Here is a 54,664-nt window from a genome sequence, read left to right as displayed (position 1 = left end):
GCCTGTCACGCCTGCCCTTCACGCTCGCTATTCTGACGACAAAGCGGGCGTGATCGCCGGCAGCAGTAATTCCGGCAAAGCTGCGCAGCGGTTTTGCGTCAGGAACTGTGTGAAACGAAGAGACAGAGCATCTTCATGATTCGAATAAAAACGGAAATGCTCTAGATTACCCCTAATGGCCTGTTCGGCGACCGCGTCGCCATCTGGATGCGCCACCTTTCGAAGGAGAGCGCATGAAAAAACCGAAGCGTATTGAAGAGATGAGTACAGAGGAGCGCGCCGATACGCTGCGGCGGCTGAGCCAGACGCTGCATTTTTCGGCGATCGTCGCCAGGCAGGCAGGCGACATGCTCTGCAAGCCGCTGGAGGAGTTGGCCGACAGGCTGCTGCGCGATGGCGCTGCAATATCGACCGATCGCTCCGAGGTCGCCATTGATGTCATTGCCGAAGCCATGAACCTGCTCGGGCGCTTCGAGCTGAGCCATTCGGGCAACAAGTCGACATTGCATTGACCACGAGGTCGCTTGCGATCCCAATGGGTCGCTTGCTTTCCCCCAACAGTCGACCTGAGGGAAGCGCCGAGCCGCATCCGGAGGGGGTGCGGCGGCCCTTGTAAAAGCCCGCTAAAAGCCTAGTTTGGATAGGATAAAGTTTGTCCTAGCGCGCGTCGGCGCCGAGCCAAATCCCCTCTCTCGACAAGCCCGTTGCGGCCTGTCCCCCGGCGCTAGGAAACACCATGGCAGCCACCAAAGAGCGCTTTTTCAAACAACAGGGCCGCCCACCCGCCCGCAAGACCGAGGAACCGCCTCACGCGGCCTATGCAATTATGGCGACCGAGGCGCGCCAGCGCGATGCAAAGACGGCGAAGCTGCGCGCCTTGCGGCTGGAGCGTGAGGCAAGCAGCCTTCAGGAGGTGGGCGAGCCTGTCGCAGCAAAAGCCAAGCGCAAGCCTGCCGTCCGCCGCTCGCGGTATCAGTAAGCCGGTGTCATCTCCCATGACCCCGCAAGCTCGGCTTTTATGGCCATGACCACCCAGCCTCCGATAAACGATATGTCGCTCGAAGAACGCCTGGAGACCCTCAAGCTTCTGAGCGACGCGCTGCAATTCTCAGCCGTGATTGCCCGCCAGCAGGGCGACGAGGCGTACAAGGCCATGGATTGTCTGGCCGAGCGCCTGCGCGCCGATGCGCAGATACTGGCGCATGATCCTTCGCCGACGACCAACGCTGTCGTCATGGAGGCGATCACGCTCCTTGGCAATTTCCAGATGGCCCATCCGGCTCGCAACAACAGCAAGCATTGAGCCGCTGCTGTCGGCGGGGATGGACTGGCCTGCGGTTGACGCGCCGGTCGACCGGCTGCAAAGCCGGTGTCCTTTAATTTTGATAGTCCTAATTTTTGGATATTGAGGCGCGGCCGCGGATTTTTTATGAGAAGCTGTAGACCCAGTGCGGCGGCAATAAAAAAGCGCTCAGCCACCTCGTATGGCTGAGCGCTTTTTTTGACCTGGCGGGTGGCCCGCCGGACTTATCTTCCGCGCTGTGGCTTGCGGCTTTTGTCGTTCTTGTCTTTGGCTGACGACGTCTTGGCGTCCAGCGCCTGACCGAAATTCGTGCCTCCAAGGTGCCCGCCGCCGCTGGTGTTGGCCAGCTGGCGCTCTGCACGTCGAAGCAGCTGTGCTGCGTCTGTCTTGCTCATTTTTCTCTCCCGGAAAGTTGCTCGCAAATAAAAAGGCCGGGGCTGGCCCGACCTTTCCAGGGTTCGCAAGTCCGCAGTGCCAGTACATCCGTGGTCAAAGCGGGGGTGCGAGCCGATTGTTTATTCAGAGGCGAGGTTCTGCGCGGCGTTCTTGCCGCTGCGGGGGTCCTGCACCAGATCGAAGCTCACGGACTGGCCTTCACGCAGGAAGGACATGCCGGACTGTTCGACAGCAGAAATATGAACGAACACGTCAGGCGAGCCATCCTTAGGCGAGATGAAGCCGAAGCCCTTTGCCGTGTTAAAAAACTTTACAATACCTGTATTCATAACGATTTTCCTTTCAATCGCATAGAATTACTGCGCCCGCTGGATGCGGGCCGTAAATGGTCGAGCTTGAGAGGAAAGATTAGCCAATGCGCCTTTGCGCAAAAACGAAGCTAACGAAGCAAATTCGATTTTGAAGAGATAGGCTATGTTTGTGTTCATAACAAGGTTACATTTATTTTTATTTGGTTTTCGCCCGTTGCCGCGCTGGTAAAACAGGCGCATGTTGGCTGGTCAGCAGCCATCTTTCCGGGCGCTGTTGGTTAAGGGCATCCACACCCTGGCCCCGACCGAAAGGAGGACGCGATGTCTTCCTCCATCCATCAGACCTTTCTCGACGGCGACGATATCAACCTGCTTTCACGCGTACTCAAAAGCGCCGGATATGACGAAGCCGCAGCGCCGGAGCTGTTCGCACAGGCTGCCAGCAAGGCACTTGCTCTCTTCAGACGCGGCATGCGCCGCGAAGAAGCATTGCTGACAGCAATAAGGATCATGCAGGACAGGCAGCAGATCCTGCGGCAAACCGGGAATACCGAATTTGAAAGCCGTTTCGCAATCCAGGGCCTGCCGCCGTCCAGCATCATCATCGATGAGGCGGGAGCCAGCATCATCATTGATGCGACGGAAGAAACCGCTGCGCGCAAATAACCGGCATCCGCACCTCGGGGTACATTGACAACACCGCTGCCACACGCGCGTCATCCACGCCCGCAATTTTCAACTCTGTTTAGAATAAATCGAAAAATCCCAAAAGTATAATTCCCGCGAGGCGAGAATCAAAATAAGGAATCCTCGCCATCACAGCACAAACGCTGCCGCATTATATTGAGGGATAATCATGCGTGCTTATATTGCAATGATATTGCTTGCCACAGGACTTCTCGCCGGCTGCGCGCCGACCGAGCAGGAATACGATGCAACGGTGACGATGCTGCAGGGCAGCCCGCGGGCACGGACCGAAGTTCTGAACATGTGCACCAAGCGCATGAGTGCAACCGATGCCGCCTGGCATCGCAACGCAGCTGTCGTCATGAACGTATCGGAGAAGGATGCCCCGCGCGTTGCCTGCAGCCGGTATCTGAAGGCCCTCGTCTCCGGTCGCGCCACCTATCAGGACACGCTCGACCTCAGCAATCGTCGCTATACCCCGAAGCTCGTCAAGATCTTCCAGGGTCGCTGAGGCGCAAGACCGGTCGTCTGTCGCAACTGCCGTTCACGCTCGCTGGCTTAACAGGACCTGCGAGCGTGATTTGGCGTACCCGCCCGCAAGTTCCGCCGATATCGGGCGGTGAAACGGCTCCCAGCGGCAAGACTCAGCCGCTCCATGACATGGCGGCCCTCGCCCAGCTGCCGCGCTGCGCCTCTGGAACGGGATCGATCGTGTTGAGCCTCATCGTTATCGAGCAAGCCTCTTCGTCGCTGAGTTCGGCAAGTTTCGTCAGCTTATTCAATTCGTCCATGGTCACGCCCAGGCGCTGCGTGATCATTTGCACGATGTCCTGAGCGGTCAGCGTAACGGTCGCGGGCTCCCGCATTTTCCCGTCCTCATAGGCCAGGCGCTTGGCTTCCATAACTTGCCAATAGCTCTCCTTGATCTGTGGAACGGCCTGCGCGGTCTGAGACACCCGCATACTCATAAGATCCTTGCAGCCCTGCGGATAGTATCGCGCAAGAGCCTCGTTGAGCGCAGCCGTCTTCTTCAAGACATCGATCGCAATGGCATCGCTTGCCCGCGACAGCGCAGGATTGCCGTATTTGGCCACCATGGCAGCTGCTTGCGCTCGCGGATCGATATTGCCCCCCGAGGCTTCGGCCTTGGCAAACAGCTGCCGCGCTTCATCCTCGTGATCCATGAAGACCGCGTGAACGAAAGGATTGATACCAGCGAGAACCTGCATCTCCTTTTCGAAGGAGCCAGCCTTCGTTTCCTGCGCAGCCGAGTCCGATGCGGGCTTCGCATCTGCGGCAGGCTTTTGCTTCTCCGGGGACGGACCCAGCGAGAGCAACGCCCTGCCCCAATCGCCCTGCAGCTCTTTTGGCAAAGCGCGTACGTTATAGAGTTTCTTTGCGATCGAGCACATGTCTTGGTCGCTCACCCCGGCAGGAGCTTTCAGCACCTTGTCTATCTCGCTCCCGGTCATTCCCAGGTACCGCGTCATGATCCGGTACAGCTCCTTGCCGGACATCAAGGCAACCGGAGCGCGGAATTTCCCATCCTCATAAGCATAGGTTTTCGCTCGCAGATCATCCATCCGACCGTTTCTGACTTCCACAACGGAATACCAGTCAGGCATATTGCCGGTGAAGAAATACTCGCAGCCTTCGGGATATTTGGCGGCCACGATATCGGCAAGCGCGGCCGTCTTGTCCATGACTGCAATCACGGCACTGTCGCCTGCGCGCGAGAGGGCCGGAGTGCCATACCTGTCGATGACCGTCGCAAGGGTTTTCTTCTGTTCAACCCATTTCTGACGGCCCGTCTCCGCGTAGACTTTCAGTACGATATCCCTGCGATCCCGATAAATGGCCTGTAGATAAGGATTTATCCGTCCGGTCAATCGGATCACCATATCCACAGGATCTTCCTTGGCATCTTGCGCGATTGCGCCCGATGCGAGGAACGCGACGGCAGCCAGCAGCGATAATAATCTTTTCACGAAACCCACCCCAATAGTTGCAATTCTTTATCAAAGACCATCAGTTGTGCCGCTTTGCCGGGCAGCATGCGCGGCGTCACCGGCGGCGACAGCCCACACGCGACTCTATTGCTTGACTGAAATGACATCCCTCGCCCAGTCGCCTCTGCGGGCTTCCGGCACGCCCGAGACGTTCCAATATCTCTTCAGGATCGAGCACATCTGCGCATCCGGAACCTTCTCGGGAATGAGAAACAGGCTCATCTCGATGTTGCTCACTCCAAGATACTCATTCACCAAATCCAGAAACTCGATTGAAGACAATCTCGCGACCGGCGCCCGCGACTTTCCATCTTCGTAGGCAAGAAGCTGGGCTTGTCGAAAATCCCGGATGCTGTCAGTAACCTCTGGAGCGGAGTTTCCGTCGGGATGCACCGAAAAAGATACGAAGTACCTGCAACCCTCAGGCTCCCAGCTGGAAAGCACATCAACGACCGCGCCTGCCTTCCTAGCCACATCGATCGCATAGGCATCGCTGGCGCGTCCAAGTGCCGACAACCCGTATTCCGTATAGATGTCGGTCAGGGCCTCTATCGCCCCCTCGCGATCACCTGCAACAAGCTTCCTGTTGATCGCCCGCACTTCAGCCGGGTGGTCCGCGAGCATGGCTTCAACAAAAGGATCGTCATAATCGCTCGCCTTGTCCTCTGCCTTGGCAGCCGGCGCATTGGCACTCTGCGCCATCGCGGCATCACTTGTCGCAAAGATTGAAATGACGACGACGCCGGCCGCGATTGCGGACAGAGCCCAATTCATTCTCATCATGAAACCCCACCCTGAATAGTTGCAAATCTTCTATGTCTGAAATTGCGAACCGTCCACAACCCGTTCAAAAACTGGTAAAAATATCAGAGAAATAAGCGAGGCACCTCACAAGCAGTACCCTATATATCCCATCGCATCAGCCACACCCCGCGACCATTATTGACCGCAACGTCTCTATTGCCGCAGGGCATATCTTATGGCTCAGCTATTCAGCTTCAGCGCCAGCTGCTGCCCGCCAAACACCTTCAGCACATGTTTGTTGATCGGCCGCATCGCCTCGATGCGGCGTTGTTCTTCCCGCCTGCGCGCTTCGTGGCGCTCGCGGTCTGCGCGCAACTGCGCGGCAAAGGCCATGGCCTTGTCTGCTGCTCCTGAATAACTCGGGCTTGCTGCCATCGAACTCTCCATCAGAACATAGATGAGAACGTTTATTTGTTCTTATTTTGTTCTCATTTTCGGAGAAGTCAAGACCATCGATTCACGGCAGTACAAAGGATGGGATTCCGGCGCGGGAAAGAGCGGTGCCGGTGGGAGGGCGGGAAAGCGCCAAGTCTTTGACGCAGAAAACTATTCTCTCGTCTGGAGCCAGACCATGGCGAAAGACATGAGGCCGCAAAGGGTGGCGATCAGAAGCAGGTTGTCCATCGAAATCCTCCTATATATGGCGAAAACGCGGCAGAAGGGTTTTGGTTCAATTGCCTCTCTAATTCAGGCGATCTTCTCGCCCCTGTTCTCGTTTCGCCGTCCCTTTCTCTCTCAGGCGTTCCAATAAAAAAGGCCCGCAGCATTCCTGCTCGGGCCTCACTTTATTCCGCCGATGCCTGTCTATGCCGGCCTGATCACGGTCATGATGACAATATTTCCGGCTTCGTCTCGGGCGCTGTCCGTCATCGCAATAACCTTGCCGCCAAATTCCGCCTCGGCCTCAGCGAACGCCTCCCGCACCAGGCGAAGCGTTTCCAGATAGGCGCTGTTGTCTCGCCTGGGCATTGCAAGCAATGCCTTGATCCCTGCGCTATCGTCCGTCATGAGGCTGATGCACTCCTTCGCTGCGGCTGCGTGGCGACCATCGATCCGCTTTGCAAGGTCGGTTGGATGGATGCGTCTGCGGCCTTCTGGCTTTGCTCAATCCTGACATCAGAATATCAGCATCGTCCTCCGTTGCCTTCCCGGAAAACGGCACCTGGGTCAAGTGCGGGAAGCAGCCTCCAGGAAGATGACAGCCGGCGCCCCAACACCCCATCTCGCTTTATCGCCATGCCTCATGTATAAGCCCTCGTCCCATTCCCGCCCCCGCCCCGGCGTTTCGCCAACGAGAGCTTGCAGGATCGGGCCTCTGCCACGACATGAGGCTACGGGACTCACGACCGGACGAAAGAAGACTTGAGATCATGACCACGGCAAAGACGGCTGTTTCAGAAGCAAACCAGCGCTATTTCAAGGCGCCGGTCTTCGCGGTTGCGCCCATGATCGACTGGACCGATCGTCACTGCCGCTATTTCCACCGCCAGATCAGCCGCAACGCCCTGCTCTATACGGAAATGGTCGTCGCCGACGCCATCATCCATGGCCCGCGCGAGCGCCTGCTCTCCTTTGATGGCACCGAACATCCAGTCGCCCTGCAGCTCGGCGGCTCCGATCCGGCCAAGCTCACCGAGGCCGTGCGCATTTCCGAGCCCTATGGTTATGACGAGATCAATCTCAATGTCGGCTGCCCGTCCGACCGCGTCCAGTCCGGCACTTTCGGCGCCTGCCTGATGCTGACGCCTGAAACGGTTGCCGAATGCATCGCCGCCATGAAGAAGGTCGCCAAGGTCCCGGTCACCGTCAAGTGCCGCATTGGTGTCGACGAGCAGGAGCCGGAAGAGGCCTTGCCGACGTTGATGACCCGCGTGCTCGATGCCGGCGCCGACGCGATCTGGATCCATGCCCGCAAGGCCTGGCTGAAAGGCCTGAGCCCCAAGGAAAACCGCGAGATCCCGCCGCTCGATTACGAGATCGTCTACCGCATGAAGGCCCGCTTCCCCGATGTCTTCATCGGCATTAATGGCGGCATCCACACGCTGGATGAGGCGCAGGCCCACCTCGCCCATGTCGATGGCGTCATGCTCGGCCGCGCCGCCTATCAGAACGCCGCAATCCTTTCCGAGATCGACCAGCGCTTCTACGGCGCAGCGGCCTCGGAGCCAGATTGGAACGATCTGCGCGACCGCATGATGGCCTATGCCGAACGCCATATCGCCAAAGGCGGCCGTCTGCAGCATATAGCCCGCCACATGGTCGGCCTCTTCACCGGCCTGCCCGGCGCCCGCCGCTACCGCCAGATCCTGTCGACCGATGCCGCAAAGCCGAATGTCGGCCCGGAAGTGATCGCCGCAGCCTTTGCCGCGGTCGATTTTTCCGGCTCGACGGAAGCCGTCAGCGCCTGAGCGGCATCAGGCATCGATCCGAACCATTAGAGCAACCATTTGCCGACCGATCGGGCTTGCAGCCCGGTCCGTTTCCTTTCGACGTTTGAACGAAGTGGGGTTGAACGCGTTTATCACGGTCCCCCAAAAGAGTATGGAAGGAAACACTCATGAAGAATCTCGTCATCCTGGCAGCTGTAGCTTCCCTCGGTTTCGTACCCGTGGCCGAGGCCGCGAGCCAGCACAAGCAACCGAAACATGCCGCCCAGCAGGTCGTAAATGAGCCGAGGCAACGTCTCGGCACCCTTTCCTGCGAAGTCGCCGGCGGCGTCGGCATGATCGTCGGCTCGAGCAAGGCGATCGACTGCAGTTTCAAGCAGAACACCGGCAAGGTCGAGCATTATACAGGCACGATCGGCAAGCTCGGTCTCGATGTCGGTGTCACCGGCAAATCCTATCTCAGCTGGATCGTCGTCAACACCGCGCCCACGCGCGTCGGCGATGGCGCTCTCGCCGGCACCTATGTCGGCGCATCTGCCAGCGCGTCCGTTGGCGTCGGCCTCGGGGCAAATGCCCTAGTGGGCGGAAATTCGAAGAATTTCGCCTTGCAGCCGCTCAGCGGCGAAACCGGAACCGGCGTGAATCTGGCCGCAGGCGTCTCTCGCCTCCAGCTGAAGGCAACGCGCTAGACCGGACAGGCGGCGGCCAACCGGTCGCCGCCGCTTGCCGCGAAGTCGCTCGCGCGCCATGTGCGAGAAACGATTGGCGTTTTCCCGCTATCGGCTGAGCTTGTCGGCATGGTGCTGGCCTTTTGATGAAGCAGGCCGAAATAACGGCAATGGCAGTCCGTCCAGTCGATCATTGGCAGAACAGCTGCTGCCCCCCCTGGTCTTCACAATGGCCCGGTGGCACCGTATCTTACGCTGCCCCCAGATATACCGCAGCCCAAATGCGCGCTCACCAGCCGCGCCTGAAAACAGCCACTGTATAGGAGGTTAGCCAACATGAAAGATGTCATCGCGTTGGTAACGGGTGCAAGCCGCGGTGTCGGCCGCGGGATTGCGCTTGCCCTGCTCGCCGAGGGAGCCACGGTGCACGTTACCGGCAGGACGCGTTCCGAGGCGAGCCTTGAAGGCATACGCGCGGGATCGCTGGAAGGGCTCGAGCTCGAGGCTGCGGACCTGCCCGGGCGTGTTGTTATTCATCAGTGCGACCACAGCAAGGACACTGAGACCGAGCGCGTGGCCGAAGAGATCAGGGCCGGCAACAGGCTGGATATTCTGGTGAACAATGCATGGCCCGGCTATGAAAACATGGTTGAGGATGGCGATTTTACTTGGCCCCGCGCCTTCTGGGAGCAGCCCCTCTGGCGGTGGGACGCGATGATGGGCACCGCGCTGAGGGCGGCTTTCATGATGTCGCGTGCAGTCGCACCTCTCATGATCTCGGCGCAGCGCGGCCTGATCGTCAATATCTCATTCTGGGCAGGGCAATTCTACGATGGCAACGCGATCTATGGGATGGCCAAGGCTGCTGCCGACAAGATGGCTGCAGACTTCGCGCATGATCTGCGCCCGCACCATGTCGCCGCTGTCGCGCTCTATCCCGGCCTGGTGCGGACCGAAGCCGTGATGCAGAACGCCGAATATTTCGACCTGTCCAATTCCGAGTCACCGCAATTCATCGGCCACGTCATATCGGGACTTTGGCGAGACCCGGCGCTGGTGTCGAAATCCGGAAAAGTCCTGGTCGCGGCCGAGCTCGGCCAGGAATACGATATCGCCGACATCAACGGCTATAAGCCTGTCCCCCTCACCGCGGCGGACTTTGCCAAAAGCTGAAGTGATGCTGGCAGCAACGCCAAACCGGACCTTGGACTCAGGCTGCCACCAGCAACAACACATAAGCCACGACCGTCACCATCAGCCCCCGAAAGGCAATCGTCACGAACCGGTATTTGCTCCGGGCGATGTGCGAGAGAATGTCCGCATTTTCCACATACTGGTCGAAGAGATAGCGCTCGTCACGCCGGATCGCCGCCTCGAAGAAGGTATCGCGATGTCTGGGCCATGCCCCCCAGAACATCGATGTGGATTTGTCGAGCCGCCGCGGCAGTACCACGAGGATGGCCGACAGAATCGAAAAGACCGAGGCTGCGGCCAGGAGCCCGGAGAAGAGAATGGCCTGCGGGGTGCCCTGCGCATAGCGCGCCCAGGTGAAGACTGCCCTTACTTCGACGGRGCTCACAAGAAAGGCGAGCATGAAAGTAAAGATATAAGCGGCCTTCTGATCCGATATTTTGATCTGATCATAGAATATGTCGTTGATTTTCTTGATATGGTCGAAATATTCCGAGCCAATATCCTCTGTCGACGGAGAGCTGGAGGGCAGCTCCGCAAAATTTTCAAACTCGCTCAAAGGAAATCCCACCCCGCAATAGTGTTTCCCTAATAATACACTTGCTTACGAAAGCAAGAACACGTGTGCAGTCAGCTTGACTTTTACACCGCGCTTGGTCAAAGGGGGAAAAGATGCGGGGGTATCTGAAATGTCGGGGCTGAGGTCTTTTCTGTGCGCAAGTACATCTCTTGCGCTCATGTCAACATTACTTTCATTTCCGGTTGCAGCCGAGCCGCTGCAGCGCCCCACCCCGGTTGCAGGCTCGGTCATCGCCCGCAAGACCGGCGAGGAAGTACGCTTCGTCGATGTCAGCAACTGGCGCGTCGTCGACCTCAACCAGGACCTCCTGGATGGAGACGTGCTGCGCACCAATGCCACCGGCCAGCTCGCCATTCTCTTTTCCGATCACACACAGATCCGCCTCGGCCGCAATTCCGCGCTGCAGGTCAAGAAGATGTCGCAGACCGGCGACACGATCCTCAACCTGCAGTCCGGCACCATCTGGGCCCGCGCCCAGCGCGGCGGCCAGGGCCTGACGGTCGAGACGCCGGCCGCCGCAGCCGCTATCCGCGGCACGGACTGGACCATGACCGTCGAGGGCGCCAAGACTTCGATGATCGTGCTCGAAGGCCGCGTGGCGCTCAGCAACCCGCAGGGCAGCGTCGATGTCAACGAAGGAGAAGGCGCTGTCGCCACTATCGGCCAGGCGCCGCACAAGCTCATCAGCGTCAATCCTGACGACCGCGAGCAGATGCTCTTCTATTTGGACCTGCGCGACGGCTTCGGCCTGATGCCGACCTCGCCGCTGCGGGCCGACCGCATGGCGACCGAGCGCCGCCGCCTGCTGGCCCTGCCGCCCGAGCGCCGCACGATCGAAGACTGGCTGGAGCTTGCCGAAGTACAGAGCGCCTTCGACGGTCGCCAGGCCTCAGCTGCTACGTTGCGGAACATCCGCGGCCGCAAGCTGACGGTGGCGCAGCAGGCCCGCGTCGACCTGCTCGACGCCACCATCGCTGGTTCGGAAAAGCGCTATGGCGATGCCGCAAAGCTCTTCCAGAAGGCCCTGCCGCATCTCGACCCGACACGGCGCAACATGGCCCAATATGGCGGCTATTTCGCCCGTTCGCTGGCCAACCCCGCCCATGCCGAACCACGACCGGCCAACACAACCGGTCCTTATGGCGCGATCATGCAGGCCTATACCGCAGGCTTCCTGGAAAACCCGCGCGCAGCGCTTGAGATCATCAAGAAGGCGGAACAGCGCTATCCCGATGACCCGACGCTGCCGGCGGTCCGCGCCCAGCTGGCGCAGCTCATCGACGACCGTAAGCAGATGAAGGAAGCGTTTGAACGCTCGCTGGTACTCGACCCCGATCATCCGATGGCGCTCGCCGCCCGCGCCGGCTACAAAGCAGCCTATGAGAGCGATATCAACGGCGCGCTTGCGGACCTGAACCGCGCCATCGAACTGGCGCCCGGCGCCTCGGGCACGCTCAATTCGCTCGGCCTGCTGCAGAGTTCGCGTGATGCCAACGGCGAGGCGGAAGAAGCCTTCAAGAAAGCGATCGAGCTCGACCCGCAGGACCCGCTGCTACACGCAAACCTCTCGATCCTCTATCTCGACCAGGGGCGCATGAAGGAGGCCAAGCGCGAAATCGATACGGCAATCGCCCTCGATCCGTCCTTCGATATCGCCCTGCTTGCCCGCGGCCGCTACTATCTGCAGACCGGCGAGCGCGACGAGGCGCTGGAGGATCTGCTCGCCGCCAGCACCGCCAATCCGGCTCATTCGCAATCACAGCTGATGCTCGCCGCCGCACACTACGAAAAGGGCGACCGGCTTCCGTCAGAGCAGGCACTCGATAACGCCAACCGTATCGATGATGACGATCCGGCCATCTCCGCCTTCCGCACGGCTGTCGATATCGACGATTACAATGCCGATGGCGCAATCGCCAACGCGCAGGAATTCCTGCGCCGCTCGCGCGCTCGCGGCGGCGATTTCAGTGGGCTCGGTGCCAATCAAAGCGCCGGCTCGACCCTGAACAACGCCTTCCGGCTGCAGGGGCTGGATGCCTGGGGTCGCTATTATGGCGATGCCGTCTTCGATCCCTTCAAAGGCAGCGGTTATATCGATCAGTCGATCAAGGGCAGCATCTTTCCTTTCGTCAATGCGACGAGCTTCAGCGATGACAATGTCATCCTGAACCGGACCAATGCGTCGAGCTATTCTTCCTTCATTCAGGGCCTGCTGCTCTCTCCGCATATGCTGTCCGGCCGTTCGCGCGCGGCAACGCTGTTCGACGTACCCTTCATCGAAGGCTCGGTCGGCGGCGGCGTCAACAGCGTCGACGGCCATGCGCGTCGGACCGGCGAAGCGGAAATTCAGGGCTATTCGAACGCGACGATCCCGATCAGCTTCTACGGCAACCTGACCTGGGAAGAGCTGGCGCTCGACGGCGACTACCGCGATTTCGGTGGGTTCGAGCTGGACAAAAAACTACTCACGGGCAATGCCTACCTGACGGCCACGCTGACACCGGATGACCGTATCGTCAGCTTCTTCAATCATGGCAAAGCCTACGGGCCGCTCAATGCCCTGACGACAAGCACGGCATTCACCGACCGCCTGAATGAAGAATTCTTTCTGCCGGTCTTCGGTGGTGTAATACCGACGTTGGATCTACCCCTCTATCAAAACAGATATGATGAGGGTGAGACGACGATTGGCGGCGTCGGCTGGAGTCACACTTTCGGGTATCGGAATGTGCTCAATACCGCACTCCTCTATTCCGAGGGCAAGGCGAAAAGCCTCTTCGACCGGACATTTGAAGCCTCCACGGCGACCGGCCTTCCCGCTCCAGATCTTTATCCTTTCATGGAAACAAGCCTGGAGAGTTCCTCCAAAACCTACATAGCCGCGATCAGCCATAGCATCGGCGATGACACGCTGACCTGGCGATACGGTATCGAAGGCGGATGGACCGATAGCAGCAACAAGACAACGATCCATCTCGATGACATTTTAGGTTTGGTGGGCGAGCGGACATTTGGTCCGACCGACGAGAGCAGCCGCGTCAATATCGGCCGCGCCTATATCGATCTCCTTCACGAGATCACACCTGATCTGAAGGGCGAATACGCGCTGTTCGCCACACGCCTGGAAGGAGACGGCACCGATGTCAGCCGGCTTGAACCGCGTTTCGGCCTTGCCTGGGAACCCGTGCGAAATCAGTGGCTGCGCGCCGCCTTCATGCGCCAGGGCCTCGACACGGGCGTACCATCATTGGCGCCCGTCGGCATACTTGGCCTGCAGGCGAACCAGTTCTCGGTCGGAGCAGAGGGTTACGCGGATACTGTTGCCTTGCAATGGGATGCCGAATGGACGGACCGCTTCTTCACGTCCGTCGAATACCAGCACCAGGAATTGCACGATTTCTCGATCGGTCTGCCGATCACTGGCCTCGCAATCGTCGACAGCCAGACTTACGGGCGCGGCACTATCGATCGCGCCGCTGTTACGGCCAACGTTGCTCTTGGATCCGGCTTCGGCCTCTCGGCCACATATGCCTATATGGATTCGGAGAACAAGGATCCGACGACCTTCAATTACCGCGGCGACCTGGCTTTCATTCCGCAAAACTCTGGCCAGATCGCGCTGACCTGGGTCAATGAAGCCAAGGTGAAAGCCACGGTTGCTGCAAACTATGTCGGCGAGCGCCCCGGTGATCTGGTCGGCACGAAACTCGACGATTACTGGAGCCTGGACGCCCATCTCATCTGGGAGCCTTTCGACAAGCGCATCGCGCTAGAGGCCGCCGCCTACAATCTGCTCGATGAAGATTTTGAAGTTCTGCCCGGCACCCCCGGCTGGAGCCGCGCCTTCAAGGGCACCTTGAAGATCCGCTTCTGATGATCGCGCGCCCAGCCGCCCTGCAACGGCTTCAGACAGAGCGCCCGATCGAGACGGGCCGCCCGTCGCAGCGCCCGCCAGGCTGGCCCTTCTCGAGCCGCAGCATCCGCCTTCTCGTGCTGGCGCTGGTCACGCTGATCACCATTTCGCTGATCTCGCGCCTGCCCGCCTGGACGCTGACGGAGCTGCGCACCTTCGACTATCTCTCGACGGTCGATGACCCAACACCGCCGGCCGATGGCCCGATCATCGTGGCGATCGACGAACCGGCGCTTGCCGATATCAACGCCCAGTGGCCCTGGCCGCGCAGCCTGCATGCCGAGCTCGTCAAACAGCTGCGCGCTGCCGGCGCAAGAGCCATAGCGCTCGATATCATCATGGCCGAGCCTTCGACGGCAGAAAACGATGAGGCCATCACCGCTGCCGTCGGCCCCGATGTCGTGCTCGCCGGCGATGAAACGTTGATCAAGACGCCCCAGGCCGACCAGCTGCTGCGCACCACGCCGCTGCCGCAGATGACGGATGCCGGCGCGCGCACCGGCATCGCCTCCATTACCCTGAATGGCGACGGCATCTTCCGCAATATTCCATCCTATGAGGATGGCTTTGCCATGGAGCTCGCCAAGGCTGCGGGCATCAAGGCGCTGCATCTGCCGGCAGGCTCCCTCATCCAGTCCTTCGGCCCGGCCCGCAGCTATCCCACCGTTTCCTACTATCAAGCGCTCGACCCGAAGAATTTCCTGCCGCCCGATATCTTTAAGGGTCGCGTCGTATTGGTCGGCCTCAGCCTGCAGAACGCCCCCGAGATCGATCAGGGCGGCGCCGATGCCTATGCCACGCCCTACACCGTGCACACCGGCAAGCTGATCTCCGGCGTCGAGGTGCAGGCCACTATCTACGACAATATCGTCCACGGTCTGGCGATATCAGAAGCCGGCCTGCTGCCGGTCGCAATCTGCATCCTCATATCAGTCATTCTGGCCGCGATAACGGTCTGGAAGTCCACGAGCTGGCGCACGCTGGTCGCGACCGCCGCCGCCGTGCTCGCCTTTGCGGCAGCGAGCTATGCCGGCATCCGCTTCGGCCATGTCTTCGTCTCGCCGCTTGGGCCGACCGTTGCCTTCGTGGCCGTCGCCTTCGGCCAGGCCGCCTTCGATTATACCGAGGAGCGCCGCCAGAAGCGCCAGATCACACTGGCCTTCGCCCAATATATCTCGCCCGATCTCGTCAAGCGCCTGTCGAACGATCCCTCGCAGCTGAAGCTCGGCGGCGAGCGGCGCACGCTCTCGGTCCTGTTTTCGGATGTGCGCGGCTTCACCACCATTGCCGAAACCATGAAGGACGATCCCGAGCAGCTGACGGCGCTGATCAACCGCCTGCTGACGCCGCTATCGGATGTGGTCATGGATCACGGCGGCACGATCGACAAATATATGGGCGATTGCATCATGGCCTTCTGGAATGCGCCGCTCGATGACCCCGATCATGCCCTGCATGCGGTCAAGGCCTCGATTGCCATGCAGGATGCGATCGCGACACTGAACCGCGAACTGGAGCGCGAAGCCGCCGCCACCGGCCGGCCGCTGCATATCCTCAAAATGGGCGTCGGCATCAACACCGGCGACTGCATCGTCGGCAATATGGGCTCCACCCGCCGCTTCGACTATTCCTGCCTCGGCGACAGCGTCAATCTCGCATCTCGTCTGGAAGGTGCTTCGAAGAATTACGGCGTCGCCCTGCTGCTCGGCGAGGAAACCGCCCGCCTCGTCAGCGAGCGTTACACCGTGGTCGAGCTAGACCGCATCATCGTCAAAGGCCGCACCGTCCCCTCGCCTGTCTTCACCGTGCTCTACGGCTCGCACCGCGCGGTGCTCCCCGATCACAACGCCTTCCTCGAAGCCAGATATGCGGGCCGGCTCACCGTCTCCGATGCGGCCTTCGAAACCCTGTCGAAAGCCATTCCGGAGCTTTCGGCCTATTACGCATTGATGCGCAGCAACCTCGCGCAGGACGACGCGGCCCCATAAAGCAATTCCAGCAAAAGTGTGGAGCGGTTTTGCGCGACATGCTTTACGATGTCGCCAGACTCGCCAGATCAATCAGCCAAGAAGTCCCGCCATGTCCCTTCCCGCCACTGTCATCCCCCTGCCACAGCCGGTTCTCCTGCCCGTCGAAGGCAGCGCCGAGGCCTTCCCGGTCCGCCGCGTCTATTGCGTCGGCCGCAATTATGCGGATCACGCCATCGAAATGGGCCATGATCCGAACCGCGAGCCGCCCTTCTTCTTCCAGAAGAACGCCGACAATCTCTTCGCCGGCAAGGATTTCCCCTATCCGCCGCTGTCGAATGACGTGCATTTCGAGGTCGAATGCGTGCTGGCCCTGAAGGCCGGCGGCGCCGATATTTCAGCCGAAAAGGCGCTCGACTGCATCTATGGCTACGGCGTCGGCATCGATTTCACCCGCCGCGACCTGCAGGCCGAAGCCAAGAAGCTCGGCCGCCCCTGGGAGCTCGCCAAGGCCTTCGAATATTCCGCCCCAGTCTCATCCCTCGTCCCGGCAAGCCGCCTCGGCCATCCCGCCAACGGCCGTGTCTGGCTGGAGGTGAATGGCGTCAAAAAGCAGGATGGCGACTTAAACCAGATGATCTGGAAAGTCCCGGAAATCATTGCAGAGCTTTCGAAACTCTTCGTTCTCGCCCCCGGCGATGTCATCATGACCGGCACGCCGGCGGGTGTCGCCGCCATCAACAAGGGCGACAGCATCTCCTGCGGCGTCGACGGCATCGCGACACTGTCGCTGAAAGTGGTCTGAGGAGACGGAAATGGCGATCTACGCGCTCGGAGGCCTGAAACCAAAACTGCCACCCCACGGCACCTTCTGGATCGCCCCCGACGCGCATGTGATCGGCCATGTCGAGCTTGCCGAAGAGGTCGGCATCTGGTTCGGCGCAGTGCTGCGCGGCGACAACGAACCCATCGTGATCGGCAAGGCCACCAACCTGCAGGAAGGCGTCATGGTCCACACAGACCCCGGCTTCCCAACCACGATCGGCGAGGATTGCACCATCGGGCACCACGCCATCATCCATGGCTGCACGATCGGCAACAACTCCCTTGTCGGCATGGGCGCCACGATCCTGAACGACGCCAGGATCGGTAACAATTGCCTCGTCGGCGCCAATGCGCTCATCACCGAAGGCAAGGAATTCCCCGACAACTCCCTGATCGTCGGCTCGCCCGCCAAGGCGATCCGCACCTTGGACGATGAGGCGGTCGCCAAGATCACCCAATCCGCGAAGAAATATGTCGGCAACTGGCAGCGCTTCGCACGGGATCTCGAGCGGATCGATTGAAAATCGACCGCGGGCGGATCGACTACCGTCGACCGCGGGATCGCAGGCGACCGCGGGAGGATCAGGCAGTGAGCCGGTTTTCAGTCGGTCGTTGCGGCGAGAATCCTGCCGCCTTTCGGCTCCTGGACGATGATGGCGCTCTTCAGGTCGCCAGCTGCGGCCGGGATCGGCAGCTTCAACATTTTGCCGTCCCAGGTGCCGAGACGCGTCAACTCGTGCACGACATGGGCGTGCGGCAATGTCTCGCCGGCATTCTCGCCTCTGGCGACCGGAACCTGCACGGTGCCCGGAGCATAGCGGACGAGCCACACGTCGGCAGCGGCGGTCCGGCCCTTCGCAGCGTCGATGACAGCCACGTTCCGGGCTAGCGCGATCCCGGGGCCGGACAGCGCGGGCTCGGACGCGATCACGCGCCGGATCTCGTTCAGATCATAGCCGACGGTCGACTGGTGGCCGTTGACCACCATCTGCGGCGTGAAAGGGCCGGATTGGCCGAGTGCGGGCTCATAGGTCACCTGCCGGTCGGTGAATTCCTTCTTCCCGAAAATGTCCTTCCATCCAAGATAGTCCCAATAAGTCACCGAGAAGCTCAAGGCGAGCACGTTCGGATCGTTGCTGAGCTTGACGAGATTGGCATTGGCCGGAGGGCATGAGGAACAGCCCTGGCTGGTGAACAGTTCGACGACTGCAGGCGACTGCCCAGCGGAGGCCTGAACGGTGGAACCAAGAGCAAAGACTGCTGCGATGATCGCAAGATTGAACGCGACTGAATGTTTCATGGCGGTGCTCCCTGATGATCTGCATCTCGTTCTTCTTCGCAGGTGGAACGCCATTCGTTACAGCTTCACGCACTTGTGACGCCGTCGGCCGGATGTCCGGAAAGCCGCGCCGCCAGCCTTTCCCGCCGGCAGGATCCCGGCTGCAAAGAAAAAACTTCGGGACGCCTGTAACAAATCCCGCTTCGCCTACGTACATGCTGTAGGGGCGTGACGGTACCGGACATCGAAACGATCATGGCAACACTCGACGATCACAGCCAGGCCACTCCAACAGGCCCGATGACAACAGTCATCCGCCGGCACTCACTGGCGACCCGCGTGACACACTGGATCAACGTTCTCTGTCTCAGCCTGCTTTTGATGAGCGGGCTGCAGATTTTCAATGCCCACCCGGCGCTTTACTGGGGCCAGTACGGTGCGGATGCAGATCCGTCCTGGCTGTCGATAAGTGCCGTCGATGAAGATGGCGGCACGCGCGGCGTGCTTCGCATCGGCAATCTGCAGATCACGACAACAGGCATTCTCGGCGTTTCGGGAACGGGCGATGACGCGACCGAGCGTGGCTTCCCTTCCTGGATCACCATTCCGAGCTATCAGGATCTCGCAACCGGCCGCCGCTGGCATCTGTTCTTTGCCTGGCTCTTCGTCATCAACGGATCGATCTATGCGCTCATCGGCTTTCTGTCAGGCCATTTCCGCCGCGATCTGGCGCCGAGCGGCGAAGAGATCTCGCCGCACCATCTGGGGCAGGAGATCGCCGACCACGCGCGCCTGCGCTTCCCCAGAGGTGAAAAGGCAAAGCATTACAATGTGCTGCAGAAGCTCGCCTACCTGGTCGTCATCTTCATCCTGCTGCCGCTGATGTTTGCAACGGGGTTGACCATGTCACCCGGCATGGATGCCGGCTATCCCTTCCTGCTCGACTTCTTCGGCGGCAGGCAAACGGCCCGGTCGATCCACTTCATCTGCGCCTGGTCGATCGTCCTCTTCGTTTTCGTGCATGTCGCCATGGTGATCCTGTCCGGCCTCTGGAACAACATGCGCTCGATGATAACGGGCCGTTACGTGATCGAAACCGAAAGGGACGATCGATGACCTTCTCCATCACACGCCGCCGCCTGTTGATCGGATCGGCTGCCGGCCTCGGTGCATTCGGCCTGACCGGCTGCGACGATGTCGTCCAGAACGCCAATGTCCAGTCCGTTCTCGAAATGGCCGAAGCGCTGACGATGAAAAGCCAGCGGCTCCTCGTTCCCAAGGACAAGCTGGCGCACGAATATTCCGAAGCCGATATCTCGCCGACATTCCGGCCGAACGGCACGAGCCAGCCAGACAGCGAAGCCTATGCGCAGATGATGGAAACCGGCTTTGCCGACTGGCGGCTGAAGATTGACGGGCTGGTAGAGCGTCCCGTCGAGCTTTCGCTCGCAGATCTGAAGAAGCTGCCCTCACGCACCCAGATCACCCGTCAGGACTGCGTCGAGGGCTGGAGCGCCATCGGCAAGTGGACGGGCGCGCCCCTTGGACCGCTCCTGCAGAGCGTCGGGCTGAAGCCTGAGGCCCGCTATGCCGTCTTCTACTGCGCAGACCAGCTCGAACAGACGCTGGACGGCAGCGGAACCTACTACGAGAGCATAGATCTCATCGACGCCTTCCACCCGCAGACAATCCTCGCCTACCAGATGAACGGCAAGGATCTGGAGGTTGCCCACGGCGCCCCGCTTCGCCTGCGCGTCGAGCGCCAGCTTGGCTACAAGCATGCCAAATACCTGATGCGGATCGAGATGAAGGACAGCTTCGCCGGCCTGTGGGGCGGCAAGGGCGGCTTCTGGGAAGACCGGGGCTACGAGTGGTACGCCGGAATCTAGAGCAATTCCAGCAAAAGTGCGTAGCGGTTTTGCGTCCGGAATTGCGTGAAAACAAAGAGATAGAGTGTTTCCGTGATTCGAAGAAAAACGGAAACACTCTAGGCACTCGCGCCTGCGGACAGTCTTGCCGCGGGACAGTCTTGCAAAGGGCTGCCCGAGACGCTGGGGAAGCTCCTCAGTATGCGCGGAACATCTGGCATCCGCACGCCGACGCTGCCATAAATGAGCTTCATCGAGGGAGGCATCATGATGCAGAAGAACGCGCCGGACTTCAGCCTTGCGGGCAAGGTGACTTTGGTGACGGGAGCGAGCCGTGGCATCGGTAAGGCTTGCGCACTTGCCTGTGCCGCAGCAGGCTCCGATATTGTTTTGGGTGTCCGTGATGTCGCAGCCTCGGCGGACCTGGTTGCCGAAATCGAGGGCGCGGGACGAAAAGTTCTCCCTGTCGAACTGGACATTCCCAATAAGGCCCATATCGCACAAGCCGTCGACGCGGCGCTTGCTACGTTCGGTCGGATCGACATCCTCGTCAACAACGTCGGCGTGGCTCCGGGCAATCTCGCGGAACTCGTGGAGGAGAAGGACCTTGACGAGATACTCGATGTCAACATCAAGGGCACCTTTCTGATGACGCAGGCAGTTGGCCGTCACATGATCGAGCGCAATGGGGGCCGGATCATCAACATCAGCTCACAGGCCGGTACCGTGGCGCTGCGTGGCGAGGCAATCTATTGCATGAGCAAGGCGGCAATCAATCACCTCACGCGCTGCCTTGCAGCCGAATGGGCACGCTACGATGTCACAGTAAATACCGTATCGCCGACGTTCATTCACACCGACGGTACAGCACCTTTTCTATCCGATGCCGACAATCGCAAAGCGACGCTCGGTCACATTCCACTCGGTCGGATCGGTGAAACCGATGATGTGGTGGGTGCCGTAGTCTTCCTTGCATCACCGGCTGCGAGCCTGATCACTGGCGCGAACCTGCTGGTGGACGGTGGATGGTCCGTCGCCTGAGGCCGAAGCGGCTCCTGCGGCAAAAGTCTTATGCAAACGAGAGCAACTACTCGTGCTGCCTCCCCTCCTGGGTTTGGCGGCCTATCGCTGCAGTTTTGGGCGCACGGTGATTTCCACGCCGGCCGCATTCGTCACGCTCGCTTGCGCGGTCACCCGATCGAGAAAGTCCTGGCGGAAAGGCGGGGGATCGCCTGGATTGACGAACAGCTTGCCGAAATTGACCGCGATGTGCTTTCGGTCGATTTCCCCCACGATCCGCTTGCACTGCTTGATATCAGCCTCATAGGCGGCATCCATGACCAGCTCGACCGCCATGACGCTGAGGTCTTCGGTCTGGTCGTAGCCGCGGCGAGCCCAGTCCTCGTCAGTCGGCGAAGCGCCCGGCGGCGTCAGCGACGGATCGCCCACGAAGGCGAAGACGGCGCGCACCTTGCCGAAGTAAACCCCGTTGCCGTCCTCGTTCCACACCTCCAGCACCGGACCGGCGGAACGATATTTCAGCGTTCCGTTGCCGCCGGTGTAGAAGCTCGAAAGCTGGTCCTGCGGCGGGCCGACATAGGCATCCACCGGCTCGAACATGACAGTGACGCTGCCGTCGCCGTCCTTGAGCAATTGGCCGTCGATGAACCAGCGTACCTCCGAGATCGGCCCGCCCTTCAGCAGGTGAAGGTCGTAGCGTGTCGTCGTCTTCAGCCGGTAGGCCAGCGCGCTATATTGTTTCTCAGGCAACTAGCAGACCCGCAACTTGACGCGGCTGCCACCATTCACGACCTAGCTTGCATCCCCGGTATCAAAGCGAACGATCCTGTCGCCCTCCATACGGAAGATGTGCGTCACAGTCTTGTCCTTCAGGCCATGACTTTGCCCCTCCAGCGGCCGGCCATTCAGATCGAATATCTTCTGGATCACCTCGACTGACTGCCGACTACCGGATCAGCTTGCGCTGGGGGGATCGACCATTGCCGATAAGGCGGGCGGCGACCTATGGCATGCATCTCCTCTGCCAGCGCCTTTGAAGGATCCGGAAAAGGCCGGCATCGGCCAGCCTCTTCCTGCCACAGCCAGCGCCCTCAGGTGTTCAAGCCGCCATCCACATTGAGGATGGCGCCTGTGATGTTCCTTGCAGCCGGGCTTGCGAGGAAGGCGACGGCAGCCGCCACATCCTGCGGCTCGCCATAGCGACCGAGCGGTATCAGGGCGCGCTGGAAGTCGGCAAATTCCCCGTCGGCCGGGTTCATGTCCGTATTGGTTGATCCCGGCTGGATCAGGTTGACGGTAACATCCCGAGGTCCGAGTTCGCGGGCGAGACCGCGCGTGAAGGACTGCAGCGCGGATTTCGTCATGTAATACACCGTGCCGGTGTCGCCAACGATGCGTTCCGCGCCGGCCGAGCCGATATTGATGACGCGGCCTCCGGCTTGCAGATGCGGAATGGCGGCCTGCGCGGCGAGCACCGGCGAGCGCACATTGACATCAAGCAGCGCATCGATCTGCGCGACGCTGAAGCCGGCAATCGTATCGTAAAGCGCGATGGCGGCATTGTTGACGAGAATGTCGAGACCGCCAAGCGCGCGAGCCGCCTCCTCCACCGAGCGCTTCACGGCCGCCGGATCGGCACTGTCGGCCTGGATTGCAAATCCCCGCCTGCCCTTGCCCTCGATAGCGCGAACGACCTCGGCGGCGCGATCGGCCGAACGCTCATAGGTGATGGCGACGTCGGCGCCCTTTTCGGCAAGCGCCACCGCAATGGCGGCGCCGATACCGCGCGATGCGCCCGTTACGAGAGCACGTTTTCCAGCAAGTTCAGTCATCAATCGTCCCTTTCTGTATTGATCGACACAGAATTAGCTAGGGACGCCGAACGCGCGCGTCAAGAATATTGTATCGATCGACACAAAATATCCCGAACCGTTGTCGAGACGCGCCGGCGGGTTTATATAGTGACCGATGCAGAAATCGGACCAGACGCCGCAAGCCCAGAATACGACGGCCAACGAGACGACAGCCACCCGTACCCGCGGGCGGCCGCGCGCCTTCGATCGGGAAGCTGCGCTCGCCAAGGCGACCCGCCTGTTCTGGGAAAAGGGTTTCGAGGCGACGTCGATCACCGACCTTACCGAGGCGATGGGCATCGGATCGCCAAGCCTCTACGCGGCCTTCGGCTCGAAGGAGGCGCTTTATGCCGAGGCATTGAACTACTACCACGAGACCAACGAGGCGCTTATCTGGGCAGGCTTTCGTGCCGCCCGCACGGCGCGCGAAGCCGTCAAGGCGCTTCTCATGGACTCGGCGGCGGTCCTGACCGGCTCCGTCGTCGATATTCCCCTCGGCTGCATGGTGTCCCTCTCCTCGGTCGGCAGCGAAGGCCATGCCGAACTCGGCGAACTGGTGCGAACCGCCCGCGCCGTCACGCTCGACCTTCTGAAACGGCGCCTGAGCCAGGCGGTATCGGCAGGTGAAATTCCAGCCTCGACCGACATCCACGGCCTCGCCCGTTTCATGCAGACCGTCCAGAACGGCATGTCGATCCTCGCCCGCGATGGAGCAAGCCGCAGCGAACTGGAATCCGTGGCCGAGGTCTCGATGCTCGGATGGGACGCCCGCACGGGAGGACGATCATAGCGCGACGACCGGCATGAGCCGGAAGTGATCATGAGGCGGCAGGTATGGCGATCTCTGCGCTCGCACGCGTGCGGTGGGAATTGCGATCTGGCTTTTCCCGACAATGGCCGTGCGCCAACGCACCGTAAGCCGACGCCGAATGACTGCCCTTCTCGGCCTAATCCGCCTCCCCGATGTCGAAGCGGACGATGCTGTCGCCCTCCATGCGGAAGATGTGCGTCACGGTCTTGTCCTTCAGCCCATGACTTTGCCCCTCCAGCGGCCGCCCGTCGAGATCAAAAACCCTCTGGATCACCTCGACCTCTATGGCACCATCGTCCGCCTGCCGAAATGCGACCGGCTCGACATGCGGGCTGACGATCGCCCATTGCCGTGTCCAGTAATCGCGAACCGCCTCACGCCCATGAACATGGCCGCCCTCCATGCCGTTCGCCCAGGCGACATCATGTGCCAACGCCGCAAGCACCCCGTCGATATCCCGCGCATTGAAGCGCTCATAGATGTGCTTGATCAGCTGCGTTTGTTTTTCCGACATGCTGTTTCCTCTCCATAACCTAGCGGGGTTCGGCCGACATTGACCAACACGGCCAGCGCAGTTACATACGTGCATATGTAGTTTACAGTCAACGGCAGGCAAGGAGCAAATGGAATGAGTGAAGACGTGCTTTTCACGCCGGGGCATCTCATCAGCCTCGCGGCGCGAGGCTTCGCCCGCCTCAGCGAGTCACGTCTGAAACCGCTCGGCTTCGGCATCGGGCAATTGCCGGTTCTGGTGGCGCTGAAAAACGGCAAGGCAAGCACGCAGCGCGACCTCGCCCGTTTCGCCAAAGTGGAACAGCCGCCGATGGCGCAAATGCTCGCGCGCATGGAGCGAGATGGCTTGATCGAGCGCACATCCGATCCGGCGGACGGTCGAAGCAGCCGCATTGTGTTGACGGAGGCCGCACAGGAACGCATGCCCGAAGCAATCGCGACCTTGTTTCAGGGGAATCGCGAGGCGCTAAATGGCTTCACACACGCGGAGACGGAACAACTCATAACCTTGCTGACGCGGTTGATTGCAAATCTGGATAAAATTGCGAGTGCCGATCCGCCCCGACGCTATCCGTGACTGGTGGCTACGTTGCAGCCAACAGCAAAACCCATCGCGCCTAAATCAACCGCGCTGGCAATTTACAACCACATTCGCGGGCAAAAACGCAGGCAGGCGAAACTGGTGTTGACGGCAACCTGGGATATCGGAATAAGTCACTCGACTATAGCTGTGCGGATTTAACAATGCGATTTCGACTAACAATTTTGCTCGCTTTTTTTGTGACCTTTTCTCCTTCATTCAGCGCAGCCGATCCACGGCCCGGAGAAGTCATCTGGGAGGCTGAAACGGGTGAAATGCTGCTAAACGATTGCAATCCTTACATTCGGATATTGAACGAGGATTTCGAAGGCATGACTGCCAAAGACTATTTTCACGCCGGTCTATGCAAGGGTTCGATAGAAGCAGCGTACGACACCATGGCCCTCAATAGGGATCTCTTCAAGGGCGCAGCCGATCGGCCCGTCTTCTGCGTCAGTCACACGGTTTCATCGGCAAGGATGGCAAAAACGGTTGTCGCTTACGGTGATGCGCACCCGGAATTTCAAAAAGTGAACGCGCAATCCCTGATCGGCTGGGCACTCGCCGATGCCTATCCATGCCCCGCCGCGGAATGGGTGGAAGAACCCGGCGTCTGTAAAGGCAATGATGAAAATTGCGGATAAGTGCGGGAAACGCCGCGAAAGATGGAAGCCCGTTGAAGTTTAGATCTCGATCGACATAGATGGCAACAAGACTGCTTCGAACCGGCAATACTCGCGCGTCATCCGGTCACCATCCTGCCCTTCACCTCGCCGTCGCCGTCACCTTCTTCGCAAACGGCACCCACAGCAGCGCACAAGCCGTCAGCACCGCAACCACCATCCACGCCTCGTTGAGCGCCTGAACGGTTGCCGCCGTCTGCACCAGCGGATCGAGCATCGACGTCGTATCGGCATCGAACTCTCCCTGATGCCCCGCAATCGCCTGCAGTGGCGCACCGACGAATGCCGCAACGTCCACATCCCCCGCTTTCAGCCGGTTCCAAATGCCGTCCCCGAGTGGTTCCGAGCGGGTGTAGACAACAGTGTCGATCAGCGCGATGCCGATTGCGCCGCCGAGGTTGCGCATCAGGTTGAACAAGCCGCTGGCATCGGGAATGCGCTCCGGCGGTAAAGTGCCGAGCGCGAGCCGCGTCGGCGGCAGCAGGCAGAACATGATGGCGATGCCGCGGATGATCTGCGGCCAGAACATCGCGTCATAATCGGTCTGCGGATCCTGAAAGGCGCTCATGCCGATGCCGATGGCAAAGAGCGTAAAGCCCGCCGCAGACAGCAACCGGGCATCCATCCGCTTTTCCAGGGCCACCGCGATAGGCGCGGTGACGAGCTGGGCAATGCCCGTCACCAGCATCGTCATGCCGATTTCGAGAGCATTGTGGCCACGCACGAAGGCGAGAAACACAGGCATGAGATAGACCGAGCCGAAGAGGCCGATGCCGAGAATGAAGCTCATTGCCGAGCCGGCCAGAAAGTTCCTGTCGCGGAAATTCCGGAGCTCGACCAGGGGTATGCGTCGGCGCAGCGAGCGCCATGCGAACACGAATCCCGAGACCGCCGACAGGCCGATAAGGCCAGCGACATAAAGCGAGGTCCAGCCGCTCGTCGGCGCCTCCTTGAGGCCGATCTCCAGTGCGGCAAGGCTTCCCGCCATCAGCAGCAGTGACAGAGCATCGAGCTGCCACAGCTCGGAGAGGTTGACGCCCTCCCGCGGAAGCGAGCGCATGGCGACGAGTGCCGCCACAATGCCGGGAATGATATTGATCAGGAACAGCCAGTGCCACGAATAGGTCTCCGTCAGCCAGCCGCCGACGATAGGCCCGACGGTCGGCGCGAGAACCGCAAGAACACCGGCAATCGTCGTCGCAAGCGCCTGGCGCTCATCGGGAAACAGGATGAAGACCGCCGAAAACACCGAGGGGATGAGAGTGCCGCCAGAAAAGCCCTGAATGACCCGCCAGGCGACGAGCCCGCCAAAACTGTCGCTCGCCGCACAGCCCGCCGAGGCGATCACGAACAGTGACAGCGACGTCACGAAGAGCCAGCGCATCGTCAGCAGGCGGGTGAGAAACCCCGTCAGCGGTATCGCCACCACTTCGGCGATGAGATAGGCGGTCTGCACCCAGCTCATCTGATCCGGATGGATATCGAGCGCGGACTGGATGGTCGGAAGCGATGTTGCGACGACCTGAACGTCGAGGATCGCCATGAACATGCCGAGGCACATCGCCAGAAAGCCGATCCATCTGAGGTGAGATGGAGCTGCCGATAAAACGAGTTCAGACCGGTCGGGCATGGAATGGTCCTAGAGCGGTTCCAGCAAAAGTGCGCAGCGGTTTTGCGTCCGGAATTGCGTGAAAAACAAAGATATGGAGCATCGTTCTCAGCCCTGATCTACATGTCAGGGTCAACGCATCGACGACGGACAATAGCAGGGCATGGAGTGGCATGCCAAAGCATAATGGGAGGATTGCGACTGCCGTGATCACAAAGAGGTGGTGTTCGGCAGATACCGCTACCGCGCTGCTGCGATGAGAAGAAAGGCAATAATGGAGAGCCCTCCGAGGGCAGCAGTGATGCCGAGCGATGGCGCAATGCCGATATTTGCCATGCCGAAGGCCAGGACGAAGGGAGCAAGTGCGGAAAGGATCAGCCGCGCCGCCATCATCTTGCCCTGCAGCTTGCCGTAGCCATCACTGCCGAAAAGCTGCAGCGGCAGCGTGCCGGTGACGATGCTGAGCAGGCCGTTGCCCATGCCGAAGATGACGGCAAAGAGCATTGCCCCCGCCACTGAAGGTGCCGTCAGCAGAAGCACCAGCACGCTGCCGGGGATCAGCACTGCCGAAATCAGCGCCAGCGAGAGCGCCGGAAGCCCCTTGCCGAAGATCATGTTGATCAGCCGGCTGCCGACCTGCGAGGGGCCGAACAAGGTGCCCACCAGCGCCGCGATGCCGCCAAGCCCGAGCCCTGACAAGAGCGGCACCATATGCACCAGCATCGCCGAACCGACGAGCGACATCAGCGAAAAGCCCGTGACCATCAGGCCGAATCCAAGGCGGCGGCGCGCCGGCGGCAGAATGCCTTCCACGTGCGGCGCAGCTGTTGATGCCGTTGCCAGCCGCTCGGCCGCACCGCGCGAAAGCCACGCATGAAGGGGTACGCAGACGGCCATGTTGAGGGCGGCAAAGACCAGATATACGTTCTGCCATGAAAGGGCGGCATGCAGCGCCGTGGTGATCGGCCAGAAGATCGTCGAGGCGAAACCGGCAATCAGCGTCAGATAAGTGATGCTGCGCGAGGCGACCCGCGGCCGCAGTTGTACGAGCAGCGCGAAGGCAGCCCCATATTGCACGAAATTGGCGGCAACCTCGATGGCGATAAGGGCCGCGACATAGGAAGCCTTGCCGGGCGCATAGGCGCAGGCAACGAGCGCGAGCGCAGCAACCGCCGAGCCCGATGTCATCACCCGCCCTGCCCCGATCCTGTCGATCAGCACGCCGAGCCACGGTGCCGTCACGCCGCCGGTCAAAAGTGCAACTGAAAGCGCCCCGAAAATCCATTCGTTCGACCAGCCGAACGTAGCAGCCATATCGGAAGCAAGAATGCTGAAACTGTAATAGAGGGTGCCGTAGCCGATGATCTGGGTAATGCCGAGTGCGATAATGGCAGAGACCGGCACGCGCTCAGACAAGGCGCTTACCATCAGCATCGAGAACCTGCTCGCCGTCTTCCTTCGTGAACGGGCCTTTATGCGTGTCCGGCAGAATGTCCAGCACCACTTCCGAAGGCCGCGCGAGGCGCGTGCCGAGCGGCGTGATGACAAAGGGGCGATTGATCAGGATCGGATCCTTGAGCATCGCGTCCAGCAGTTGCTCGTCCGTCAGATCGGGATTGTCGAGGCCAAGCTCGGCATAGGGTGTGCCCTTTTCGCGGATCGCACCGCGGACGCTCAAACCGGCATCCGCAATCATCTTGATTAGCTGTTCGCGCGACGGCGGGTTTTGCAGATATTCGATGACTGATGGTTCGATGCCCGCATTGCGGATCATCGCCAGCGTGTTGCGCGAGGTGCCGCATTCCGGGTTGTGATAGATCGTAACATCAATAGTCATGAGGCGGATTCCGTCTTGGTGAGGGTTTCAGGATTGCGGGCATCCATCAGCAGCCATCCCGCGAGCATCAGCGCCAGCAATGCGCCGAGGACTTCGGCGACCATGAAGCCCGGCAGATCGATCGGGCGGATGCCGGAAAACGTGTGCGTCAGCGATCGGGCGATTGCGACTGCCGGGTTGGCAAAGGAGGTGGACGCGGTGAACCAATAGGCAGCGGTGATATAGAGGCCGACCAACCATGCCACGGCATCGGCGCGAAACCTGATGCCGGCGAGGATGACGAAGACGAGGCCGAAGGTTGCCGTAGCTTCGGAGAGCCATTGCGCCCCCCCTGATCGTACGGTTTCCGACGCCTGCAGCAAGGGCAGTGCGAACATGCCATGCGCAAGCATCGTGCCGGCAATGCCGCCGGCGATCTGGGCGATGATATAGGCCGGAAGCGACGAGGCTGGCAGTTCACGCCGGAGCGCGAAGACCATCGAGACGACTGGGTTGAAATGCGCGCCGGAGATCGGGCCGAGGATGGTGATCAGCACGACGAGCATTGCCCCCGTTGCCAACGTATTGCCGAGCAGCGCAAGTGCCGTATCGTCCGTCAGGCTATCGGCCATGATCCCCGAGCCGACAACGGTTGCCACGAGCAGCATGGTGCCGAGCGCTTCGGCGACCAACCGCCGCGACAGAGGAAATACCGCACTCATTCCGGCAGGCTCCGGACCATCAGGGCGGCGGATGCCGGGCACAGGCTTGCGGCCTGGCGCGTCGTCAGGATGGCGGTCGGCGCTTCATCCCGGGCGATCGGACGAAAGCCGAGCGATTGAAAGAAAGGGGCGGCTGATTCCGTCAGCAGATAGGCGGCTGCGGCACCCTTCCTATGGGCCGCATCAAGCAGGCCAAGGGTGATCGCATGGCCGAAGCCAAAGCCTTGCTGATCGGACAGCACGACAATGGACCGCAGGAGCGCGGCCTCGCCATAGAGTTCCAGTCCGCCGAAGCCGACCGTCTCACCGTCGCGCGAAAATCGGTAGAAGCTTCGGCCGGCATCTGTGAGGTCGTCGACCGGAAGCCCGGCGCCTGCGAGCGCCGCGCGAAGGCTGTCGTCGTGGCCTTCGACGGCCTGCTGGTTCAAATCGAACCCCATCAGCTTACCTGGGGCTGCTTGATGCTGGCGCCTTCCATCGAGCCGATCTGGCGCAGGTGCGTTTCCAGCGCCAGCTTGTCGATCGAGGCGATTGGCAGGCTGATGAAGGACATGATGCGGTTCTTGAGGAAGCGGGCGGCCTGGGCGAAGGCACGACCTATTTCAACTTCATTGCCTTCGACCGCGGCCGGATCCTCGACGCCCCAATGGGCGGTCATCGGATGGCCGATCCACACCGGGCAAGCCTCGCCGGCGGCGCTGTCGCAGACCGTGAAAATGAAATCCATCTCCGGCGCACCCGCTTCGGCGAATTCATCCCAGCTTTTCGAGCGAAAGCCCGTTGCAGGATAACCCAGCGCTTCAAGCTCCTTCAGGGCATGCGGATTGACCGCACCCTTCGGCTGGCTGCCGGCCGAATAAGCCCTAAAGCGGCCTTTGCCTTCCGTATTCAGGATGGATTCGGCCAGGACCGAACGGGCAGAATTGCCCGTGCAGAGAAAGAGCACATTGTAGACGCGGTCTGTAGTCATTGCAGTTTCTCCTCCATTTAAGGGGTGCAGCAGGCCGCGACCTCCGCTGCCGGCGCACAGATTTCCGGATGACCGGAGCAGCAGTCCTCCATCAGGAAGCGGATAAGGCCGCCGAGCGCATCGTAATTCGCCGTGTAGATGATCGAACGGGATTCGCGCTGCTGCGCGATCAGGCCGGAGCGTTCCAGTTCCTTCAGATGGAAGGATACGTTCGACGGCGACACCTCGAGCTTCTCCGCAATTGCGCCGGCCGCCATGCCGTCAGGGCCGGCGACGACAAGCATGCGGATGATGTGCAGTCGCGTCTCCTGCGACAATGCGCCGAATGCGATCAGGGCTTGACGTTGATCCATATTTCAACAATCCTTGAATAATTGAAGCGAGGAATAACGCAGATGAACGCGATCGACAACAGCAAAATGCAGAAGGACGATATCACCCTCGGCGAACTCATGAGCATCCTCTCCGGCGCCAAGGATTCACCGCTGGTTTTTTACTATGACGGCCGCCCGGTGAAGCCCGGCTATCATGTCACCGAAGTCAAGGCCGGGCAGTTCCAGGCGCTGGACTGCGGAGCCAATCCGGAAGCCTGGAGCGAGATCTTCATTCAGCTTTGGGATATCGAAGAGGACGATCGCACCCATATGCCATCAGGCAAATTCCATGCGATCATCCGCAAGGTCACCGAGCATGTGAAGCTTGATGATTCGGCCAAGCTGACATTCGAAGTCAGCGACGGCGTTCAGCCGATGCAGCTCTATTGCGCGGCAATGCCGACGCTTCGCGCCGGCGCCGTCCATGTCGAGCTTGCACCGCGGCCGGCGAGCTGCAAGCCGCGCGACCGATGGCTCGCCGAACAAAGCCAATCGAGCTCCTGCTGCGGCCCGAGCAGCGCCGCCAAGTGCTGCGGCTGAGCGACTGCAATGTGCATTTTCTGAACATTGAGTGTTCGATCATATCGGTTTCCATGCTGCGCCTGATCGTGTTTCATCCACGCCAGAGAAACGATGATTTCCATCAGGGAACAACAGCGCGATGACGCGGCCGGCTCGGCAGGAGCCGCGTCCGCCGGCCGGGCCGTTCCCGCAAGGACCCCGAGAGGTGATGCCATGAAGGATGAATTGCGCGAGCTGGTCTCACTCGCCGGCCCCTACCCCCCATTCGATGCGGATGCCACACCAGACGATCCGCGCGACCTCTTCTCGTCATGGCTGCGCGATGCCATCGTATCAGGTGTCCGCGAGCCGCATGCCATGGTGCTCTCGACAACAGACGAAAATGGCGCACCCGACGCCCGCGTTCTCATCCTCAAGAATCTCGACGCCAGGGGCTGGCATTTCGCCACATCAGACAATGGCCCAAAGGGCCGGCAGATCGCCGTCAACCCCTACGTTGCGCTGACCTTCTACTGGCCGGCGCTCGGCCGGCAGGTGCGGCTGCGCGGTATCGCCTTTCCCGCGGGCGAGCAGGAGCGATCCGCCGATTTCCGCGCCCGCTCGCTCAGCGCCAGGGCCGCGGCACTCGCCGGCCGGCAGAGCCAGCCGCTGCCATCGCGCCGGGAACTCGACGCCGCGATCGACGAACAGGCCAAACGCGTCCACGCCGATCCCGATATCGTCGCACCGAACTGGCAGCTCTTTATCGTCATGCCGCATGAGGTCGAATTCTGGCAGGGCGCCGAAGACCGGCTGCATCACCGGCTCTTATACCGGCGGGAAAAGCCCGGCTGGCTGCGCGAGCGGCTCTGGCCATGAGCCCGAGACCTGCGCGGGTGCGATCAGACGCAAAATATCGAAGAATCTGAATCCCGCCCCTTGCAATCCGCCTCGCCACGTATCATATCCCGGCTTCACCTGAAAACGGACTTGCGCTTGGTATTGACGTTCGTCGAGCCGCGTTCGAGTTCACAGGACAAGGGCGCTCCCCGCAAGGGTCGAGCGCCCTTTTGATTCCGGCCGATGGGCGGGAGGGCCGCACCATCAGGCCACGCCTGTCACGGCGCTTGCACGATGCGGCCGCTGCCTCTTATCTCCGAACGTCGAATGGCTGGGTTACCGGACAGCTCGACATCGCCACTTCCGAATATCGAGATGTCCGCATTCGCCTTTGCAGTCATTTGCGCGTCGCCACTGCCGCGGATCAGGATCTGTGCGGACTTGGCGGTCAGATCCTTCAGCCGCGCCGCTCCCGAACCGGAAATATCCACGCCGACCGTATCGGCCGTTCCAGTCGCGGCAACGCTGCCGCTTCCGCGGATGCTCAGCCGCAGTTGAGGCTGATTGATCTGCGATAAGGTCAGGTCGCCGCTGCCGAGCAATTTCCAGTCGGTGATCGCCGGTCCGGAGACGCTGACATCGAGCCCGGACGCAAACCAGCCCGGATCACAATCCAGGCTCAGCCTGCCGCCTTCCAGCCGCACATGGTCGAGAAGCGTTGGATCGCCGCTCACGACAGCTTCCGCCGTATCTCCGGGCTGATAGCGCACTGAAGCTGGCAAATCGATCGTCAAACCGTCGCCGGCGGCAAGCGGTAAAATAATCTTCTGCCTGATAGAGGCGGTCGATCCGCAGGTGGACTGCGTCGCATTCCACAATTGCCTTGCATCGGTCCAATCCCGGCCGGAAAGCCCGATACCCAGCGCCAAAAAGACGGCTGCACCAATCGTTCCCGCCGTGGCGACGAATGCCAATTTTCCGATCATTGTCCAGTTCCCTCACACACTGTGATGAATTCAAACGCGGCCCTGATCCACCTGAGCCAGGCGGAAGTGTAGCCGGGCATAGTGGCCAAGCACGCGTATGCCCGCGCCCAGTCCCATCAGCAGCAACGCACCGCCACCCAGCAGGCAGCTCAAAAGCCCGGCGCCGATAAACAGGCGCGCGACGACTGCCGTCACTGGTTCACCGAACTGGAACAGCAATGTGGTGAAGATGATCTTCACACCGACTGCGCCGATGACTGCCAGCCCGATTGCAAGGCCGGTCGCAACCGCAATGGTGACGATCAGCAACGGCAGCAGGAAAAGAATGTCGACGATCGCAAGGCCGGCGAGCGCCATCGCGGCCCCCGCAAGGTTCGACAGGCTCCACTGCGCTTCGAAACGGCGCAGTCCGGCGTCGGCGCGCAATTCCCTGGCAGTTCTGGCCGGATCGCCCAACGCAGCCGCGACCTCCTCATCGCTGCGGCCAGAGGCATTGGATTCGGCAAAATGGGCGGCGTAGTCGCCGACGATCTCTTCGATCTCCTGAGGCGGCAGACCGGCAAGTCCCAGTCTCAGCGTGCGTAAGAAGGCATCCCTCGTCATGGCAAATCCTCGAGAAGTTTATCGACTGCGTCAGCGAAGGAGCGCCAGTCACGGCGATGAGCTTCGAATATCGTCTGGCCGAGTGGCGTCAGCCGGTAATATTTGCGCGGCGGCCCGCTGCTCGACTCGACGATACGGGTGGCCACCAGGCCGTCATTCTGCATCCGGCGCATCAGCGGATAGATCGTGCCTTCCCCCATGCCGACGGCATCGACCAGTGTGCTGGCGATTTCGTAGCCATAGCTCTCGCCGCGTGAAAGCACGGCCAGTACGCATAGGTCGAGGGCGCCTTTCCGCAATTGAACTTGGATCGAGTCGCTCATGGATACCTCTGCTTTAAAGATTAGATATAACAAGCTATCTGTTTATACAAGGTAGTGTCGAAAATTTCTGACGCGACCGGTCAAGACCTTGATGCGGCGGCTTCACCTGAAAACAGACTTGCGCTTGGTATCGACGTCGGTTGAGCCGAGCTCACAGGACAAGGACGCTCCCCCGCAGACGTGGAGCACCCATTTTTATTCCAGCAGAATCAGGCGTAAGCCGTGCCCGCCATGGCCGCCTTTACACCTGCACTCCCCTGATCGACGAGCGCGAGAAAGACAGCCTTCGCCTTCACCGTATCCCGCCCCTGCCGAAAAGTCCGGTGCGCCTCGATGAAAGCGACGCTCCAACTCGCCAACAGCATGGCGGCCGCGAGCTTGGCGGTCGTATCAGCGGGGTCTTGGCCGACGGATTCGGCGAGCGCCACCGCCAATTCCCGAGCGATCTCGTCGCGGATCGCCCGCGCCCTCGCCTTCAGCGTTTCGCTGTTCTCCACTGTCTCGATAAAGCCCTGGCTCGCCGTGGAAAATAACAGATAAGGCGTCTGCTGCCTGACGAGTTGATGCGCGAGCAGGCGCAAGGTCTCGATGGGTGAAACACTGCCGTCGCGCTGCCGCAGCGCTTCGCGCAGGGTCTCGCGCGCCTCCTCGTCGCGGTCGAAGAACATGTCCTCCTTGCGGGGGAAGTGGTTGAACACGGTCATCCGCCCGACATCGGCAGCGGCAGCGATCTCATCGACCGTCACATTCTCGAAACCGCGCTCGAAAAACAACCGGTCGGCGGCAAGCGAGATGGCGCGGCGCGTGGCGAGGCGCTTGCGGGATCGCCGGTCCAGCGGCCCCGAATCCGAGACTTCCACATCTGAAGGGGCTGAGGGTGTTTTATCTGATGGCTTCGGCATGGCGCTCCCAATAGCAGGATTTATGTACTGAGTACATCAATCTTGACAGCGAGTGTCCGAGATCCTATTACTGTACTCAGTACACATTTGGATGAAGTACAGCATAAATCCGTTAAACCTGTCCCCCTGGAAGCGCGCGGCCGTGCTCGTGACCGCGAACGGAATAGCTGTGCCCTGCATCCGCCGCCCCGAAAGGACAAACACTTGAAAGCTATTCAATTCAGCCGCTATGGCGGCCCCGAAGTCCTCGAATTCGTCGAGATCGAGGCACCGCATCCCGGCCCCCGCGAAGTGCGGATCGCGGTGCGCGCCGCCGGCGTCAACCCGTCCGACTGGAAGCGCCGCGAAGGGCAATATCGTGCCTTCGAGGAGGTGCACTTTCCCGCAGCCCTCGGCGTCGAAGCCTCCGGCATCGTCGACGAGGTCGGCCCCGATGTCTCCAATACCTATGTCGGCGATGCCGTCTTCGGTTATGGCAACGGCACGATGGCCGAACATGCCGTCCTCACGCACTGGGTCCACAAGCCGGATGACCTGCCCTTCGAGATAGCCGGCGCCCTCCCCGTCATATCGGAGACGGCATGGCGCAGCCTCGACGAACTCTGCGTCAAAGCCGGAGAGACGTTGCTGGTCAGCGGTGCCGCAGGCGGCATCGGCTCCGCCATCCTCCAGCTTGCCCGCATCAGGGGCATCACCGTCATCGGCACCGCCAGCCCGCAGAAACACGATTACCTCAGGGAACTCGGCGCCATCCCGACGACCTACGGGCCCGGCCTCGCTGAGCGGGTGCGGCAGCTTGCGCCCGATAGCATCGACGCGGCAATCGACGTCGCCGGCTCCGGTATCATCCCCGAACTGATCGCGATCACAGGCGATCCCGCCCACGTTCTCTCCGTCGCCGATTTCTCGGCCGAGGAGTACGGCGCGAAATTCTCGCACGGCCCGCCGAAAGAGCCGGAGCGGGTGCTGGCCGATGTGGCCCGGCTCTATTCCAAGGGTCTTTTCCGCCTGCGCATCGAGCAAGCCTTTCCGCTGGAGAAGACGGCCGAAGCACAGATCGTCAGCGCCGCCGGCCGTGTCACCGGCAAACTCGTCATTTCTCCATGAGCTCCCCCATGAACAAATCTGGCATGAACAAACCGCTCGTCGTCATCTTCACCGCCATCTGCCTCGATGCCGTCGGCATTGGGCTGATCTTCCCCATCCTGCCCCACCTTCTTCAGGACGTGACCCAGACGCAGGACATCGCCTTCTATGTCGGCCTCATGACGGCGCTCTATGCCGCCATGCAGTTCGTCTTCGCCCCCGTGCTCGGCGCGCTCAGCGACACGATCGGCCGGCGCCCCGTGCTGCTGATCTCGCTTGCCGGTGCCGCGATCAATTACGCCATCATGGCCTTTGCGCCATCCCTCACTCTGCTGCTGATCGGCCGCGCCATCGCCGGCCTCACCAGCGCCAATATGTCGGTCGCCTCGGCCTATATCACCGATATTTCGCCTGCCGATCAGCGCACACGCCGCTTCGGCCTGTTCAACGCCATGTTCGGCGCCGGCTTCATCATCGGCCCGGTCCTTGGCGGGTTGCTCGGCGATTACTGGCTGCGCCTGCCCTTCATCGCCGCCGCCGTACTCAACGCCTGCAATCTGCTGCTTGCCCTCTTTGTCCTGCCAGAATCCCACACACCGTCTCGCCAGAAGATCGATCTCGCCACGCTGAACCCGCTGCGGCCGCTGAAATGGATCGTCTCGATGAAAGGGCTGCTGCCCATCGTGCTGGTCTATTTCGTCTTCAGCGCCGCCGGCGAATCCTACGGCACCTGCTGGGCGCTCTGGGGCTTTGACACTTTCGGCTGGAACGGATTCTGGATCGGCCTGTCGCTCGGCGCCTTCGGCATCTGCCAGACCCTCTGCCAAGCCTTCCTGCCGGGGCCGGCAACCCGCCTGCTCGGCGAGCGCTGGTCGGTCATGACAGGCATCGCCGCCGCCGCGATCGCCCTCCTCGTGATGGCACTAGCCAACCAGGGCTGGATGATCTTCGCCATCATGCCGGTCTTCACCCTCGTCGGCATCGGCAATCCCGCCTTCCAGGCGCTCGCCACCCGCACGGTCGAGCCCGACCGCCAAGGCGAGCTGCAGGGCGTGCTCGCCTCCACCGTCTCCCTCGCCTCCATCATCGCGCCGCTCGGCTTTTCATCCCTCTATTTCGTGACGCGACAGAACTGGCCGGGCGGCATCTGGCTCTCGGTGATCGCCCTCTACGCGATCGCAGTGCCGCTGGTGCTGATGAGCACGAGAACCCGTGGTGAATGTCTCGATCATCAACGGTGAAACTCCCTGAAGAAGTTCCACACCTCAACCGCTGTCTCGATATCGCCGCTGCATCCCCCGAAACGAGGTCCATCTACCGGATCATCATGACCGGAGCTGGTATCGGACTTGGCGAGACGGGGCCAGCAATGGCCGCCGTTTTCGACGCGATACAACTGAACTCCCGTATCGGCCCGGCATCCGGACCATTGGACCAGACTGGCGCGGGTCAGGTCATGCGGGTCGAGATGCGGCAGCGCCGTGGCATTTTCCCCGGTGCACCCATCGATCCGGCGCCAATATTCCGTTGTCTCCGGAACGGAAAGCAGCCTACCGAATGAGCGGATATAACCATCGTAGCGCTGCACGTCATCATCAGTGCCGTTCACCATCATGACCGGCATGGCGTGGCCGGGCTTGCAGTCTTCGACCTGCGCTTCATTTATCGCGCTGGCGACGGGAGCAATCGCTGATATCCTGTCCGGAAGCGCGCAGGCCAGCGTATAGGTCATCAGCGCGCCGAACGAGAAGCCCGTGGCATAGACCCTTGTGCCGTCGGCAATCTTCCGGCTCACCAGATCGTCGATCATGGTGCGGAAAAAGCCGATGTCATCGACCGGCTCGCCATTGATGACGGGTCTCCTGGATTTGATATTCCAGGCACCGTCGATCGCTTCCGGATAAAGAGTGACGAAGTTCCTGCTGTCAGCGACAGCATCAAATCCGCTGTTTTTCTGGAAATTCACGGCCTTGTCGTCTGACCCGTACATCACGACGACAAGCGGTGCGGGCTGTCCTTCCGCTCCCTTGGGAATATGCAGGATTGCGGTGCGGTCCACGCCCTGCCACTTGTAAGTCAGGACTTCATCGGCATGAGCGGCCGCCCAGCCGAGAAAAAAAAGGAAGGCGGCAAATGGCAGGCGGAGCAATGCGCGGCACATGAAACATTCCCGCTTCCTGAAGAAAATACAGCGACGAACATAAGTCATTCCGTATCACTGGCAATGATCGAAACAAGCGACGCCTAGGGACACGATGTCGCTTCCGGCGGATCGTGGACGAGGCGCGAAGTCCGCTCCCATCCCATCGGTTTTCAAGATCGAAAACGCCCTCAGCGCTCAGGCAAGCCCGCCTGCCGCAAACCCTCGGCGGTCTGGGCCGCCCATTGCGGCACCCCCTGAAACACAGGCCTCGACAAATAGCGCTCGATCGTAAAATGCGGCTCGATCTCCATGAGCTTGCCCGCAGCCCACCGGGCCGTCTTCACGTCGCCGCTCATCGCCGCCCAGGCCGCCATCATCCGGTAGCACCAGGTCACATCGGGATGTTTGTTGACGACCTCCCGGGCAATAGCGACGGCTTGCGAAAGGGAGCCTGCCATGGCCAGCGACAGGGCCATGCCCATGCGCATGTTGAACGCAAGCGGATCCGCAGGGCTCAGCGTCAGCGCCCGTTCGAACCGCTCCGTCGCGCCAGTCTCGCCCTTGTAGCTTGCAACCCAGCCATAGCGCGCCCATGCCCAGGCATTGTTCGGGTCGAGCGCCAGCGCCCGTTCAAGATAGGCGGCCGCCCGCTCCTGATCGCCGCAATGGCTGAGTGCCCCGCCGACGGCGGTCAGCGCGGTCGGATCATCATCGATGGAGCCCACTGCGGCTTCGACAGATTTTAAAGCCCGCTCCAGATCTCGCTCCGGTTCCTCGGTCCAGATGTAGCCGAGGTGCTGGGCGTAGCACCATGCCAGAAATGCGTGGGCGCGGCCGTAAGCAGGGTCGATCGCGATGGCATCCAGAAGCAGCGGTATTGCCCGCTCGTTCGTCGCCTTGCTCTGGCCCCAGAGATACGGGTAGGCGCGCATGACAAGATCATAGGCGCGCAGGCTGCTGGGCGGCTTGCGCTTCGACAGCTCGGTTTCGGCACTCTGGATGGCCGGATGGATGGCGCCGGTCACCTGAGCCGCGATCCTGTCCTGAAGCTCGAATATGTCTTCGGCCGCGCCCTCATAACGCTCTGACCAGAACTGCATGCGCGTCTCGGTATCGACCAGCTGCACGGATATCCGCAGCCGGTCTCCTCCCCGCCGAACCGTACCCTGGACCACGTAGTTGACGCCGAGTTCCCGTCCGAGGTCACGCACGTCGACGAAACGTCCCTTGTAGGTGAAGGCGGACTGGCGCGCGATGACGAAGAACTCCCGAACGCGCGAGAGCGCCGCGGTGATTTCCTCCACGACCCATCAACGAAATACTCATCGCCCTGACCGCTGAGATTGTCGAAGGGCATGACGACGATCGACGGCTGGTCTCTGCCGAAGCGCGGCGCAGGTGATGGTGATTTTGTTGACCCTGGCTCTTGCCCGGCCTCCCCGCTTTCAGCCGCCTCCTGCAGCCAGTCGACCCGAAAGACGGAAATCGGCCTCGGGATATTCTTCATAGAGCGTTCGCCAAGGCTCGTCAGCGTGAACGGCACCTTGCCATAGAGATGCTCGCGTACCGACCCGGAAATGCATATGCCTGCCGGCGGCGCCATCTCCTGCAGGCGCGCAGCGATATTGACGCCGTCGCCCAGCAGATCGTCACCCGACACAATGACGTCACCCAGATTGACGCCGATACGGAACTCCAGGCGGCGATCCCCGGGGATGTCTTTTGGATTGCTCGAGAGGCGTCGCTGGATTTCGACCGAGCACCTGATAGCCTGAACAGCGCTTGCGAACTCGGCGACAAACCCGTCACCCGCAGTGCCGAAGATGCGGCCATCATGCTCGCCCACTATTTCGGCGATCTGGCTTAGGCACGCGTTGAGAGCACGAACCGTGCCCTCCTCGTCCAGCGCCGTAAGGCGGCTGAAACCGGCAACATCGGCGGAAAGGATGGCTGCGAGCTTTCGATCCACAGCAGTGATTGCTCCGGCGGCGTATCATACCGTTGGATGAATATGCGCGGATTTTGCCAAATTCATAGAGTTTTGTCGCAAAGGGGACCGATGAACAACCACCTTTGGCATGGCGTATCGCGGCGCTCCAACACCTGTGGGCCAGAAGCAGACCGAGCTTTGAGGCGCACTGCCAAACCTGCCCCGATCATCGCGGCGTTCTTGCGTCACATATCCTTCACCGTTCCCGATTAGGCAGACCGAAATCCGGAGACTGCCCATGGACTCGACCACCCAGCCGAACCGCCCCAAGATCGCCGAGACTGTCATCCACCCGACGGCAAGCCTGAGGGATTCCAGCGTCGGCAAATGCTGCGAGATCCTGGAGAATACTTCCCTGCACACGGTCGAACTCGGGGATTATTCCTATCTAGGGCAGCGCTGCATCGTCGGCGATGCATCGATCGGGAAATTCTGCGCCATCGCCGCGGAAGTCAGGATCGGCGCGCCCAATCACCCGATGGACCGCCCGTCGATGCATCGCTTCACCTACTGCCCGGAATATTACTCCGCAGACGCCGCGCGCGATCACTCCTTCTTCGCCGAACGAAAGGCGGACCGCGCCATCATCGGCAATGACGTCTGGATCGGCCATGGCGTCATCGTGCTTCCGGGTGTGACGGTTGGAGACGGCGCCGTGCTCGCGGCAGGCGCGGTGGTGACCAAGGACGTTGCGCCCTATACGATCGTCGGCGGCGTTCCCGCCAGGTTCCTGCGCGAGCGCTTCTCGCGAAACGTTGCGGAAAAACTTGCCGCGATCGCCTGGTGGGACTGGCCATTCGAGACCATCATGGAACGGCTCGCCGATTTTCAGTCCAGCGATATCGAAGCCTTCTGCGAGCGCTGGGCCTAGTTTGAGATTTCATTGAGAGAGACAGGCGGATTATGAGCGACGAGAGACATGAGCATAATGCGGCCTGCCACTGCGGCCGCGTCAAATTCCGGCTCCGGTTGGCGGACGAATTCAATACGATCCGCCGCTGCACCTGCTCCTACTGCCGCATGCGCGGCGCAATCGCCGTCTCGGCTGAGCTTGCGGATATCGAGTTCGTAGAGGGCGAAGACAATCTGACGCTCTATCAATTCAATACCCGCACGGCGAAGCATTATTTCTGCAAGACCTGCGGCATCTATACCCATCACCAGCGCCGCTCGAATCCGAACCAGTTCGGCATCAATGTCGCCTGCATCGAGGGTATCAGCCCCTTCGACTTTCCGGAGGTGCAGGTCATGGACGGCGTCTCCCACCCCTCCGATTCCGGCACCAAGGCAAGGGTCGCCGGCATACTTTGCTTCGAGCCGGCAAAGTGAGATCTTGCCAGGCGAGCGCTCCTGCCCCGGAAGCGGCTCCAGCGGCATACGGCCGCCAAAATGAAACGAGGCCCAGGCATTCGCCGGGCCTCGCTGATTGAGACGGATATGAGCCACGCTCAGCCTGGTGCGGCGTGACACAACCCCGTCAATAATCCCAGAAGATCGGCACCCAGCGAAAGGCTTCGCCGTCGACCGCCACATGGCCGATGGAGGGGAACGGCAGATGCGTGGCCACCAACAGTTCGCCGGTCGCCGCGAGCTCACGCAGAAGCCGGATACGAACGCGGACCGCCTCTTCGGGGTCGTGTTCGAAACCGTTGAACCAGTCGGGATGTTCGAACCCGACCGCAAACACGGCGTCGCCGGCAAACATCAGCTTGTCGCCGCCGGAGGCCACGCGGACCACGCTATGCCCGGGAGTGTGGCCACCGGTGCGAGAGACGACGACACCAGGCGCCACCTCGTATTCCTCATCGAACAGCCGCAGCTGGTTTTGGTACTCCTTGGCGAACCGCTTGGCGGCTGCCCGAAGCGCGTCCGGAAAGCCCGGCGGCATGGAGACGTGGGAGAAATCGGGCGCCTCCCAGAATTTGACCTCGGCGGCGGCCACATGGATGCGCAGGTCCGGACGCAGCCGTTCCTTCACCCCTTCCACGAGCAGCCCGCCAACATGGTCCATGTGCATGTGGGTCAGCACAACGTCGGTCACGGAACCAAGATCGATGCCCGCGGCCTCCAGTCGCTTGATCAACTGCCCGGCCCGCGGCAGGTTCAGGTCCGGGTCGATCCCGAGCCCCGCATCGACGAGGATGGTCTGTGCGCCGCTACGCACCACGACCACGTTCAGCGACCAGTCGAAAGCGTCCGGCGGCAGGAACATGTCGCCCAGCCAGGCGGCACGGACGGCCGGTTCGGCATTGTGTCCCAGCATCGCGGTTGGCAGCGGCAGAACCCCATCGCTGACTACCATCACCTCGATGTCGCCGATATCAAGCGCATAGCGCGACGGAACCAGCTCGCCGGGCTTTGCTCCACCGGGAGCCGAACTGTTCTGCGAGGACATATTTGTCTGTTGCGGACCCGTGCTACGGGCTTTTGTTTCTAACTGCGACATGACGCGCTCCTGTGTTGCGTGGACACCAGCCTGTCACTGTCCATTCGGTAATACGCGGATGTCGCATACCAGCATGGATCCGGCGCTCGAACCTCACGTTTCCAGACGTTTCCGTTTTCGAGCGCTCTTTGGTGGCGGCCCCTAACAACTACAGCCGCCCTCACGCGCCCGTAATCCAAACTTACGTTTAAGACGGGGCGGCTGACCGTATGTCGCCTCTCGATCATGTTAAAAAAAGAGCCGGAACGCCGTTCAAACAACAAATGAAATCAGGCTCTTACCATGGAGCCACGCTCGCACGTCTGCTTTCAGGATGAGCCACGCAGCAGGGATGGCGACCGGATTCAGGACCTAAGCTGCCATTCGCTTAGTGGGAGCTCTTTGTCAAAACCGGCTCCAGGGCATCGAGCAGAGCGCTCGGTGAGACTGGCGGGCCGCCAGCTTTCCAGGAGTTCTGGAACTCGGCAATTTCTATCCCGACGAAATCGTGTTCTGCGATAACCTTGCAGCAGGCTCGCACATCATCCAGCGACAAGCCGCCTTCGCATTCGTAATCTGTCGGCACGATGCCGGGCTCCAAAACATCGCAGTCGAAATGCACATAGACGGAGCGACCGGCGATCGCTCTCCCAAGGTCGGTCGCGAGATCGGCTCCTGGTTTGATATGCGGAATGTCGTGTTTCGCGATCAGATCCAGTTCATACGGATCGAGGTCACGTTGACCGACGAGAACAACCTGATCAACGCTTAAACCCGCACCGAGACCGGAATCCCAAAGGCCAAGTGGCCCCGCAAGCGCCAGCCCGCCGAGATATCCGGTGGGGCTGGCCTCTGGTGGATTTAGATCGCCATGTGCATCGAACCACACGATGCAGGCCGCGGGACGGTGCTTCGCAACGGCTGGAAGGGTTGCCAGCGAAACCGCGCAACGGCTGGTGGCAGCGATCGACACTGCGCCTGCGGCCAACACGTCGTCAAATCGGGACTGCAACTCTCTGAGCGATTGCAGGGCCGCATCGAGCTCTTCGCGCCATCCGCCATTCACGGCGGGCTCCGGGGTGCCGATCACTGCAGGAGAAATGCCGGTTCGGCGTTCCAATTCCTCGCCGATCGCCTTCGCACCCGGCATGGCCAGGTCGTTGTGATCTCCTGCGCGTCCCTGGAACACGGTATATTCTGCTTTTCCAGCCATCGCTTACAACCTCGCAACGTGTTGTTCCCACCCGTTTAACTGGTTTCCGTGTGGAAAGCGAGAAGGTCAGCAAGCGCCGCGTTGCACCCATGTCGTCTGGGGTTTCAGCAATGTGCCCTACCCCGGAAACGGCTTGAGCGTCCCGAACCAGGCAACGAGCGCGACAACACAGACGGCGATCACGAGTTCCCCACGAACGGCATCTTTCGGGTGCTGTGGTCCAGTGCGCCATGGCGCGATCTGCCGGAGCGCTACGGCCGCGCACGACGACCGGCCCAACCGGACGTCGGAGGCCCCGATCAATCGGAGCCCCCTTGCCTTGTGTCAGCCAACGTCTTGTGTCAGCGAACGCGCTTCTGGAACGACTTCTTCACATCATGCCGCCCATGTCAGGCATGCCGCCTGCTGCGGAATCTTTCTTGGGTATATCGGCGATCATGGCTTCCGTGGTCACGAGAAGCCCGGCAACCGAAGCCGCATTCTGCAGCGCCGTACGAACGACCTTGACCGGGTCGACGATGCCCATGGCGATCATATCGCCATATTCGGACGTCTGGGCGTTGTAGCCGTAGTTGTCTGTATTGCTCTTGAGAATGTTGCCGACAACGATCGAGCCTTCATCACCRGCATTTTCGGCGATCTGGCGGACCAGCGACTGGAGCGCCTTGCGGATGATGTTGACGCCGGCATTCTGGTCGTCGTTCTCACCCTTGACGTCAAGAACGATAGAGCAGCGCAGCAGGGCCGTGCCACCACCCGGAACGATACCCTCTTCGACAGCAGCGCGCGTCGCGTTGAGAGCGTCGTCGATGCGGTCCTTCTTTTCCTTCACTTCGACTTCCGTCGAACCGCCGACGCGGATGACGGCAACGCCGCCAGCGAGCTTGGCAAGACGTTCCTGCAGCTTTTCGCGGTCGTAGTCAGAGGTGGTTTCTTCGATCTGGGCCTTGATCTGGGCAACACGGCCTTCGATGTCGGACTTGGCGCCRGCGCCGTCGACGATCGTGGTGTTTTCCTTGGAGATCGAGACCTTCTTGGTGCGGCCGAGCATGTCGAGGGTGACGGACTCGAGCTTGATGCCGAGGTCTTCGGAGATGACAGTGCCGCCCGTGAGGATAGCGATGTCTTCCAGCATGGCCTTGCGGCGATCGCCGAAGCCCGGAGCCTTGACAGCGGCAATCTTCAGGCCGCCGCGCAGCTTGTTGACGACGAGGGTCGCAAGAGCTTCGCCTTCGACGTCTTCAGCGATGATGAGGAGCGGCTTGCCGGTCTGAACGACAGCTTCGAGAACCGGGAGCATGGACTGCAGGTTCGAGAGCTTCTTTTCGTGCAGSAGGATGAAAGCGTCTTCGAGGTCAGCAACCATCTTTTCCGGRTTGGTGACGAAGTACGGGCTCAGGTAGCCGCGGTCGAACTGCATGCCTTCGACGACTTCGAGCTCGGTTTCAGCGGTCTTGGCTTCTTCGACGGTGATGACACCTTCGTTGCCGACCTTCTGCATGGCTTCAGCAATGTCGAGACCGACCTGCTTGTCGCCGTTTGCGGAGATCGTGCCGACCTGGGCAACTTCTTCCGACGTGGAGATCTTCTTGGCCTTGGCCTGGAGATCCTTGACGACTTCAGCAACGGCGAGGTCGATGCCGCGCTTCAGGTCCATCGGGTTCATGCCGGCTGCAACAGCCTTGTTGCCTTCGCGAACGATGGCCTGTGCGAGAACCGTGGCGGTCGTGGTGCCGTCGCCGGCAATGTCGTTGGTCTTCGAAGCAACTTCGCGGACCATCTGCGCGCCCATGTTTTCGAACTTGTCTTCGAGTTCGATTTCCTTGGCGACAGAAACACCGTCCTTGGTGATGCGCGGAGCGCCGAAGGACTTGTCGATAACGACGTTACGGCCCTTCGGACCGAGCGTGACCTTCACTGCGTCAGCGAGGACGTCGACGCCGCGCAGCATCTTTTCGCGCGCGCTGCGGCCGAACTTTACTTCTTTAGCTGCCATTTTGAGAACTCCTGAAAAGGGGTGTCAGCGATTTCGATGAAAGACAATCGGCCGATTAGCCGATAATGCCCATGATGTCGGCTTCCTTCATGATCAGAAGGTCTTCGCCGTCGATCTTGACTTCCGTGCCCGACCACTTGCCGAACAGAATGCGGTCGCCGGCCTTGACGTCCAGCGGAACGACCTTGCCGGATTCGTCACGAGCGCCGGAACCGACAGCGACGATTTCGCCTTCCTGCGGCTTTTCCTTGGCGGTGTCCGGGATGATGATGCCACCCTTGGTCTTCGCTTCGGATTCAACGCGACGGACGACGACGCGATCGTGAAGCGGGCGGAAATTGGTGCTTGCCATTGCTAATCCCTCGATCAAATGACATTCGCGGACCGGGTTGGTCCACAATGAAGGTGTTAGCACTCAACTCCCGTGAGTGCTACCGCCGTGCATTTAGGGATGGCTTCAGAAGGAGTCAAGAAGAGCCATCACGGATTTTTGTGCCGGAATTGTGGAGACAGGCAGGATTTGTCCGGCGTGGTTACCGAGCTTTGCTCACGTCCAGCTTTTGAACCTCCGGCGTTCTTCGCCTGACGCAGAAAATGCCTTGCCATTGAAGCCCGCCTTTGCAATGTCACCGGTGACTGAAAGCGAAGCAGGAAAGCGGAATGGCAAAGCGGATTGCGAACTTCTCCGAAATCACCGATCGATACGATGCGGTGCTCTGCGATGTCTGGGGCGTCGTGCACAACGGCGTCGATCCCTTTCCGAAGGCCGGGGAAGCGCTCCAGGCCGCCCGTGCCGCTGGCCTCACTGTCGTTCTCATTACCAATTCGCCGCGCGTCTCCTGGCAGGTCGTCGAGCAACTCCGCCAGATCGGCGTACCCGACGACGCCTATGATCGCATCGTCACTTCGGGCGATGTCACCCGTGCGCTGATTGCCGAAGGCCCACGGCAGGTCTTCCTGCTCGGTCCGGAGCGCGACAATCCGATCCTTGAAGGCCTCGATATCGAACGCGCTGCCGCCGGCGACGCCACATCCGTCGTCTGCACCGGCTTTTTCGACGACGAGACGCAGACGCCCGAGGACTACACGGACATGCTGCTGGATTTCAAAGCCCGCAACGTGCCGATGATCTGCGCCAATCCCGACCTCGTGGTCGAGCGCGGTCACCGCATCATTCCCTGCGCCGGCGCCATGGCCACCTATTATGAGCAACTCGGAGGCTCCACCCGGATCGCAGGCAAGCCACACCGGCCGATCTATGAGGCCACACTTGCCGCTGCCCGCGAGGTCCGTGGTGCTTTCCCTGTTAACCGTGTGCTGGCGATCGGCGACGGCATGCCGACGGATGTTCGCGGCGCCTTGAATTATGGCCTCGACCTTCTTTACATCAGCGGCGGTATTCACGCGAAGGAATATACGCTGCACGGTGAGACCGACGAGGCGATCCTGCACGCCTATCTCGAACGGGAAAAGGCGGCGCCGAAGTGGTGGATGCCGCGCCTCGCATAAGAGAATTGAAGCCGATGACCGTTTTCCACCGCAATGAAACCCGTGATCCGCTGCCCGAGCATTTGAAGGGCGGTGTCATCGCCATCGGCAATTTCGACGGCGTCCATCGCGGCCATCAATCGGTGCTGAACCGGGCTCTCGATATCGCAAAAGAGCGCGGTATCCCCGCCCTGGTACTGACCTTCGAGCCGCATCCGCGCACCGTCTTCAAGCCGGATGCGCCGGTCTTCCGCCTGACGCCCGCACCGTTCAAGGCGCGCATCCTGGAAGAGCTCGGCTTCAACGCGGTCATCGAATATCCCTTCGATTACGAGTTCTCGCAGCGCTCGGCGGAAGAGTTCATCCATTCCATCCTGAAGGACTGGCTTGGCGCGTCCGAGGTGGTGACCGGCTTCGATTTCCATTTCGGCCGCGGCCGCGAAGGTGGCCCTGCCTTCCTGATGGATGCCGGTAACAGGTATGGTTTCGGCGTCACACTGATCGACGCCTTCCGCGACGAGAATACCGATGTCGTCTCATCGAGCCATATCCGCGCGCTGCTGAAGGAAGGCGATGTCTCCTCGGTCGCCGCCATGCTCGGCTATCACTATACGGTCCAGTCGAAGGTCATTGACGGAGAGAAGCTCGGCCGCCAGCTCGGCTTCCCGACCGCCAACATGCAGTTGCCGCCGGAAGCTGAACTTGCAGCTGGCATTTACGCCGTTCGTTTCCGCCTCGAAAACGGCGGGCTCTATGATGCGGTGGCAAGCTACGGCCGGCGTCCAACGGTGACAGAAAACGGCGTGCCGTTGCTCGAAACCTATCTTTTCGATTTCAGCGGCGATCTCTACGGCCAGACCTGTTCGGTCTCCTTCTTCGGCTATCTGCGCCCCGAACTGAAGTTCGACGGGCTCGATCCGCTCGTCGCGCAGATCAAGCGCGACGAGGAGGAGGCGAGGGCACTGCTGGCAGGTGTGAGACCGCTCGGCGAGCTCGACCGCAAGCTCTGTTTCAATTGACCTCAGGCCGTGCCGAGCGCGGGCTGTGATTTCTGGCGCGGCAAAGGCGGGAAAGCAAGTGCAATTGCCGCCGCACCGAGCCCGACCAGCGCGGAGCCGATGAAGAGCCACGAATAGTTGGCATAGGTATCGTAGATCCAGCCGCCGATCAGCGGGCCGAAGGCCATGCCGATACTGGAGAGCATTGTCACCGCCCCGAACACTGTGCCGATGACGCGCGGGCCAAAATATTCACGCGCCAGCACGGCATAAAGCGGCATCACCCCGCCATAGGCGCTGCCGAAGATGACGGCGAGCGCATAGAACTCCCCGAGCTTGCTGACGGCAAGGTAGGTGGCAAGGGCCGCCGCCTGCACCAGCAGGCCTGCGATGATGACCGGCTTCACGCCGATCCGGTCCGCCAGCGTGCCATAGAGCAGACGCCCGCCGAGACCGGCAAGACCCTCGACACTGTAGATGCTGACGGCAGCCATCGGCGCAACGCCGCAGAACGTTGCGTAGCTCACCATATGGAAGATCGGTCCGGAATGGGCGGCACAGCAGGCGAAAAAGGTCAGCCCGAGCACGATGAACTGCGGGGAGCGGAAAACCTTCCACAGATTGGGGGCACTGCCATCACCTGACACGATGGCCTCATGTGTATCCTGCGGCGGCGACGGCCGCCGACGCACGAGAAGTGCTGCCGGGATCATCAGAATGAGCGCACCGATGCCGATGATCATCATCGCCGGGCGCCATTCATAGGCAGTGATCAGCCAGCGCGCGAAGGGCGAGATCGTCATCGGCGCAACACCCATGCCTGCCGAAACCAGCGAGACGGCAAGCCCGCGGTTCTCGTCGAACCACTCCGTCGTCGCGGCGATCATCGGCGCGAAAAAGGCACTGGCTGAAAGCCCGACCAGCACGCCATAGGTCAGCTGGAACTGCAGTAGCGTTTCCGCACGGCTGGCAAGCATCAGCGCCAGCCCGAGGATGACGGAGCCTATCAGCACCACGGGGCGCGGTCCGTATCGGTCGCTGACAGCACCCCAGAAGAAACCGCCTACGCCCATGACGATGAAATTCAGCGTCATGGCACTGGCGATGCCGGCATGCGACCAGCCGGTCGCGTCGGCGATTGGTTGCTGGAAAATTGCGAGAGAAAACATGGCGCCGAGAGCAACGCACGTCATCAGTGCGCCGGCCGCGACGATTACCCAACGATAGGAACTGCTCATATCCACATCACTCCTTGCGGGCGGGTTTGATAGGCATGATGAATTTCCCATGCCTGCGAGTCAAAGACGTTCGGGCAACGGGGAATTCGACAGGGGTTTTGGGATTTTTTGCATTGGGACCAGCAAAACTGCAGCCATCGCCTGTCCCAGGCGTTTGCCAAGCGATCGCCCGCGCATTGACCGTGCCCAGGCGCCGAAAGGCAATCTCGACATGGACAAGGGTTCTGGAACGGTGAGACAGTGAACGCTCTCGTTGCCGTCATCGTCAATCTGCCAGCGCCGGCACGGGGAGCTGCGAGAGCCTGAGCGTAGTTCCTGAATCTCGTTGGAGCGAAGCGGCAGGCATCCGGCCTGCGGCTTTTCGTGAGGCTGAGAGACTGAAATCCCTCTTCCTTTTCCGCTGAAAAGCGCCTATGAACCGGCGCAATGAGTAAATTCCGGCTGGCGCATTCGATACGAATTATCGGCCCGGTCTTCCGCGCGCGCTGAGCGGCCGGAAGGTCCGGGTTTTCGGCGCTTGGCTTGCGCGAGCGCTTTCCGTCACCACAGATTTCATATCCGCGTGCCCTTGTTCGGGCCGCCAGAAACGATTGTCACACATGACCGACACAGCCGAAAAGATCGATTACTCGAAGACCCTCTACCTGCCCGAGACGGATTTCCCCATGCGCGCCGGCCTGCCGCAGAAGGAGCCGGAACTCGTTGCCCGCTGGCAGCAGATGGACCTTTACAAGAAGCTGCGCGCCTCCGCCGCCGGCCGCGAAAAATTCGTCCTGCACGACGGCCCGCCTTATGCCAACGGCAACATCCATATCGGCCACGCGCTGAACAAGATCCTCAAGGACGTCATCACCCGCTCCTTCCAGATGCGCGGTTACGACTCCAACTACGTTCCCGGCTGGGATTGCCACGGCCTGCCGATCGAATGGAAGATCGAGGAAGAAAACTACCGCGCCAAGGGCAAGGCCAAGCCTGACCTGACCGAGCCGTCGGCGATGATCGAATTCCGCCGCGAATGCCGCGCCTATGCCGAAAAGTGGATCGCCATCCAGGGCGGCGAGTTCCAGCGCCTCGGTATCGTCGGCGATTTCGAAAACCCGTATCTGACGATGAACTTTCATGCGGAAAGCCGGATCGCCGGCGAGCTTCTGAAGATCGCCAGGAGCGGCCAGCTTTACCGTGGCTCCAAGCCGATCATGTGGTCGGTCGTAGAGCGCACTGCACTGGCGGAAGCCGAAGTTGAATACCACGACTATGAGAGCGACACGATCTGGGTGAAGTTCCCAGTCGCGAAGGGCCCTGATAGCCTCAAGGATGCTTCCGTCGTCATCTGGACCACCACGCCCTGGACGATCCCTGGTAACCGGGCGATCGCCTATTCCTCGCGTGTTGCTTACGGCCTTTATGAGGTAACGGCTGCTGAGAACGATTTTGGCCCGCGCCCGGGCGAGAAGATGATCTTCGCCGACAAGCTCGCCGAAGAATCCTTCGCCAAGGCAAAGCTGCAGTATAAGCGTCTCGCCGACGTCACGGCTGCCGATCTCGCCGGCATCACCTGCGCCCATCCGCTGCATGGCCTCGGAGGCGGCTACGAATTTCTGGTACCGCTACTCGAAGGCGATCACGTCACCGACGATACCGGTACGGGTTTCGTTCACACGTCGCCGAGCCACGGCCGCGAAGACTTTGATGTCTGGATGGCGCATGCCCGAGAAATCGAGGGACGCGGTATCGAGACCAAGATCCCGTTCCCCGTTGACGACGGCGGCTTCTATACCGCCGATGCGCCCGGCTTCGAAGGCGCACGCGTCATCGACGACAACGGCAAGAAGGGCGATGCCAACGACCGCGTCATCAAGGCGCTGATCGAGCGCAACGCGCTCTTTGCCCGCGGCCGCCTTAAGCATCAGTATCCGCATTCCTGGCGCTCCAAGAAGCCGGTGATCTTCCGCAACACGCCGCAGTGGTTCGTCTATATGGACAAGACCCTGGCAGACGGCGCCACGCTGCGCACCCGCGCCCTGAAGGCAATCGACGACACCCGCTTCGTGCCCGCTGCCGGCCAGAACCGCCTGCGCGCCATGATCGAGCAGCGCCCGGACTGGGTACTGTCCCGCCAGCGCGCCTGGGGCGTGCCGATCTGCGTCTTCGTCGATGAGCACGGCGAAGTGCTGCAGGACGATGCCGTCAACCAGCGCATTCTCGATGCTTTCGATGCCGAAGGCGCCGATGCCTGGTTTGCTGCGGGCGCCAAGGAGCGTTTCCTCGGCAACGAGCATGACCCGGCCAAGTGGTCGCAGGTCACGGATATTCTCGATGTCTGGTTCGACTCGGGCTCGACGCACACCTTCACACTGGAAGATCGGCCCGACCTGAAATGGCCGGCCGATGTCTATCTGGAAGGCTCGGATCAGCATCGCGGCTGGTTCCACTCGTCGCTGCTGGAATCGGCTGCAACGCGTGGCCGTGCACCTTATAACGCCGTCATCACCCATGGCTTCACCATGGATGAGAAGGGCGAGAAGATGTCGAAGTCGAAAGGCAATGTGGTCTCTCCGCAGGACGTCATGAAGGATGCCGGCGCCGATATCCTGCGCCTGTGGGTCATGACGACCGACTATTGGGAAGACCAGCGTCTCGGCAAGACGATCATTCAGACCAATGTCGATGCCTATCGCAAGCTACGCAATACCATCCGCTGGATGCTCGGCACGCTGGCCCATGACAAGGGCGAAGTCATCGCATCAGCCGATCTGCCGGAGTTGGAACAGCTGATGCTGCATCGTCTGTCCGAGCTCGATCTGCTCATACGCGAAGGCTATGACGCCTTCGAGTTCAAGAAGATCGCCCGCGCATTGATCGACTTTGCAAATGTCGAGCTCTCGGCCTTTTACTTCGACGTCCGCAAGGATGCGCTCTACTGCGATGCGCCCTCCAGCCTTCGCCGCCGTTCGGCCCTCTATGTCATCCGCATGATCTTCGATTGCATGGTGACCTGGCTTGCTCCGATGCTGCCTTTCACCACGGAAGAAGCATGGCTCTCGCGCAATCCTTCGGCCGTCTCCGTGCATCTGGAGCAGTTTGCTCCCGTCGCCACGGAATGGCGCAACGATGCTCTGGCCGAAAAGTGGAAGCAGATCCGCGCGATCCGCAGCGTCGTCACCGGCGCTCTCGAAATCGAGCGCAAGGACAAGCGCATCGGCTCGTCGTTGGAAGCAGCCCCCGTCGTCTATGTTGCCGACGCGGAACTGCGCAAGGCACTTGAGGGCCAGGATTTCAGCGAGGTCTGCATCACCTCCGGCATCACCATCAAGTCGGACGCCGGCCCGGCTGAGGCTTTCCGTCTGCCGGAAGTGCCTGAAGTCGCCGTCGTTCCGAAGCTTGCCGAAGGCGTAAAATGTGCCCGTTCCTGGCGCATCACCACCGATGTCGGTTCCGATCCTGATTATCCCGACGTTTCGGCGCGTGACGCAGCGGCACTCCGCGAACTCGGCATCCGTGCCTGAAGATATTTGCCGGGTGAATTGCCTTTATGGCGTTCATCCGGTAAAAGCTGCCTGAAAATGGCCGGATTTTTGCGTCAGGGGGACGATTGTCCGGTGGGCAGTACTGATTCCGGCATGCGGGAAGGGTTTTCATGTTAGCGACGCATTGGTTCCGTTTGGGCGCCTGCCTGTCTCTTGTTCTGGCGGCAAGCTCCACGATGTCCGGCTGCGCCAGCAGCCCGACCTACGGTACCGACAAGACCGCCATGGAACAGCTTGCCGACGACCTCGGCCAGTCCGTTTCGCTGACCGGTCCCGGCCCGAAGAACACCGGTGTGAAATATACGCCGCGCCCGACGCTGGTCATGCCTGCGCCCGCGCAGAAGGAAACGCTCGTCGCGCCGCAGCAGAATGTCGCCAACAAGGACAATCCTGAGTGGGTTGAATCCCCGGAAGAGGCCCGCGCACGCCTCGTGAAGGAAGCCGACGAGAATTCGGACAATCCGAGCTATCGTTCGCCGCTCGCCAGCTCCGCCATCGAGGGCGGCCGCCAGACGTCCGAAGCTCAGACCAAGGCCTATCGCGAAGCCCGTGCCCTGCAGAAGGGCGCCTATATCGACCAGCGCCGCTACATTTCCGATCCGCCGACCGAATATCGCGCCGTCGACGATCCTGCCAAGCTCGATGACCTCGGCACGCCGGAGCAGAAGAAGGCGAAGCAGCGCAAGAAGGATGCAGCGGTCGCCAATAGCGGCACCAAGTGGTGGCAGATCCTTCAGTAAAAGCAATTCAGCAAGAATGCGCAGCGGTTTTGCGTCCGGAATGCGTAGAAGCAAAACGAAAATGCTCTAGCGGCGCGACGCGTTAAACCAGCGTTGCGTCGGCGTGATATGCAGAAGCTGGCACGCGAGAAAGATGCCACCCATCAAGGCAATATCGGCATTGCGCACTTGGTCGCTGAGCAGGATCGCGGCCATGATGATAGCTGCAAGCCCTGGAATGAAGGCGAAAGCGATCGTCCGCGGCGCCGTCCAGTTCACGCTCCCCTTCAGTGACCATTGCATCGGCAGCTTCGCCACGCCGGGCGCAACTGTCCGGTTGGCGTAGGCGGCAAGCACGCCCATGACGATGATGATTCCAATGGCAAGGATCATGGCACGTCTCTTCTTTCGGAAAAGAATGCCCTCAGCATATCCGCCGACTCGGTCTCGTTGAAGCCGGAATAGACCTCCGGCGCATGATGGCAGGTCGGCTGGGTATAGAAGCGCACGCCATTGTCGACCGCTCCGCCCTTCGGGTCTTCCGCGC

The 54,664-nt window shown here is 60.9% G+C and carries 59 protein-coding genes and 2 pseudogenes (1 of these 61 running past the window's edge); 29 read left to right on the top strand and 32 right to left on the bottom strand.

Features of this window, described 5'->3' with window-relative positions; genetic code table 11:
• Positions 1-233 precede the first annotated feature (233 nt).
• The 3 genes from AC1DTN_RS25815 to AC1DTN_RS25805 all read left to right on the top strand — a co-directional run bounded on the left by AC1DTN_RS25815 (position 234) and on the right by AC1DTN_RS25805 (position 1,303).
• Entirely contained in the window at positions 234-512 is a 279-nt protein-coding gene (locus tag AC1DTN_RS25815) for a hypothetical protein (RefSeq protein WP_025669006.1), read from the top strand.
• Positions 513-736: 224 nt separating this feature from the next.
• Positions 737-979, top strand: a complete 243-nt coding sequence (locus AC1DTN_RS25810; protein WP_477923204.1) for a hypothetical protein — start codon at positions 737-739, stop codon at positions 977-979.
• Between the two features lie 72 nt (positions 980-1,051).
• Positions 1,052-1,303, top strand: a complete 252-nt coding sequence (locus AC1DTN_RS25805) for a hypothetical protein (RefSeq protein ID WP_310386612.1) — start codon at positions 1,052-1,054, stop codon at positions 1,301-1,303.
• Between the two features lie 224 nt (positions 1,304-1,527).
• Here the strand turns inward: AC1DTN_RS25805 and AC1DTN_RS25800 are convergent, their stop codons facing one another.
• Complete coding sequence (locus tag AC1DTN_RS25800; protein ID WP_310386614.1) at positions 1,528-1,698, bottom strand: hypothetical protein; 171 nt, start codon at positions 1,696-1,698, stop codon at positions 1,528-1,530.
• A gap of 120 nt (positions 1,699-1,818) precedes the next feature.
• Positions 1,819-2,028, bottom strand: coding sequence for a cold-shock protein (locus tag AC1DTN_RS25795; protein WP_007826441.1), 210 nt, complete (start codon positions 2,026-2,028; stop codon positions 1,819-1,821).
• A gap of 303 nt (positions 2,029-2,331) precedes the next feature.
• Between AC1DTN_RS25795 and AC1DTN_RS25790 the strand changes: the two genes are divergently transcribed.
• Complete coding sequence (locus AC1DTN_RS25790; protein WP_439015658.1) at positions 2,332-2,676, top strand: hypothetical protein; 345 nt, start codon at positions 2,332-2,334, stop codon at positions 2,674-2,676.
• Positions 2,677-2,866: 190 nt separating this feature from the next.
• Positions 2,867-3,208, top strand: a complete 342-nt coding sequence (locus tag AC1DTN_RS25785; RefSeq protein ID WP_477923202.1) for a hypothetical protein — start codon at positions 2,867-2,869, stop codon at positions 3,206-3,208.
• A gap of 133 nt (positions 3,209-3,341) precedes the next feature.
• On the opposite strand, the gene AC1DTN_RS25780 is transcribed toward AC1DTN_RS25785, so the two are convergent.
• From AC1DTN_RS25780 to AC1DTN_RS25770, 3 genes are all read right to left on the bottom strand, one after another.
• The gene (locus tag AC1DTN_RS25780) at positions 3,342-4,685 is read right to left on the bottom strand and encodes a hypothetical protein (RefSeq protein ID WP_477923201.1); all 1,344 of its coding nucleotides are present in this window, start codon (positions 4,683-4,685) and stop codon (positions 3,342-3,344) included.
• Positions 4,686-4,790: 105 nt separating this feature from the next.
• Positions 4,791-5,408, bottom strand: a complete 618-nt coding sequence (locus AC1DTN_RS25775; protein WP_477923199.1) for a hypothetical protein — start codon at positions 5,406-5,408, stop codon at positions 4,791-4,793.
• Between the two features lie 282 nt (positions 5,409-5,690).
• Complete coding sequence (locus AC1DTN_RS25770) at positions 5,691-5,843, bottom strand: hypothetical protein (RefSeq protein WP_246778895.1); 153 nt, start codon at positions 5,841-5,843, stop codon at positions 5,691-5,693.
• 64 nt (positions 5,844-5,907) lie between these two features.
• Here AC1DTN_RS25770 and AC1DTN_RS25765 point away from each other — a divergent pair, with 64 nt between their 5' ends.
• Positions 5,908-6,261, top strand: a complete 354-nt coding sequence (locus AC1DTN_RS25765) for a hypothetical protein (RefSeq protein ID WP_477923198.1) — start codon at positions 5,908-5,910, stop codon at positions 6,259-6,261.
• A 53-nt stretch (positions 6,262-6,314) separates the two neighbouring features.
• Here the strand turns inward: AC1DTN_RS25765 and AC1DTN_RS25760 are convergent, their stop codons facing one another.
• Positions 6,315-6,518: a hypothetical protein gene (locus AC1DTN_RS25760; RefSeq protein ID WP_113325332.1), complete on the bottom strand. Its 204-nt coding sequence runs from the start codon at positions 6,516-6,518 to the stop codon at positions 6,315-6,317.
• 362 nt (positions 6,519-6,880) lie between these two features.
• On the opposite strand from AC1DTN_RS25760, the gene dusA reads away from it, so the two are divergent.
• The 3 genes from dusA to AC1DTN_RS25745 all read left to right on the top strand — a co-directional run bounded on the left by dusA (position 6,881) and on the right by AC1DTN_RS25745 (position 9,738).
• Complete coding sequence (dusA, locus tag AC1DTN_RS25755; RefSeq protein WP_477923196.1) at positions 6,881-7,918, top strand: tRNA dihydrouridine(20/20a) synthase DusA; 1,038 nt, start codon at positions 6,881-6,883, stop codon at positions 7,916-7,918.
• A 149-nt stretch (positions 7,919-8,067) separates the two neighbouring features.
• The gene (locus AC1DTN_RS25750; protein WP_477923195.1) at positions 8,068-8,586 is read left to right on the top strand and encodes a DUF992 domain-containing protein; all 519 of its coding nucleotides are present in this window, start codon (positions 8,068-8,070) and stop codon (positions 8,584-8,586) included.
• Positions 8,587-8,901: 315 nt separating this feature from the next.
• Positions 8,902-9,738 carry an SDR family NAD(P)-dependent oxidoreductase gene (locus tag AC1DTN_RS25745; RefSeq protein ID WP_113325329.1) on the top strand — a complete coding sequence of 279 codons (837 nt, stop codon included), beginning with the start codon at positions 8,902-8,904 and terminating at the stop codon, positions 9,736-9,738.
• 37 nt (positions 9,739-9,775) lie between these two features.
• Here AC1DTN_RS25745 and AC1DTN_RS25740 read toward each other — a convergent pair whose 3' ends face one another.
• Complete coding sequence (locus AC1DTN_RS25740) at positions 9,776-10,315, bottom strand: Pycsar system effector family protein (protein ID WP_477923193.1); 540 nt, start codon at positions 10,313-10,315, stop codon at positions 9,776-9,778.
• A gap of 178 nt (positions 10,316-10,493) precedes the next feature.
• On the opposite strand from AC1DTN_RS25740, the gene AC1DTN_RS25735 reads away from it, so the two are divergent.
• The 4 genes from AC1DTN_RS25735 to AC1DTN_RS25720 all read left to right on the top strand — a co-directional run bounded on the left by AC1DTN_RS25735 (position 10,494) and on the right by AC1DTN_RS25720 (position 17,562).
• A complete protein-coding gene (locus tag AC1DTN_RS25735; protein ID WP_477923191.1) occupies positions 10,494-14,210 on the top strand; it encodes a FecR domain-containing protein in 3,717 nt (1,238 codons plus the stop codon).
• The gene (locus AC1DTN_RS25730) at positions 14,210-16,237 is read left to right on the top strand and encodes a CHASE2 domain-containing protein (protein ID WP_477923189.1); all 2,028 of its coding nucleotides are present in this window, start codon (positions 14,210-14,212) and stop codon (positions 16,235-16,237) included. The genes AC1DTN_RS25735 and AC1DTN_RS25730 overlap by 1 nt, the downstream gene beginning before the upstream one ends.
• Positions 16,238-16,328: 91 nt before the next feature.
• Positions 16,329-17,021 carry a fumarylacetoacetate hydrolase family protein gene (locus AC1DTN_RS25725; protein WP_439015671.1) on the top strand — a complete coding sequence of 231 codons (693 nt, stop codon included), beginning with the start codon at positions 16,329-16,331 and terminating at the stop codon, positions 17,019-17,021.
• Positions 17,022-17,031: 10 nt separating this feature from the next.
• Positions 17,032-17,562, top strand: a complete 531-nt coding sequence (locus AC1DTN_RS25720; RefSeq protein WP_477923188.1) for a gamma carbonic anhydrase family protein — start codon at positions 17,032-17,034, stop codon at positions 17,560-17,562.
• 80 nt (positions 17,563-17,642) lie between these two features.
• Here the strand turns inward: AC1DTN_RS25720 and AC1DTN_RS25715 are convergent, their stop codons facing one another.
• Positions 17,643-18,341 carry a DUF1223 domain-containing protein gene (locus AC1DTN_RS25715; RefSeq protein WP_477923186.1) on the bottom strand — a complete coding sequence of 233 codons (699 nt, stop codon included), beginning with the start codon at positions 18,339-18,341 and terminating at the stop codon, positions 17,643-17,645.
• A gap of 234 nt (positions 18,342-18,575) precedes the next feature.
• Here AC1DTN_RS25715 and AC1DTN_RS25710 point away from each other — a divergent pair, with 234 nt between their 5' ends.
• The 3 genes from AC1DTN_RS25710 (at position 18,576) to AC1DTN_RS25700 (ending at position 21,229) form a co-directional block, all read left to right on the top strand.
• Positions 18,576-19,436, top strand: a complete 861-nt coding sequence (locus tag AC1DTN_RS25710) for a cytochrome b/b6 domain-containing protein (RefSeq protein WP_477923185.1) — start codon at positions 18,576-18,578, stop codon at positions 19,434-19,436.
• Positions 19,433-20,209, top strand: coding sequence for a molybdopterin-binding protein (locus AC1DTN_RS25705; RefSeq protein ID WP_477923184.1), 777 nt, complete (start codon positions 19,433-19,435; stop codon positions 20,207-20,209). Before AC1DTN_RS25710 ends, AC1DTN_RS25705 begins: the two co-directional genes overlap by 4 nt.
• A gap of 249 nt (positions 20,210-20,458) precedes the next feature.
• Positions 20,459-21,229, top strand: coding sequence for an SDR family NAD(P)-dependent oxidoreductase (locus AC1DTN_RS25700; protein WP_477923212.1), 771 nt, complete (start codon positions 20,459-20,461; stop codon positions 21,227-21,229).
• Positions 21,230-21,310: 81 nt separating this feature from the next.
• Here the strand turns inward: AC1DTN_RS25700 and AC1DTN_RS25695 are convergent, their stop codons facing one another.
• From AC1DTN_RS25695 to AC1DTN_RS25685, 3 genes and pseudogenes are all read right to left on the bottom strand, one after another.
• A complete protein-coding gene (locus tag AC1DTN_RS25695) occupies positions 21,311-21,958 on the bottom strand; it encodes a hypothetical protein (RefSeq protein ID WP_477923182.1) in 648 nt (215 codons plus the stop codon).
• A gap of 42 nt (positions 21,959-22,000) precedes the next feature.
• Positions 22,001-22,147 (bottom strand): annotated as a pseudogene (locus tag AC1DTN_RS25690) (nuclear transport factor 2 family protein); the annotation flags it as partial.
• A gap of 152 nt (positions 22,148-22,299) precedes the next feature.
• Positions 22,300-23,040: an SDR family NAD(P)-dependent oxidoreductase gene (locus AC1DTN_RS25685; RefSeq protein ID WP_477923180.1), complete on the bottom strand. Its 741-nt coding sequence runs from the start codon at positions 23,038-23,040 to the stop codon at positions 22,300-22,302.
• A gap of 136 nt (positions 23,041-23,176) precedes the next feature.
• Here AC1DTN_RS25685 and AC1DTN_RS25680 point away from each other — a divergent pair, with 136 nt between their 5' ends.
• Positions 23,177-23,851, top strand: coding sequence for a TetR/AcrR family transcriptional regulator (locus AC1DTN_RS25680; RefSeq protein ID WP_477923179.1), 675 nt, complete (start codon positions 23,177-23,179; stop codon positions 23,849-23,851).
• Between the two features lie 157 nt (positions 23,852-24,008).
• Here AC1DTN_RS25680 and AC1DTN_RS25675 read toward each other — a convergent pair whose 3' ends face one another.
• Positions 24,009-24,386, bottom strand: a complete 378-nt coding sequence (locus tag AC1DTN_RS25675; RefSeq protein ID WP_477923178.1) for a nuclear transport factor 2 family protein — start codon at positions 24,384-24,386, stop codon at positions 24,009-24,011.
• Between the two features lie 114 nt (positions 24,387-24,500).
• Here AC1DTN_RS25675 and AC1DTN_RS25670 point away from each other — a divergent pair, with 114 nt between their 5' ends.
• Positions 24,501-24,962 carry a MarR family winged helix-turn-helix transcriptional regulator gene (locus AC1DTN_RS25670; protein ID WP_477923177.1) on the top strand — a complete coding sequence of 154 codons (462 nt, stop codon included), beginning with the start codon at positions 24,501-24,503 and terminating at the stop codon, positions 24,960-24,962.
• Between the two features lie 167 nt (positions 24,963-25,129).
• Positions 25,130-25,609 (top strand): Rap1a/Tai family immunity protein, encoded by a 480-nt coding sequence (locus AC1DTN_RS25665; RefSeq protein WP_477923176.1) that lies wholly within the window; start codon positions 25,130-25,132, stop codon positions 25,607-25,609.
• Positions 25,610-25,730: 121 nt separating this feature from the next.
• On the opposite strand, the gene AC1DTN_RS25660 is transcribed toward AC1DTN_RS25665, so the two are convergent.
• The 7 genes from AC1DTN_RS25660 to AC1DTN_RS25630 form a co-directional block, all read right to left on the bottom strand.
• Positions 25,731-27,278 carry a DHA2 family efflux MFS transporter permease subunit gene (locus AC1DTN_RS25660; protein ID WP_477923175.1) on the bottom strand — a complete coding sequence of 516 codons (1,548 nt, stop codon included), beginning with the start codon at positions 27,276-27,278 and terminating at the stop codon, positions 25,731-25,733.
• A gap of 219 nt (positions 27,279-27,497) precedes the next feature.
• Complete coding sequence (gene arsK / locus AC1DTN_RS25655; protein ID WP_477923174.1) at positions 27,498-28,691, bottom strand: arsenite efflux MFS transporter ArsK; 1,194 nt, start codon at positions 28,689-28,691, stop codon at positions 27,498-27,500.
• Positions 28,666-29,094 (bottom strand): arsenate reductase (glutaredoxin), encoded by a 429-nt coding sequence (gene arsC, locus AC1DTN_RS25650; RefSeq protein WP_477923172.1) that lies wholly within the window; start codon positions 29,092-29,094, stop codon positions 28,666-28,668. Before arsC ends, arsK begins: the two co-directional genes overlap by 26 nt.
• Positions 29,091-29,795 (bottom strand): aquaporin, encoded by a 705-nt coding sequence (locus AC1DTN_RS25645; RefSeq protein WP_477923171.1) that lies wholly within the window; start codon positions 29,793-29,795, stop codon positions 29,091-29,093. The genes arsC and AC1DTN_RS25645 overlap by 4 nt, the downstream gene beginning before the upstream one ends.
• Positions 29,792-30,235 (bottom strand): arsenic resistance N-acetyltransferase ArsN2, encoded by a 444-nt coding sequence (arsN2, locus tag AC1DTN_RS25640; RefSeq protein ID WP_477923170.1) that lies wholly within the window; start codon positions 30,233-30,235, stop codon positions 29,792-29,794. Before arsN2 ends, AC1DTN_RS25645 begins: the two co-directional genes overlap by 4 nt.
• Positions 30,235-30,765: an arsenate reductase ArsC gene (locus tag AC1DTN_RS25635; RefSeq protein ID WP_477923168.1), complete on the bottom strand. Its 531-nt coding sequence runs from the start codon at positions 30,763-30,765 to the stop codon at positions 30,235-30,237. The genes arsN2 and AC1DTN_RS25635 overlap by 1 nt, the downstream gene beginning before the upstream one ends.
• A 17-nt stretch (positions 30,766-30,782) precedes the next feature.
• A complete protein-coding gene (locus tag AC1DTN_RS25630) occupies positions 30,783-31,118 on the bottom strand; it encodes an ArsR/SmtB family transcription factor (RefSeq protein ID WP_477923167.1) in 336 nt (111 codons plus the stop codon).
• A 42-nt stretch (positions 31,119-31,160) separates the two neighbouring features.
• On the opposite strand from AC1DTN_RS25630, the gene AC1DTN_RS25625 reads away from it, so the two are divergent.
• Positions 31,161-31,679: a DUF6428 family protein gene (locus AC1DTN_RS25625; RefSeq protein ID WP_439015685.1), complete on the top strand. Its 519-nt coding sequence runs from the start codon at positions 31,161-31,163 to the stop codon at positions 31,677-31,679.
• A 195-nt stretch (positions 31,680-31,874) separates the two neighbouring features.
• A complete protein-coding gene (locus AC1DTN_RS25620; RefSeq protein WP_439015686.1) occupies positions 31,875-32,519 on the top strand; it encodes a pyridoxine/pyridoxamine 5'-phosphate oxidase in 645 nt (214 codons plus the stop codon).
• Between the two features lie 239 nt (positions 32,520-32,758).
• Here AC1DTN_RS25620 and AC1DTN_RS25615 read toward each other — a convergent pair whose 3' ends face one another.
• From AC1DTN_RS25615 to AC1DTN_RS25600, 4 genes are all read right to left on the bottom strand, one after another.
• Entirely contained in the window at positions 32,759-33,466 is a 708-nt protein-coding gene (locus tag AC1DTN_RS25615) for a GIN domain-containing protein (protein WP_477923164.1), read from the bottom strand.
• Between the two features lie 30 nt (positions 33,467-33,496).
• Positions 33,497-34,069: a DUF1700 domain-containing protein gene (locus tag AC1DTN_RS25610; protein ID WP_439015688.1), complete on the bottom strand. Its 573-nt coding sequence runs from the start codon at positions 34,067-34,069 to the stop codon at positions 33,497-33,499.
• The gene (locus AC1DTN_RS25605; protein ID WP_477923163.1) at positions 34,066-34,392 is read right to left on the bottom strand and encodes a PadR family transcriptional regulator; all 327 of its coding nucleotides are present in this window, start codon (positions 34,390-34,392) and stop codon (positions 34,066-34,068) included. The genes AC1DTN_RS25610 and AC1DTN_RS25605 overlap by 4 nt, the downstream gene beginning before the upstream one ends.
• 209 nt (positions 34,393-34,601) lie before the next feature.
• Positions 34,602-35,294 (bottom strand): TetR/AcrR family transcriptional regulator, encoded by a 693-nt coding sequence (locus AC1DTN_RS25600; protein ID WP_439015689.1) that lies wholly within the window; start codon positions 35,292-35,294, stop codon positions 34,602-34,604.
• A gap of 204 nt (positions 35,295-35,498) precedes the next feature.
• Between AC1DTN_RS25600 and AC1DTN_RS25595 the strand changes: the two genes are divergently transcribed.
• Positions 35,499-36,401, top strand: coding sequence for an NADP-dependent oxidoreductase (locus tag AC1DTN_RS25595; protein ID WP_477923160.1), 903 nt, complete (start codon positions 35,499-35,501; stop codon positions 36,399-36,401).
• Between the two features lie 23 nt (positions 36,402-36,424).
• Positions 36,425-37,621 carry a TCR/Tet family MFS transporter gene (locus tag AC1DTN_RS25590; RefSeq protein ID WP_477923211.1) on the top strand — a complete coding sequence of 399 codons (1,197 nt, stop codon included), beginning with the start codon at positions 36,425-36,427 and terminating at the stop codon, positions 37,619-37,621.
• Here the strand turns inward: AC1DTN_RS25590 and AC1DTN_RS25585 are convergent.
• Entirely contained in the window at positions 37,612-38,541 is a 930-nt protein-coding gene (locus tag AC1DTN_RS25585) for a CE1 family esterase (protein ID WP_477923159.1), read from the bottom strand. The genes AC1DTN_RS25590 and AC1DTN_RS25585 overlap by 10 nt on opposite strands.
• Positions 38,542-38,711: 170 nt before the next feature.
• Positions 38,712-40,492 (bottom strand): annotated as a pseudogene (locus AC1DTN_RS25580) (adenylate/guanylate cyclase domain-containing protein).
• A 259-nt stretch (positions 40,493-40,751) separates the two neighbouring features.
• Between AC1DTN_RS25580 and AC1DTN_RS25575 the strand changes: the two are divergent.
• The gene (locus tag AC1DTN_RS25575) at positions 40,752-41,384 is read left to right on the top strand and encodes a DapH/DapD/GlmU-related protein (protein WP_113323954.1); all 633 of its coding nucleotides are present in this window, start codon (positions 40,752-40,754) and stop codon (positions 41,382-41,384) included.
• Between the two features lie 32 nt (positions 41,385-41,416).
• Positions 41,417-41,842, top strand: a complete 426-nt coding sequence (locus AC1DTN_RS25570) for a GFA family protein (protein ID WP_477923156.1) — start codon at positions 41,417-41,419, stop codon at positions 41,840-41,842.
• A gap of 148 nt (positions 41,843-41,990) precedes the next feature.
• Here AC1DTN_RS25570 and AC1DTN_RS25565 read toward each other — a convergent pair whose 3' ends face one another.
• The 4 genes from AC1DTN_RS25565 to groES all read right to left on the bottom strand — a co-directional run bounded on the left by AC1DTN_RS25565 (position 41,991) and on the right by groES (position 46,499).
• Complete coding sequence (locus AC1DTN_RS25565) at positions 41,991-42,908, bottom strand: MBL fold metallo-hydrolase (protein WP_442207731.1); 918 nt, start codon at positions 42,906-42,908, stop codon at positions 41,991-41,993.
• 418 nt (positions 42,909-43,326) lie between these two features.
• Complete coding sequence (locus tag AC1DTN_RS25560; protein WP_477923153.1) at positions 43,327-44,151, bottom strand: arginase family protein; 825 nt, start codon at positions 44,149-44,151, stop codon at positions 43,327-43,329.
• A gap of 370 nt (positions 44,152-44,521) precedes the next feature.
• Positions 44,522-46,147, bottom strand: a complete 1,626-nt coding sequence (groL, locus tag AC1DTN_RS25555) for a chaperonin GroEL (protein WP_477923152.1) — start codon at positions 46,145-46,147, stop codon at positions 44,522-44,524.
• Positions 46,148-46,202: 55 nt separating this feature from the next.
• Positions 46,203-46,499 carry a co-chaperone GroES gene (gene groES, locus AC1DTN_RS25550; RefSeq protein ID WP_007814205.1) on the bottom strand — a complete coding sequence of 99 codons (297 nt, stop codon included), beginning with the start codon at positions 46,497-46,499 and terminating at the stop codon, positions 46,203-46,205.
• A 308-nt stretch (positions 46,500-46,807) separates the two neighbouring features.
• Between groES and AC1DTN_RS25545 the strand changes: the two genes are divergently transcribed.
• Both AC1DTN_RS25545 and AC1DTN_RS25540 read left to right on the top strand, forming a co-directional pair.
• Positions 46,808-47,656 carry a TIGR01459 family HAD-type hydrolase gene (locus tag AC1DTN_RS25545; RefSeq protein WP_477923150.1) on the top strand — a complete coding sequence of 283 codons (849 nt, stop codon included), beginning with the start codon at positions 46,808-46,810 and terminating at the stop codon, positions 47,654-47,656.
• Positions 47,657-47,670: 14 nt separating this feature from the next.
• Positions 47,671-48,654 carry a bifunctional riboflavin kinase/FAD synthetase gene (locus AC1DTN_RS25540; protein WP_113325778.1) on the top strand — a complete coding sequence of 328 codons (984 nt, stop codon included), beginning with the start codon at positions 47,671-47,673 and terminating at the stop codon, positions 48,652-48,654.
• A 2-nt stretch (positions 48,655-48,656) separates the two neighbouring features.
• Here the strand turns inward: AC1DTN_RS25540 and AC1DTN_RS25535 are convergent, their stop codons facing one another.
• Complete coding sequence (locus AC1DTN_RS25535; RefSeq protein ID WP_477923147.1) at positions 48,657-49,871, bottom strand: MFS transporter; 1,215 nt, start codon at positions 49,869-49,871, stop codon at positions 48,657-48,659.
• 599 nt (positions 49,872-50,470) lie between these two features.
• On the opposite strand from AC1DTN_RS25535, the gene ileS reads away from it, so the two are divergent.
• Complete coding sequence (gene ileS, locus AC1DTN_RS25530; RefSeq protein ID WP_477923145.1) at positions 50,471-53,377, top strand: isoleucine--tRNA ligase; 2,907 nt, start codon at positions 50,471-50,473, stop codon at positions 53,375-53,377.
• 131 nt (positions 53,378-53,508) lie between these two features.
• A complete protein-coding gene (locus AC1DTN_RS25525) occupies positions 53,509-54,138 on the top strand; it encodes a hypothetical protein (protein ID WP_113321884.1) in 630 nt (209 codons plus the stop codon).
• 66 nt (positions 54,139-54,204) lie between these two features.
• Here the strand turns inward: AC1DTN_RS25525 and AC1DTN_RS25520 are convergent, their stop codons facing one another.
• Together AC1DTN_RS25520 and AC1DTN_RS25515 are read right to left on the bottom strand one after the other, a co-directional pair.
• A complete protein-coding gene (locus tag AC1DTN_RS25520) occupies positions 54,205-54,510 on the bottom strand; it encodes a hypothetical protein (protein WP_477923143.1) in 306 nt (101 codons plus the stop codon).
• Positions 54,507-54,664, bottom strand: partial view of a nucleoside deaminase gene (locus tag AC1DTN_RS25515; RefSeq protein ID WP_477923209.1) — the final stretch only. Its footprint extends 280 nt past the window's final position; only the last 158 of its 438 coding nucleotides appear in the window; the start codon falls outside the window, past its right edge — the gene reads right to left on this strand; the stop codon is at positions 54,507-54,509. The genes AC1DTN_RS25520 and AC1DTN_RS25515 overlap by 4 nt, the downstream gene beginning before the upstream one ends.

This window comes from Rhizobium sp. 01T444, from assembly GCF_056398305.1.
Note: the sequence above shows the minus strand (reverse complement) of the source record. Positions and strands in the feature narration are given on the sequence as shown.

Bases quoted from the DNA above. Each gene is read 5' to 3' on its own strand.
- AC1DTN_RS25600 (WP_439015689.1), bottom strand. From the start codon at position 35,294: ATGCCGAAGCCATCAGATAAAACACCCTCAGCCCCTTCAGATGTGGAA.
- AC1DTN_RS25660 (WP_477923175.1), bottom strand. From the start codon at position 27,278: ATGCCCGACCGGTCTGAACTCGTTTTATCGGCAGCTCCATCTCACCTC.
- AC1DTN_RS25540 (WP_113325778.1), top strand. From the start codon at position 47,671: ATGACCGTTTTCCACCGCAATGAAACCCGTGATCCGCTGCCCGAGCAT.
- AC1DTN_RS25770 (WP_246778895.1), bottom strand. From the start codon at position 5,843: ATGGCCTTTGCCGCGCAGTTGCGCGCAGACCGCGAGCGCCACGAAGCG.
- AC1DTN_RS25745 (WP_113325329.1), top strand. From the start codon at position 8,902: ATGAAAGATGTCATCGCGTTGGTAACGGGTGCAAGCCGCGGTGTCGGC.
- AC1DTN_RS25625 (WP_439015685.1), top strand. From the start codon at position 31,161: ATGAACGCGATCGACAACAGCAAAATGCAGAAGGACGATATCACCCTC.
- AC1DTN_RS25605 (WP_477923163.1), bottom strand. From the start codon at position 34,392: ATGAGCGACTCGATCCAAGTTCAATTGCGGAAAGGCGCCCTCGACCTA.
- arsN2 (WP_477923170.1), bottom strand. From the start codon at position 30,235: ATGGGGTTCGATTTGAACCAGCAGGCCGTCGAAGGCCACGACGACAGC.
- AC1DTN_RS25520 (WP_477923143.1), bottom strand. From the start codon at position 54,510: ATGATCCTTGCCATTGGAATCATCATCGTCATGGGCGTGCTTGCCGCC.
- AC1DTN_RS25805 (WP_310386612.1), top strand. From the start codon at position 1,052: ATGTCGCTCGAAGAACGCCTGGAGACCCTCAAGCTTCTGAGCGACGCG.
- AC1DTN_RS25760 (WP_113325332.1), bottom strand. From the start codon at position 6,518: ATGACGGACGATAGCGCAGGGATCAAGGCATTGCTTGCAATGCCCAGG.
- AC1DTN_RS25560 (WP_477923153.1), bottom strand. From the start codon at position 44,151: ATGGCTGGAAAAGCAGAATATACCGTGTTCCAGGGACGCGCAGGAGAT.
- AC1DTN_RS25670 (WP_477923177.1), top strand. From the start codon at position 24,501: ATGAGTGAAGACGTGCTTTTCACGCCGGGGCATCTCATCAGCCTCGCG.
- AC1DTN_RS25750 (WP_477923195.1), top strand. From the start codon at position 8,068: ATGAAGAATCTCGTCATCCTGGCAGCTGTAGCTTCCCTCGGTTTCGTA.
- AC1DTN_RS25705 (WP_477923184.1), top strand. From the start codon at position 19,433: ATGACCTTCTCCATCACACGCCGCCGCCTGTTGATCGGATCGGCTGCC.
- AC1DTN_RS25725 (WP_439015671.1), top strand. From the start codon at position 16,329: ATGTCCCTTCCCGCCACTGTCATCCCCCTGCCACAGCCGGTTCTCCTG.
- AC1DTN_RS25535 (WP_477923147.1), bottom strand. From the start codon at position 49,871: ATGAGCAGTTCCTATCGTTGGGTAATCGTCGCGGCCGGCGCACTGATG.
- AC1DTN_RS25715 (WP_477923186.1), bottom strand. From the start codon at position 18,341: ATGAAACATTCAGTCGCGTTCAATCTTGCGATCATCGCAGCAGTCTTT.
- AC1DTN_RS25730 (WP_477923189.1), top strand. From the start codon at position 14,210: ATGATCGCGCGCCCAGCCGCCCTGCAACGGCTTCAGACAGAGCGCCCG.
- AC1DTN_RS25790 (WP_439015658.1), top strand. From the start codon at position 2,332: ATGTCTTCCTCCATCCATCAGACCTTTCTCGACGGCGACGATATCAAC.
- AC1DTN_RS25645 (WP_477923171.1), bottom strand. From the start codon at position 29,795: ATGAGTGCGGTATTTCCTCTGTCGCGGCGGTTGGTCGCCGAAGCGCTC.
- AC1DTN_RS25800 (WP_310386614.1), bottom strand. From the start codon at position 1,698: ATGAGCAAGACAGACGCAGCACAGCTGCTTCGACGTGCAGAGCGCCAG.
- AC1DTN_RS25735 (WP_477923191.1), top strand. From the start codon at position 10,494: ATGTCAACATTACTTTCATTTCCGGTTGCAGCCGAGCCGCTGCAGCGC.
- AC1DTN_RS25585 (WP_477923159.1), bottom strand. From the start codon at position 38,541: ATGTGCCGCGCATTGCTCCGCCTGCCATTTGCCGCCTTCCTTTTTTTT.
- AC1DTN_RS25565 (WP_442207731.1), bottom strand. From the start codon at position 42,908: ATGTCCTCGCAGAACAGTTCGGCTCCCGGTGGAGCAAAGCCCGGCGAG.
- AC1DTN_RS25710 (WP_477923185.1), top strand. From the start codon at position 18,576: ATGGCAACACTCGACGATCACAGCCAGGCCACTCCAACAGGCCCGATG.
- AC1DTN_RS25765 (WP_477923198.1), top strand. From the start codon at position 5,908: ATGAGAACGTTTATTTGTTCTTATTTTGTTCTCATTTTCGGAGAAGTC.
- AC1DTN_RS25700 (WP_477923212.1), top strand. From the start codon at position 20,459: ATGCAGAAGAACGCGCCGGACTTCAGCCTTGCGGGCAAGGTGACTTTG.
- AC1DTN_RS25610 (WP_439015688.1), bottom strand. From the start codon at position 34,069: ATGACGAGGGATGCCTTCTTACGCACGCTGAGACTGGGACTTGCCGGT.
- AC1DTN_RS25675 (WP_477923178.1), bottom strand. From the start codon at position 24,386: ATGTCGGAAAAACAAACGCAGCTGATCAAGCACATCTATGAGCGCTTC.
- AC1DTN_RS25525 (WP_113321884.1), top strand. From the start codon at position 53,509: ATGTTAGCGACGCATTGGTTCCGTTTGGGCGCCTGCCTGTCTCTTGTT.
- AC1DTN_RS25590 (WP_477923211.1), top strand. From the start codon at position 36,425: ATGAACAAACCGCTCGTCGTCATCTTCACCGCCATCTGCCTCGATGCC.
- AC1DTN_RS25620 (WP_439015686.1), top strand. From the start codon at position 31,875: ATGAAGGATGAATTGCGCGAGCTGGTCTCACTCGCCGGCCCCTACCCC.
- AC1DTN_RS25635 (WP_477923168.1), bottom strand. From the start codon at position 30,765: ATGACTACAGACCGCGTCTACAATGTGCTCTTTCTCTGCACGGGCAAT.
- AC1DTN_RS25785 (WP_477923202.1), top strand. From the start codon at position 2,867: ATGCGTGCTTATATTGCAATGATATTGCTTGCCACAGGACTTCTCGCC.
- groES (WP_007814205.1), bottom strand. From the start codon at position 46,499: ATGGCAAGCACCAATTTCCGCCCGCTTCACGATCGCGTCGTCGTCCGT.
- AC1DTN_RS25795 (WP_007826441.1), bottom strand. From the start codon at position 2,028: ATGAATACAGGTATTGTAAAGTTTTTTAACACGGCAAAGGGCTTCGGC.
- arsC (WP_477923172.1), bottom strand. From the start codon at position 29,094: ATGACTATTGATGTTACGATCTATCACAACCCGGAATGCGGCACCTCG.
- arsK (WP_477923174.1), bottom strand. From the start codon at position 28,691: ATGCTGATGGTAAGCGCCTTGTCTGAGCGCGTGCCGGTCTCTGCCATT.
- AC1DTN_RS25575 (WP_113323954.1), top strand. From the start codon at position 40,752: ATGGACTCGACCACCCAGCCGAACCGCCCCAAGATCGCCGAGACTGTC.
- AC1DTN_RS25665 (WP_477923176.1), top strand. From the start codon at position 25,130: ATGCGATTTCGACTAACAATTTTGCTCGCTTTTTTTGTGACCTTTTCT.
- AC1DTN_RS25630 (WP_477923167.1), bottom strand. From the start codon at position 31,118: ATGGATCAACGTCAAGCCCTGATCGCATTCGGCGCATTGTCGCAGGAG.
- AC1DTN_RS25720 (WP_477923188.1), top strand. From the start codon at position 17,032: ATGGCGATCTACGCGCTCGGAGGCCTGAAACCAAAACTGCCACCCCAC.
- AC1DTN_RS25615 (WP_477923164.1), bottom strand. From the start codon at position 33,466: ATGATCGGAAAATTGGCATTCGTCGCCACGGCGGGAACGATTGGTGCA.
- AC1DTN_RS25680 (WP_477923179.1), top strand. From the start codon at position 23,177: ATGCAGAAATCGGACCAGACGCCGCAAGCCCAGAATACGACGGCCAAC.
- AC1DTN_RS25685 (WP_477923180.1), bottom strand. From the start codon at position 23,040: ATGACTGAACTTGCTGGAAAACGTGCTCTCGTAACGGGCGCATCGCGC.
- dusA (WP_477923196.1), top strand. From the start codon at position 6,881: ATGACCACGGCAAAGACGGCTGTTTCAGAAGCAAACCAGCGCTATTTC.
- ileS (WP_477923145.1), top strand. From the start codon at position 50,471: ATGACCGACACAGCCGAAAAGATCGATTACTCGAAGACCCTCTACCTG.
- AC1DTN_RS25570 (WP_477923156.1), top strand. From the start codon at position 41,417: ATGAGCGACGAGAGACATGAGCATAATGCGGCCTGCCACTGCGGCCGC.
- AC1DTN_RS25545 (WP_477923150.1), top strand. From the start codon at position 46,808: ATGGCAAAGCGGATTGCGAACTTCTCCGAAATCACCGATCGATACGAT.
- AC1DTN_RS25815 (WP_025669006.1), top strand. From the start codon at position 234: ATGAAAAAACCGAAGCGTATTGAAGAGATGAGTACAGAGGAGCGCGCC.
- AC1DTN_RS25810 (WP_477923204.1), top strand. From the start codon at position 737: ATGGCAGCCACCAAAGAGCGCTTTTTCAAACAACAGGGCCGCCCACCC.
- AC1DTN_RS25775 (WP_477923199.1), bottom strand. From the start codon at position 5,408: ATGGCGCAGAGTGCCAATGCGCCGGCTGCCAAGGCAGAGGACAAGGCG.